The sequence below is a fragment of the Paracidovorax oryzae ATCC 19882 genome, assembly GCF_000687165.1.
Taxonomy (GTDB): domain Bacteria; phylum Pseudomonadota; class Gammaproteobacteria; order Burkholderiales; family Burkholderiaceae_C; genus Paracidovorax; species Paracidovorax oryzae.
The window spans coordinates 114,657-171,072 of sequence record NZ_JMKU01000001.1 but is presented as its reverse complement, the minus strand read 5'-3'; the positions used below and the strand labels follow the sequence as shown (position 1 = coordinate 171,072).

Below are 56,416 nucleotides of genomic sequence, written 5' to 3'. Positions count from 1 at the left end.
CGGCGCGCCATGCCGCATGCCATGCCAGGGCGATGCAAGGGGTCTTGCCGGGCGTGCTGCTACATTGGACCTCCGAACTGCATCCACAAAAGGGGGCTCCACCTTGGCAACACCCAACTACGGCTACGAAAAGCGGCAGCGAGAGCTCGCCAAGAAGAAAAAGAAGGAAGAGAAGGCACTGGCCAAGAACCAGCGCAAGACCGGGGAACATGCCCCGGAATCCGGAGAGGACGGCGAGGCTGTCTCCGGTGGCGAGGAGGGCGGGGCCACTGCTCCGGAAGGCAGCGGCCCGGCCGCCTGACGGGCCCGGCCCTGGCGCCGCCAGGCGCCTGCCCGGCCTCAGCGCAAGAGCTTGCGCAACTCGGGCCAGACGTTCGCGAGCATGGCCGGATGCGCCTCGGCCCGCGGATGGATCCGGTCGGCCTGGAACAGCGCCGCGGCATCGGGCCGGTCGGCAACGCCCTTGAGCAGGAAAGGCACCAGCGCGGAATCCGTGGCCTTGGCCACGGCCGGGAACACACCCTCGAACCGCCGGGTGTAGTCCGAGCCGTAGTTGGGCGGCACCTGCATGCCCACGATCAGCACCTTCGCACCGGCCTTGCGGGAGGCCTCCGCCATGGCCTTGAGGTTCGCCTCGGTGCCCTGCAGCGGCAGCCCGCGCAGCGCGTCGTTGCCCCCCAGCTCGATCACCACGACGGCAGGCTTGTGCTGGGCGAGCAGGCCGGGCAGTCGGGAGCGGCCTCCGGACGTGGTGTCGCCGCTCACGCTGGCATTCACGACGGTGGCGGGGATCTTCTCCGCGGCCAGCTTCTTTTCCATCAGCGCGACCCAGCCCGCGCCGCGGGCGATGCCGTATTCGGCGCTCAGCGAATCCCCCACCACCAGCACGACGGGCGCTGCTCCGGAAGCCGCAGGCGCGGCCAGCGCCGCCGGGGCGCAAAACCCCAGGAACGCGGCCCCCGCGGCCGCCACGATAAAGTCACGCCGGAACGCATCGCATCGCATCACTGCCACAAAGCACCTTTCATGTCGGAAACACCGCCGGACACGCCAGCCACCACCACCGCCGCCCCGGTCATCGCCGTGGAGCACGTCCACAAGTCGGTGACGGATTCGACCGGCACGCTCGACATTCTGCGGGATATCGATTTCCGGCTCGCTCCCAGGGACACCGTGGCCATCGTGGGCGCCTCGGGCTCGGGCAAGAGCACGCTGCTGTCGATCATCGCGGGGCTCGATACGCCCACGCGCGGCACCGTGCGGCTGGCCGGCGAAGACCTGTTCGCGCTGGATGAGGATGACCGGGCCGCGCTGCGCGCGCGGCGCATGGGGTTCGTGTTCCAGAGCTTCCAGCTGCTGGGCAACCTCACGGCGCTGGAGAACGTGATGCTGCCGCTGGAGCTGGCGCAGCGCCGCGACGCCCGGCCGCTGGCCACCGAGATGCTGGGCCGCGTCGGCCTGGGCCAGCGGCTGGGACACTATCCGAAGGTGCTGTCGGGCGGGGAGCAGCAGCGCGTGGCGCTGGCGCGGGCCTTCGTGGTGCAGCCGGACGTGCTGCTGGCCGACGAGCCCACGGGCAGCCTGGATTTCGCCACGGGCGAGACGATCATGCGCCTGATGTTCGACCTGAACCGCGAGCAGGGAACCACGCTGGTACTCGTCACGCACGACCGCGGCATCGCGGCGCAGTGCGACCGGCGCATCACCATCGACGCCGGCCGGATGATGGCCGGCGCCTGAGGCGGCCAAGCCCTCCTCCGGGCTGGCTGAGGGGAGGGCGGCCGGCGGGCGGATAATCGCGCGCATGTCCTCCAGCCCCAAAGTGCTATTCGGCTTCCACGCCGTGGGCGTGCGCCTGAAGACCGCGCCGCAATCCATCATCGAGATCTACTACGAGGCCACGCGGCGCGATGCGCGCATGCGCCAGTTCCTCGAGCGCGCGAAGGAGGCGGGAGCGCGCCTCATCGAGGCCGATGCGCTGCGCATCGCCAAGCTCGCCGGCAGCCACGGGCACCAGGGCGTGGCCGCCCGCGTGGAAGCCGTCGCGCAGGTCCATTCGCTCGACGAACTGCTCGAGCAACTGGAGGCCGACGGCGTCGAGAAGCCGCTGCTGCTGGTGCTCGACGGCGTGACCGATCCGCACAACCTGGGTGCCTGCCTGCGCGTGGCCGACGGCGCCGGTGCGCACGCGGTGATCGCGCCCAAGGACCATGCCGTGGGCATCAACGCCACCGTGGCCAAGGTGGCCAGCGGCGCGGCCGAGACCATGCCGTATTTCATGGTCACCAACCTCGCGCGCACGCTGGGCGAACTCAAGGAACGCAACATCTGGTGCATCGGCACCAGCGACGACGCCCCGCGCACCCTCTACGAAGTGGACCTGAAGGGCCCGGTGGCGCTGGTGCTGGGCGCCGAGGGGGCCGGCATGCGGCAGCTCACGCGCAAGACCTGCGACGAGCTGGTTTCCATCCCGATGCGGGGGGCGGTCGAAAGCCTGAATGTGTCGGTGGCCAGCGGCGTGTGCCTCTACGAGGCGCTGCGCCAGCGCGGGGGCTGATCCATGCTCCAGGATGCCCTCGAGCGCTTGCGGACCTGGGTGGCCGAGGCGCAGCGCATCCTGGTGCTGACCGGCGCCGGCATGAGCGCGGAATCCGGGGTGCCGACCTTCCGCGATGCCCATACGGGCCACTGGGCGAAGTTCCGCCCGGAGGAGATGGCCAGCGAGGAGGGCTTCCGCGCCCATCCGGGCACGGTGTGGACGTGGTACGAACACCGCCGGGCCCAGCTGGACACCGTGCAACCCAACGCCGGCCACCGTGCGCTGGCGGATTTCGCGCGGCGCCACCCCGAGCGGCTGACGATCGCGACACAGAACGTGGACGGCCTGCACCAGATGGCCGGCAGCGAGGGCGTGCTCTGCCTGCACGGCGACCTGCGCGCCAACCGCTGGCTGGATGCGCCGCTGCCCTGCTGCGATGCCGATGCTGCCGTGCCGGGGTGCCCGCCCAGCTGCGCCACCTGCGGCAATCTCCTGCGGCCGGCCGTGGTCTGGTTCGGCGAGGAACTGCCGGCACGGTTGCTGGAGCAGGCGCAGGATGCGGCCCACGAATGCGACCTGATGCTGGCCGTGGGGACCGCCGGCGTCGTCTATCCCGCTGCCGGCCTGGCGCATGCCGCGCACCGGGCCGGCGCGCGCGTGGCCATCATCAATCCGGAACCCAGCGCCCTGGACGGCGTGGCGGACCTGCTGGTGCCCGGCACGGCGGCGCGGGTGCTGCCCTTCGTGCTGGCCGCCTGACGCGAGGCGGGGCGGGCGCGGTCCCTCGGGGATGCGCGCTGCATAATTTCCCGGTTTTCACGGTGCGCTTCGCGAGCCCGCGAGCGCTCCTGCCGCCTGGCGGGAGGTCAGCAGACCCAGTGCGAGGTGGCCGCCACGGCCGCCTCCAGTCGGGGGCCGACGGTCACAGTCCGGATGAAAGAAGATGCTGCCGGCCGGCTGGCCGCGCGCCCGCGAGGGTGCGGTGCCAGAGGCCGCGCCGTGCCATGCGTGCCATACCGCGTCGTGCGACGCTGCGGCCAGCGCGCCAGGGCCTGCCGGAGGCGGCGTGCCGCTGGCCTCCATGGCCGATGTGCTCGCGCAGATCGCCGCCGGGCGGCCCGTCCTCGTGCTCGACGATGCCGACCGCGAGAACGAGGCCGACCTGGTCTGCGCCGCCGAGAACATGGCCGAATCCACCATGGCGCTGATGATCCGAGAGGGCAGCGGCATCGTGTGCCTCTGCCTGCCCCCGGACCATGCCCGCGCGCTCGGCCTGCGGCCCATGGTGGAGGTGAACCGGTCGTCGTTCGCCACCGCGTTCACCCAGTCCATCGAGGCCGCGTGGGGCGTGTCCACCGGCGTCTCGGCGGCGAACTGCCTGCAGACCATCCGGTGTGCCCTGCGCGTGCCTCCGGCCGGCGCTGCCCCGGAGGTGGTCAGCCCCGGGCATGTCTTCCCGCTGGCGGCCCGCCCGGGCGGGGTGCTGGAGCGCGGCGGCCATACGGAATCCGCCGTGGACCTCGCGCGCCTGGCCGGGCTGCGTCCGGCCGGAGTGCTGTGCGAGTTGATGAACCCGGACGGGACGATGGCGCGCGGCGCGGACGTGGCGCGGTTCGCGCACGGGTTGCTGTGCACCACGGTGCAGGCGCTGGCGGCGTACCGCCTCGCCATCGGGGACGCACGCTGAACGCATGGCCCGGGCACACGGCCCGGGCAGCGTCGTCAGGCCTCGGCGGGGGATTCCTCGCTGGCCTGGCTCAGCGCTTCCAGTGCGTCGGCGTCGAGCTGCAGGTGGGCGGCGCGCACCAGGTCCTGCAACTGCTCCAGCGAGGTCGCGCTGGCGATCGGCGCGGTGATGGCGGGCTGGGCCATCTGCCAGGCGATGGCGACCTGGCCGGGCGTGGCCTCGTAGCGCTCGGCCACCTCGTCAAGCTCGGCCAGGATGCGCAGTCCGCGCGGGTTGAGGTATTTCTCCACCGTCCTGGCACCGCGCGCACTCTTGGAGGCATCGGCTTCGCTGCGGTACTTGCCGGTGAGGAAGCCGGCAGCCAGGGCATAGAAATTGATGACGCCCACCTGCTGCTCCAGGCACAGCGGCTGCAATTCATCCTCGAACACGGCGCGGTCGTACAGGTTGTAGAGCGGCTGCAGCGATTCATAGCGCGGCAGGCCCAGCCGGGCGCTGGTGGCGAGTGCCTCCGACAGGCGGGCGGCCGTGTGGTTGGACGCGCCGATGGCGCGCACCTTGCCTTCGCGGATCAGGTCGGCGTAAGTGCCCAGTGTGTCCTCGAGCGGCGTGGATGGGTCGTCGTCGTGCGACTGGTAGAGGTCGATGGAGTCGGTGTGCAGGCGGCGCAGCGAATCCTCGACCGCGCGGCGGATGTAGTCCGGCTTCAGGCCGACCTTGCCGTCGCCCATGTCCTTGCCCACCTTGGTGGCGAGGACGATCCGGTCCCGCTTTCCGGTGCGCTTGAGCCACTGGCCGATCAGGGCCTCGGATTCACCTCCCATGTGCCCCGGGTTCCAGCGCGAATAGACGTCGGCCGTGTCGATGAAGTTGAAGCCTGCATCCAGCCAGGCGTCGAGCAGGGAGAACGTGGTCGGCTCGTCCACCGTCCAGCCGAACACGTTGCCGCCGAAGCACAGCGGGGAAACCTGCAGGCCGGAGCGGCCGAGGGGGCGTGGTTGCATGGGTCGAGTCTCCTGGAGTGATTGGAAAGCCGGGCCGCCGCGGGGGCGCGGCGGGCGTCCGGGCCATTGTTGCGGCGCCGCACGGCTCCCGGGACGCGCAGTTGTAAGAACCTGTCAGATCCAGCCGAGCGCCCCGAGCACGGCGCCGGCGCCCAGCAGCCACAGCAGGTGGATGCGCGTGCGCCAGACGAGCAGCATGCACGCGGCCGAGACGATCCACAGCCGCCAGCTCTGCGCGATGCCCCCGTGCGCGCTGCAGAGCACGAAGGCGGTGGCCAGCAGCAGGCCCAGCACGACGGGCGTCATGCCCTGCTTGAAGGCCCGCACGGCCCGCATGCCGCGGTGGCGGTGCGCCCAGCGCGCGGCGGCCCAGGTGAGGAGGCTGCTGGGCAGCATGACGCCCACGAGGCAGAGCACCATCCCGAGCAGGCCCAGGGCCCAGCCGCCCGCGTTGAGCCCCACGTTCCAGCCCAGCAGCCCGATGAACAGCACGTTCGGGCCGGGCGCGGCCTGGGCGATGGCGATGGAGGCGTTGAACTGCGGATCGGTCAGCCAGGCGTGCCGGTCCACGAGGAAGCGGTGCATGTCCGGGGCGGTGGCGATGGCGCCGCCCACGGTCAGCAGGGACAGCGAGAGATAGTACGAGAACAGGTGCAGCCAGTCGGCCGGCTGCAGCGCCAGGGTGGCGGTGGGCGTCATGCGGGCAGCTTCCGCCAGGTCAGCGCGCAGGCCATGCCGCCGATCGCCAGCAGCACCGCGGCCAGCGGCCACTGCAGCACCGCCATGGCCACGAAGGTCAGCGCGGCCAGCGCCGCGCCCCCTGCGGCCCCGAGCGGGTGCGTGCGCAGCGCCACCGCCATGCGCAGGGCCACGCCGGCCACCAGGCCGGCGGCCACGGCGCCCATGCCGCGCAGGGCGCCTGCCACGGCCGGGTGGGCGGAGAACCGCGCATACGCCACCGCCAGGCACAGCAGCACCAGCAGGGGCAGCAGCAGCATGCCCGCCAGGGCCGACAGCGCGCCGCGCCAACCGAAGTAGCGGTCGCCCACCATCACGGCGAGGTTCACCACGTTGGGCCCCGGGAGGATCTGTGCCACGGCCCAGTCCTCGATGAACTCCTCGTTCGTCAGCCAGCCCTTGCGGTCCACCAGCTCGCGCTGCACCACGGCGAGGACACCACCGAATCCCTGCAGGGCCAGCCAGGTGAAGGACCAGAACAGTTCCTTGCAGTCGCGCGGGGCGGGGCGCGCGGGGCGGTGGTCGGCGGGGGCGGGATCGGTGTGGGGTGGCATGGGCGAAGCGGGCCTGCGGGCCGGCATGGGGCGGGACGGCCCGCATCGTACGCCGGAGCGCGGCTTCGCGCTGGCCTCGCCCGGGCTTGCCGTGGGGCGGAAAGCGGTCCTTCCTTCAGCGCAGGACGGGCCGGGTGCGGTCCAGGAGCCACTGGCGGGCCCGGCGCGCACGTTCGTCCTGCGGGACTGCGAATTCCGGGAGCAGCGCCTCGCGCACCGTGGCGTGGTATCGGTCGATCCAGCGCACTTCCGCGTCCGTCATCTGGTTGACGCGGAGGCAGTCCAGGTCGACGGGGCACAACGTCAGCGTCTCGAAAGCCATGAAGCGGCCGAAGGCGCTTTCGCCCTTGTCGATCGCCAGCAGCAGGTTCTCGATGCGCACGCCCCACTGGCCGGGACGGTAGATGCCCGGTTCGACCGAGGTGACCATGCCGGGGAGCAGGGCCGAGTCGGCGGTCGCCTCGGCCCGTGCGGAGATGAACTGCGGGCCTTCATGCACGTTGAGGTACCAGCCCACGCCGTGCCCCGTGCCGTGGCCGTAGTCGATGTGCTCGCGCCAGAGCGGTGCCCGGGCCACGGCATCGATCATGGGGGCGCGGGTGCCGTGGGGGAAATGCAGCGTCGATAGCGCGATCAGGGCCTGGAGCACCAGGGTGCAGTCGCGCCGCTGGGCGTCGCCGGGCGTGCCCACGGCCACCATGCGGGTGATGTCGGTGGTGCCGCCGGTGTACTGTCCCCCGGAGTCGATGAGCAGCAGGCCGTCGCCAGCGATGCGGGCATGGGCGCGGGCCGTGGCCACGTAGTGCGGCATGGCGCCGTTGGCGTTGAAGGCGGCGATGGTGGCGAAACTGGGGCCCACGAAGCCCGGCCGGCGCATGCGTGCGGCGGTGATGCCGGCGTCGATGTCCAGCTCGGTGGGCGTGGCACCGCCCTGGAGCTGCTCCTGCAATTCCGCGAAGAACTCCGCGAGGGCCACGCCGTCCTGCACCAGGGTGCGGCGGATGGCGGCGGCTTCCGCGTCGCTCTTGCAGGCCTTCATCAGCGCGCAGGGGTTGGTGCCCTGGCGCAGCGATGCATCCTGCGGCAGCGCCCGGACGTGGCCGGCGGTGGTGCGGCGGGGGTCGACCAGCACCGAGGCGCCCGGCGCGAGGGAGCGCAGCGCCTCGCGCGCGCCGGCATAGGGGGCCAGCGCGATGCCTTCCGACGCGAGCGCCTGCCGCACATCGACCGGCATGCGGGTGGGATCGATGAACAGGGTGGCGCCCTGCGGACCGACCAGCAGGTGGGCCAGGAACACGGGGTTGTAGGGCACGTCGCTGCCGCGCAGGCCCAGCAGCCAGGCGATCTCGTCCAGGGCGGACACGAAGTGCCAGTCGGCGCCGTGGGCCTGCATCCGCTCGCGCAGCCGGCGCATCCGGTCGGCGCGTTCATGGCCCTGCGCCCCCGGGGGCAGGGCGGCGATGGGCCCTGCAGGCAGGCCCGGCCGGCCGGGCCAGGCGCCCGCCAGCGGGTCGATGTCGGTGCGCAGGGGATTGCCGTGGAAGCGGCAGAGGGCTTCGAGCTGTTCCAGGACCGCCAGGGACAGCACGTCGGCATCGACCGCCACCGTTCCGCCGGGGCCCGCGAGGCTGCACAGGGATGCGAGGTCTTCGTGGAGCGCGCCCGGCATGGCCTTGCGCAGGGCGATGCCGCTGCCCTGCAACTGGCGCCCGGCCTGCTCCCAAGAGCGGCTGTCCACCCACAGTTCGGCCGCCTGCGCGCCGACGACCAGCGAGCCCGCGGAGCCATCGAAACCGCTCAGCCAGCGGCGACCCTGCCAGCGCGCGGGCAGGTACTCGGAGAGGTGTGGATCGGACGAGGGGATCAGGCAGGCGGCGATGCCGCTGGCCGCCAGGTGCCGGCGCAGGCGCAGCAGCGGCGTGTCTGGGGCGAGGACGTCCATGGGCGACCGGACGGGGGCGTTCACGGCGCGGTCCGGTCGATCAGGTACTGGGCCAGCAGGGGTACGGGCCGGCCGGTGCCGCCCTTGTCCTTGCCGCTCTTCCAGGCCGTTCCCGCGATGTCCAGGTGCGCCCAGCGCCCCTGGACGAAGCGCGAGAGAAAGCACGCGGCCGTCACGCTGCCTCCGGCGCGGCCGCCGATGTTGGCCAGGTCCGCGACGGGCGACTTCAGCTGCTCCTGGTAGGCCGCATCCAGCGGCATGCGCCAGGCGGGATCGTCCACCTTGTCGCCCGCCGCGACCAGCGCGCTGCCCAGCGCATCGTCGTTGGCGTAGAGGCCGCTGCGCACATGGCCCAGCGCGATCACGCAGGCGCCGGTCAGCGTGGCGACGTCGATGGTCAGTTCCGGTTCGAAGCGCTGCTGGGTATAGGTGAGCGCGTCGCAGAGGATGAGGCGGCCCTCGGCATCGGTGTTCAGCACTTCGATGGTGGTGCCGCTCATGCTGCGGACCACGTCGCCGGGCTTCAGCGCATTGCCGGCCGGCATGTTCTCGCAGGCCGCGATCACCGCCACGAGGTTGGCCTTGAGCTTCATCTCGGCACAGGCACGCAGGGTGCCCAGCACGCTGGCGGCACCGCACATGTCGTACTTCATCTCGTCCATGGCCTCGCCGGGCTTGAGCGAGATGCCGCCCGAATCGAAGGTCACGCCCTTGCCGACCAGCGCCACGGGCGGGCGCCTGGCCTTGTCGCCCTGGTAGCGCAGCACGATCAGGCGCGGCTCCTGCACGGAGCCCTGCGCCACGGCGAGGAAGGAGTGCATGCCCAGCGCCTCGATGCCTGCGCGGTCGAACACCTCGACTTCCATCCCCCAGGCCTGGCCCAGTGCCTGGGCCTGCCCGGCCAGGTGGGCGGGGGTGCAGACGTTGGGCGGGGTGTTGCCGAGGTCGCGCACCATGGCCACGCCATGGGCGATGGCCTGCGCCTGGTAGAGGCGGGCGTGGATGGCGGCGTGGCGGTCTTCCGATGCCGTGGCGAATCGCAGCGTGCGCTCCGGCGGCGCGGGCGCCTTGTCGGTGCGGTAGGCATCGAAGCGGTAGTCGGCCTGCTGCAGTTCGAGGATCGCCTGCACCCAGTGCTCCGCATCGTCGCCCAGGGCCCAGACGATCTTGGCGGCGCGGGTGGCGGCGAGCGCGCGGGCTGCGGCGCGCGCCGCAGCGGCCGAGGGCGCCTGCGCCGCGCCGGTTCCCACGAGCAGGAGCCGGTGCGCCTGCAGGCCGGCGACGGCATGCAGCAGCACGGTCTGCCCGGCCTTGCCGGCCAGTTCGCCTTCGGCGCGCAGCCGGGTCAGCAGGCCCTGGCTGGCCTGGTCGATGGCCTTGGCGAGGCCCTTGAATTTGCCTTCCGCGATGCCTGCGACGAGGCAATCGCAGGGCGTCTGCAGCAGGCGCGCAGGCGAGGGGAAGGAGTTGAGCTGGAAATTCATGTCAGTTGAACTGTTCCTGGCCGGCCAGCCCGACCTTGGTGAGGCCGTGGCGCTTGATGGAGGCCATCACGTGCACCACGGTCGAATAGTTGGCGTTCGCGTCCGGGCGCACCTGCAGTTCCGGGTGGTCGGGCTGCATGGAGGCGGACAGCAGGCGCTCGTTGAGCGTGGCGAGATCGACGGTCTCCTCGTTCCAGCGGATGAGGCTTGCCGGCCCGATGGCGATGCGCACGATGCGCACTTCCTTCGGTGGCGGGGGCGGGCTGTCCGTGGGCACGGGCAGGTCGAGTTCCACGGTATGCAGCTGCATCGGGATCGTGATGATCAGCATGATGAGCAGCACCAGCATCACGTCGATGAGCGGCGTGGTGTTGATCTCCATCATCAGCGCGTTGTCCTGCTTCTTGCCCCTTCTTGGCAGTGCCATGGCGTGTCTCCGTCAGGGGGTGGACATCGGTTCGGTCACGAACCCGAGCTTCTGGATGCCGGCGTCCTGCGCGGCGCGCACGATGCGGCCCACGGGCAGGTAGGTGGCCGAGGCGTCGCCGTACACCTGCACCATGGGCTGCGGCGTGGCGGCGGCCAGTTCGAAGAACCGCTGCCGCAGCACGGGCAGGGAGATGGGCGCGGCGTTCCAGTAGATCGCGCCGTCGCGCGTCACCGACAGGTTGATGTCCTCGATCTTTGCCTGGCGCGGGTCGTTGGTTTCCTTGGGCAGGGCCACCGGCACGGTCTGCGTGGCGACGGGGATGGTTATCAGGAAGATGATCAGCAGCACCAGCATCACGTCCACCAGCGGCGTGGTGTTGATGGACGAGACCAGCGGATCGCCGCCGTCCTGGCCGACGTTCATCGCCATGGTCAGCTCCCCAGGGTGACGGCGGGCCTGCCGCCCAGCAGGGACGTGTGCAACTCGGTGCCGAAGTCGCGCACTTCATCCAGGGCGGCCTTGTTGCGGCGCACGAGCCAGTTGTAGCCCAGCACCGCGGGCACGGCCGCCGCCAGGCCGATGGCCGTCATGATCAGCGCTTCGCCCACGGGGCCGGCCACCTTGTCGATGCTGGCCTGGCCCGCCAGGCCGATGGCCGTGAGCGCGTGGTAGATGCCCCAGACGGTGCCGAACAGGCCCACGAAGGGCGCCGTGGAGCCGACGGTGGCGAGTACCGCGAGGCCGCCCTGCAGGCGGTCGCCGACGGCATCGATGGCCTGCATGACCGACTGGCTCAGCCAGCTGTTGCGGTCCACCTGCTGCGTCAGCGGACCATCGTATTGCTTCTGCGCGACGAGCCCGGCCTCGGCCACGTAGCGGAACACGCTGCTCTCCGGCAGCGCCTGGGTGGAGGTGCGCAGGTCGCCCCGGTTCCAGAAATCGGCCTGCACCAGGCGTGCCTGGCCATGCACGCGGCGCTGCTCCAGCAGCTTGGTGATGATGACGTACCAGCTGGTGGCCGACATGATCAGCAGGATGAACAGCGTGCCCTTGGACACCATGTCGCCATGCTCCCACATGGCCTTGAAGCCGTACGGATTCTCCTGGCCCGCCGGACGGGTTGCTGGCGCGGCGGAACGCACGGCTGCGGTGCCGCCGGCACCGGGCGCCGCCTGGGCCGCTGGGGCGGCGGCAGTGGCTGCTGCTTCATTCGTGGCGGCGGCCTGCGCGAACGCAGCCGCCGGCACGGCCAGCAGCGCCAGGGCGCACAGCGGCGCCGCGACCAGGCCGCGCAGGGAAGGGAGGTGGAACAGACGTTGGGACATGGTGGGCTCTCCAGGAAAAGGGGATGGATCGATGAAATGGATGGGCGTTGGGCATTCGCAGCGCCGCATGAACCAGAGCGGCGCCTCCTGTCCGATGGCCGCGGAGCAGGCCATGCCAGCAGACGCCGCGGAACCGGCTTCGCCGGGCCGCTGGCGTCGTCCCCCTGCCCGCCGTGAGCAGCACGGCGAGAGCGGGGGGAAGCGGCGCAGCCGCTCAGGGGGGTGTTTCATTTCAAGCTGAAACTGAAGGGAACACGCACCCGGACCGGCACGCCCTGGCCTTTGCAGCGCAGTTCGCGCATGGCCTCCAGCACCGGCCCCGCGAACAGGTCGGAACTCGCGCTCGCGATGCGCAGGTTCTCCACCGAGCCGCTGGGCGACAGGTTGAACTCGGCCACCACGGTGCCTTCCATGCCCTGGCGGCGCGCGCGGGAGGGATAGCCCACGGCCTGCCGCACGTCGGCGTAGTTGGAGCAGACCAGCTCGACCGAGGCCATGGCCGGTGCCGCAGGCGCTGGAGCTGGTGCGGGCGGGGCCGGTGGCGCGGGCGCAGGCAAGGGAGGCGGTGCCGGTGGCGCGGGCGGAGCAGGCGGCACGGGCGCCGGTGCCGGCGGTTCGGGGGGGGCGGGCGGCACCGGCTCCACGGCCACGCGTTCGGGCGCGGGCCGGGGTGGTGGCGGCGGCTTGGGGGCCGGCGGTTTCGGCGCGGGTGGCGTGGGAGCTGGCGGCTTGGGAGGCGGCGGCGGCGCAGGCGGTGGCGGCGGTGCCTGGATGGCCGGCTCCGGCTTCTTCTCGGCCATCAGGGTGACCAGCAGCGAATCCTTGTCGAGGTCTTTCGGGGGCTTGAGGGCCGTGCTGGTCACCAGCACGTAGGCCAGGCCGACATGCAGGGCGACGACCATCGCGATGCCCGGTGCGCGTTCCCGCAGGTCTTTCTTCGGGGGCTTTCTGTTCATGGTTTCCAGGCCTTCCTGTTCGATATCTGCAGACGCTCTGTCGCCCGGGCCCGGGTCACGCGCCGCCGGCGGCGCAACGCAGTGCGGGGGCCAGCGGTGCGCCCTCCAGGAAGCCGCACAACTGCCGGTCCGGCTGCGCGATGTCGATGCCGCAGCGCTCGTACCATGCCGGGTCGTAGTAGCTGCGGGCGTAGCGGTCGCCGCTGTCGCAGAGGATCGAGACGATGGAGCCCTCGCGGCCCGCGGCGGCCATCTCCTGCGCGGCCCAGAGCAGGCCGATGAAATTGGTGCCGGTGGAGCCGCCGACCTTGCGGCCCAGCACCGTGGAGACATGCCGCATGCCGGCCAGCGACAGGGCATCGGGCACCTTGACCATCGCGTCCACGCAACTGGCGATGAAGCTGCGCTCTACCTGGGGGCGGCCTATGCCCTCGATGCGCGAACCGTTCGCGACCGTGAGGGTGGGGTCTGGGCGCCCCTGGTGCAGGCCTTCGTAGTAATCGAAGAACACCGACGTTTCCGGATCGGCGCACAGCACGCGCGTGGGATGCTGGCGGTAGCGCACGTAGCGGCCCAGCGTGGCGGAGGTTCCGCCGGTGCCGGGGCTGCAGACGATCCACTCCGGCACGGGATGCCGCTCCATCTGCATCTGCCGGAAGATGGATTCGGCGATGTTGTTGTTGGCGCGCCAGTCGGTGGCCCGCTCCGCATAGACGAACTGGTCCATGAAGTGGCCGCCGCTGTCTTTCGCCAGCACCATCGAGGCGGCATGCAGGTCGCAGGCCCGTTCCACGAAGTGGCAGCGCCCGCCGTGGAATTCGATCGCCGCGATCTTCTCGGGGGACGTGGAAGCCGGCACCACGGCGATGAATGGCAGGCCCAGCAGGCGCGCGAAATACGCCTCCGACACGGCCGTCGATCCACTGGAAGCCTCGATCACCGGCGCGCCCTCGCGCAGCCAGCCGTTGGAGAGCGCGTAGAGAAACAGCGAACGCGCGAGGCGGTGCTTCAGGCTGCCGGTCGGATGGCTCGACTCGTCCTTGAAGTACACGTCGATACCCGGATAGCCGGGCAGCGCCATGGGGATCAGGTGCGTGTCGGCCGACCGGCTGAAGTCGGCCTCGATCCTGGCGATGCACCCGGCTTCCCAGGCGCGTTGCCGGGTGCTGCGCCCGCTGGCTGGCACGGGGCGGAGAAGGGAGCCGGGGGCATCGGGAAAGGGCGCCATCATGCGGCCTCTTGAGCGGGGTATTCCGCCAGCAGCAGCGAATGGCCCAGGTAGTCCATCGGCGACCAGGCTTCGGTGCGTCCGCCCAGGTGGCGGCCCAGGAAGTCCTCGCACAGGGCATTGAACGACATGCGGTTGGCTTCCCGCACGAAGCCGTGCCCCTCGTCCGTGTAGAGCGCATAGGTCACCGGGATGCCGCGCTGCCGCAGGGCGGCGACCATCTGCTCCGACTCGGCCTGCTTCACGCGCGGGTCGTTGGCGCCCTGGGCGATGAGCAGCGGCGCACGGATCTGCGCGGCGCGGTGCAGGGGCGAGCGGTCGCGCAGCTGCGCCAGTCCCTCTTCGGTGGCCGGGTCGCCCATCGCGCGGTGCTGGCGCACGCGGTCCGCTTCCCAGTAGGCCGGAATGGAGGCCAGCAGCGTCTCCAGGTTGGAGGGGCCCACCACGTCGATGCCGCAGGCGTAGCGCGACGGGTACCGGGTGAGCGCCGACAGCACGGCATAGCCGCCGTAGCTGCCGCCGAAGATGGCCAGGCGCTGCGGGTCGGCGATGCCACGCTCGACGGCCCAGGCGACGGCGTCTTCCAGGTCCTCGTCCATCCTGCGGCCCCATTCGCCGTCCGCCGCGTTGACGAAGCGCTTGCCGAAGCCGGTCGAGCCGCGGAAGTTGACGCTCAGCACGGCGTAGCCGCGGTTGGCCAGCCACTGGTGCATGGGGTTGAAGCCGAAGCCGTCGCGCGACCAGGGTCCTCCGTGCACCAGCATCACCAGCGGCAGCGGCGCAGTGGCGCGGAGATCGCCCGCATCGGCATCCACGGGCACGGTGAGATAGGACACGAGCGCGAGCCCGTCGCGCGCCGGAATGACCACCGGCTGCATCCGCGCGAGCGGAGCCCAGGCGAGTTCGGGCCGCAGATCCAGCAGGAGCCGCATGGCTTGCGTCTTGCGTTCGTACAGCCACGTGGAGGACGGCCGCGTGTCGGACGACAGGGCGACGACCCATTGCCGGTCGTCTTCGGTGCGTGAGGTCAGGCGCCATTCACCGTCGCCGGCATGGCCGTCGAGGGTTTCGATGTCGCGAGAGATGGCGTCGTCCAGAACATGCAGCTTGAAGCGCTCGTAGCTCACGCCGTAGGCCAGGGGACGGTAGCTGGCGGCATCGGTGATCATGCCGCCGATGTCGGCGCGCGGATCCTCGGCCAGTACGGTGATGGCTCCGCTGTTCCAATCGATCGCGACCAGCGCGGCGGTGTCGCGCCCTCGGCTGTCGTAGGCGTACAGCGTGCGGCCCTCGGCGTCGAAATGGGAGGGCGCGGAGCTGCGCCCGTCTTCTGCCGAAAAAACCTGCCAGGGCTGCCAGGCCCCGGCGGCATCGCGTCGCAGCCACTCGCTGCCGCCGTCCCGCGTATTGCGCACGGCCAGCTTGGCCTGGTACTGCGCATCCACCACGAAGCCGGCGAAGCCGGTGTTCTCTTCCACGCAATGCATTTCGCCAGTGCGCAGGTTCAGCACATGCACGTCGAAGAAGCGTGCGTCGCGCGCATTCGAGACGATGGCGATCTCGTCGCGCCGTTCCCGGCTGATGCTCTGCACGCCCGTGCGCACGCCGGCCGCCGCGGGGGTCAGTGCGCGAAGGCTGCCGTCCGAGAGATCGGCGCCGAACACTTGAAAATTCTCGTCGCCATCGCGGTCTTGCGAGAACAGCAGCATGCCGGGAACATAGGTCCAGTGGAAGCTCTGGATGCCGCGCCGCTTGTCATGGGTGATCTGCCGTGCCTCGTTCGGGCTGCTGCTGGGTGCGGCCCAGATGTTCATCACGCCATCGCCGTCCGCCAGCCACGCCAGCCACTGGCCGTCCGGGCTGATCGTCATGGCGGCGCGTGCCGGGTTGGCGAACAGGTGCTTGCGGGGGATGAGCACTGCGGGCGCGTCGCCGTCCGCCGAATGCAGGATGTTCTGCACCGCCAGTGCTGCCTGGCGCCATTGTTTGGCGTACTGGCTCCTCTGGTATCGGTAGAAGGCCCTCAGCTGCCTGGCTTTCTCGGGATGCTTTTGCTCCAGCAGAAGAAAGACATTGGTGTAGTTGGTGTCCCCGGGCTCGCGGCCGGCCTTGTCTTCCGTCTGGAGTGCTTCCAGCGTCCGCTTCATGTCTTCGTCTTCCGCCTTGCCCCAGGGATAGACGGCCATGCCCGCGGCGATCCGTGCGTTCATCCAGCCACGCAGCGTGTCCGAAACTGCACTGCGGGACTGCATCGGGTCCCAGGCGGCGGCTTCGATGCACGCTCCCACGGCTGCGGCCACCGACTCGGGCGCCTGGGCGTTGGTCTGCGCGACCGCCGCGCGGCGGGCCTTGCGCCAGCTGGCGCTGTCGACGTCCTGGCCCGCCAGGCGTGCCGCATGCAGCGCGGCCACGCCTTCCAGCGCCTCGGCCAGGCCGGCGGCAGCCTCCATGCGGCCCACCAGTCCCCGGCTCTTGCCCTTGAGCAGCTCCAGCAGGCTGCGGCTGCCCACCGTGTCCATCGGCATGCCGGGCTCAATGCCCTGCAACAGGTGGATGCCCCAGGCGACGCCCATGTGCGCGTTGGCGGCGACCATCGAATCGATCGTGAGGGCCAGCCACTTGGGCAGGCCGAAATCGCCTTCCCAGCGGTCCAGGTCGGCGCCCTGCAGCAGGCTGCCGACAAAGCTGCCGACCTCGCCGTTCCAGTACAGGGGCCTGTGCTCCCAGCGGCCGGCTTTTTCCAGGGATTGCAGTTGGTCGATCACCTGCTGGCGCAGCTGGGGGTTGCCGTGGTATGCGTTCAGGGTCATGTCAGGCTTCCAGGGCTTCGTCGATGACCTGGGCGATCCGCGTCTTGGAGACCAGGCCCACGAGGCGGGCCTTTTCCTTCCCATCCACGAAGAGGATCATGGTGGGCAGGCCGCGCACCGCGAACTGCAGCATGGATTCCTTGTTTTCGTCCGCGTTGATCTTGCAGATGCGGGCTTCGCCGGCGTATTCCTCGGCGATGTCGTCAATGATGGGCAGCAGTTGCTTGCAGGGGGAGCACCATTCGGCCCAGAAATCCACCAGGACGGGGCCGGTCGATTGGAGGACTTGTTCTGCGAAGGTCGCATTGGTGATGGGGATGACTTGGGAAGACATGGTTCAGCTCTGTGAGTGACTAAGGGGAGAAAGAGAGAGGGACGAGAGGCCGCGGTCGGCTTCAGGCGGGCTTCGGAGGGGGCTCTGCGCCAGCACCGTCGCCATCGACCCGATCGCCGTCCTGGCTGCCGCTTTCGCGGCTGCGAGGCGTCAGGTCCAGCAGGTGGTCGTGGTAGGAAGCAAGCGATTCGCGGTGCGCCACGCTGATCAGGGTGCTGTCCGGCAGCGTGTGCAGCAGCGCCTGGTAGAGCCCCTTTTCGGTATCCGGATCGAGCGCGCTGGTCGCTTCGTCGAGGAAGAGGTAATCGGGCTGGTGCAGCAGCGCGCGGCAAATGGCCAGCCGCTGCTGTTCTCCGCCCGAGAGCTTCTGTTGCCAGCGGTCGCTCTCGTGCAGCCGGTCGGCCAGTGCAGGCAGTCGCACTTCGTGCAGCACCTGGCGCACGCGCTCGTCGTCGAAATCTTCGGGCTGTCCGGGGTAGCACAGAGCGGCCTTGAGCGTGCCCTGGGGGATGTAGCTGCGCTGGGGCAGGAACATCAGCCGGCCGTCCCGGGGCTGGCCGATCTCACCCTCGCCGTAGGGCCAGATGCCGGCCACGGCGCGCAGCAGCGTGCTCTTGCCGGCGCCCGAGGCGCCGCGCACCAGCCAGCGCTCGCCTTTGCGCATGTGTACCGCGGGAATGGTGGCGAGCGGCTTGCCATCGGGCTTTTTCAGCGCGAGGCCATGCGCTTCGATGGCAGGCTTGGGCGTCCGAGCGACGTGGATGCCCGCCGGCCGCTGCTTCACTTCCTCGAGGGTGCCCTGCAGGTCGCGCAGCCGGTTGCCCAGGGCCCACCATTCGGTGAAATTGGCGTAGGCCAGGCTGAAGAAGACCAGGCTGCTGCTGACGGCGGTGAAGGCGCCGCCCACGCGCGTCACGTCGCCCATCGTGATGGCGCCGGAGAGGTAGCGCGGCAGCGCCGCGGCCGTAGGCAGCAGGTGGCTGGAGAAGGTGTGGGTGTAGGTTTCGCGCGCCAGGATCAGCTTGACGTTGCGCACGATGATGTCCCGCCAGTTGGCGCGCACCTCTTCGAACGAGTCGTTCAGGCGCTTGTGCTCCTGCGCGCCTCCGTCATAGAAGGCGATCTGCTCGGCGTTCTCGCGCAACTGCATGCCGCGGTAGCGGAAGTTGGCCTCGACGGTCTGGCGGAGGTTGAAGAGATGTATCAGCGGGCGCCCGGTGAGGTGCGACACCAGCAGGGCGCCGGCCGAATACGCATATACCAGGTAGACCATGTACCCGGGGATCGAGAAATCGATGCCCCATAACGTGAACTGCAGCGTGCCGGACAGGTTCCAGAGAACGACGGTGAACGAGACTGCCGAGACCACTACGTGGACCGGATTCAGGAACAGAAAAAGCGTGAGTTCGATGAACCGGGGGATGTCCTGCGAGATGCGCTGGTCCGCGTTGTCCAGGCGCCCGTCGCGCTCGATCGCGTAGTACGCGCGCCGTTCCGTCCACGCCGCCAGGTACCGGCGCGTCATGGCGGTGCGCCATTCGTACTGGAGCAGTTCCGTCACCACGAAGAGGAGCACCATCGACACCAGCATGGCGAGCATGCCGGCGATCCAGGACAGGCCCAGGCTGCGCCAGATGCCGTCCCACTCCCGCTTCACCAGCGCATCCACCACCTGACCCTGGAGTTGGTTGCTCCAGATGGCCACATAGACGCTGGTGAACATGAGCGTGAGCTTGATCGCGAGAAGGATCCAACCGCGCCAGCTTTCGCGCGAAGTCCAGTAGGGCAGGATCAGGTCGCGCAGGCGGGGACGGTGGTGGTGAATGGTCATGGTCAGAGCTTGCGCTGGTAGGTCAGCATGAACGTGCGCTTGTCATAGACCGGCACGTACGTGGTCGACGTGGAAAAGCCATACAGGTTGCGGTTCGCCACGTTCTTCACGCCGAATCGCAGCGACCATTCCGGTTGCGTGTAGGCGATGCCGGCGTCGATCCTGGCGCCACCGGGCGAGCGCGTAGCCGTGTCGGTGATTCCCAGCGGGGCGTCGCCCCAGGCGCTGATGCCGAAGGCGAGACTCCAGTGGCGCAGCCGCTCCGACTGGAAGTCGTAGGTGCTCCACAGGCTGGCTTGACTGTCTGGCCCCGCGCCAGGACGCGCTGCCGGATCGACGATGCTCCTGCGTTTGTTGTAGGAGTAGTTGAAGATGAGGTTGAGCCCACGCATGGGCCTGCCCGCCGCCTCCAGCTCCACGCCCTGTGACCGCTGCCCCTCGATCAGGTCGTTGCAGTTCAGCGGGCGGTTGCGCCGCAGCAGGTTGACCTGGTCGATCTGGAACACGGCGGCCGACCAGGAGAAGCGGTCTTCCACATTGCTCTTGATGCCCACTTCCTTGCTCTTCGACAGGGTAGGGGGGGCGGACGCCGAAGGGGTGCCGCAGATGTTCAGGTCGGAGAACAGCGGCGAGAAGCCTTCGGCGTAGCTGGCGTAGATCGACGTGTTCCAGTCCAGGTTGTAGATCAGCCCGGCATTGACGGTGTTCTTGCTGAACGACTTTTTGTCCGACGTCCTGTCGGGCGTGGGGGGATTCGTGTATTGGGTGACGATGCCGGGGCCGGTGTCCAGGCTCGTGTGGCGCAGGCCCGCCACCAGCGTCCACTGCTCCCATTTCAGGGTGTCCTGCAGGTACAGGCCCCGCTGCTCTTGCGGCGAATAGTTGCGGTAGGTGCGGGTGCTGTCGTTGCGCACGAGGGCCGGGAAGGGGTACTGCGTGGGCTGGTCGAAGCGCACGGCCAGGTTCGGGCCCGCGTACTGGGTCTGGTCGAAGCTGTAGTCGCTGTGGTTGATGCCGGCCACCAGGCGTTGTTCCACCGGGCCGGTCTTGAACTTGTAGCTCAGGTAGTGGTCACCGCTCGTGGTGGTCTGGTTCGACCGGTTCATGGTGCCGCTGTAGTTCAGCAGCAGGTTGGGAGCGCTGATGGGGAACTGGGGCGTCCACACGGCCACATCCAGGTCGGTGCTGACACGTTGCAGGCGGCTGTTGAACTGCAGTGCGTCCGAAAAGGAGTGCTGCAGCGTATAGAACACCGAGTGCGTTTCGGCGTCGATGCCATCGCTCCGGTTCCCGGGAAGGGTCGGCGGGGAGGGCTCGATGTAGCCCCGGACCGCCACCGTGTATCTGTCCAGTACCGAGCGCGACTTGTCGGCCGACACGCCGGCGATGAAATCCGTGTCCGCGGTCTTCCAGCGCACCTCGCCCAATCCGTAGTTCTGCGAACGCCCGTCGTAGCCTGCGGAACTGCCACCGGCACGCGTCGCCGATCCGATCAGGCGGTAGCTGAACTCCTTGCTGTCGTTGATGGCGCCGGCCAGGTCGATGGTGCCGGTGCGTTCGGCATGGCTGCCATAGCTGACCGACACGTCGCGGATGCGCTCGGTCGTCGGTTTCTTGGTGACGATGTTCAGTGTGCCGCCCAGTCCATTGGCGCCGGCAAGCAGGGCCTGCGGGCCCTTGAGGACTTCGACGCGTTCCACGCCGGCGATGTTGGTCTTGTAGGAGTTCGGATCGCTCAACCCGTTGGACAGCGTGGAGGCGTTCGTGCCGAAGCCGCGTATGCTGAAACCGCTGGACCCCTGCGTGGCGGGTTGCACCACCACGCCGGCGACGTTCCGCAGCGCTTCTTCGACAGTGGCGGACTGCTGGGTCTCCAGCACCTTGGCCGTCAGCACCGTGACCGACTGCGGCACGTCGAGCAGGTCGGCGCCGCCGCGCGTCGCGGTGGAAGAGCTGGACGCGCGGAACCCGGTCTCCGCCTCGTCGCGCCTGGCGGTGACGGCCACGGCCGCCAGCTGCTGCACGAAGACGCGGATCGAGCCGTCCGGGCCCGTGTTCATGGTCAGGCCGCTGCCCGAGATGGCGGCCTGGACGGCGCCCTGCGGCGAGGTTTGCAGGGAGATCGCCGGTGCCCTGAGTTCCTTCACGTCCGTCTCTTCGAACTGCACGCGCTTTCCGCCAATGCCGGCGATCGCCTGCAGCGTGGCCGACAGCGGTCCGGCCGGGATCGAGAAGGTCTTGATCTCCGGCGAGGCCTGCGACGTGGCGGCAGGGCTGGCCTGTTGCTGGGCCTGCACGGCCGCGGGCAGGGCAAGGGCGAGGGCGGCGCAGACCGCGGTGGAGCGGAATGGGGCCGGGCGGAGCGTCGGGGGCTTGGTGGACAACATGGCGAAATCCTCTGGAAAGGCGGAATTTGCGAAATCGCTCTGAACAGATGCAATTAGTGTTCCATACGCTTTTCTTGTGGTGCGCACGGCCGGCTATTCGTGCATTCCCGTTGGCGCTACCCCGCGGAATTCATGCTGGAAAAGTGTTTGGTACAGTTTTATTGTGACACTTCATCCGCGGTGCAGGATCGGGGTATGTACGGATGGGCTGCCGTTGAACCGATGCACCGCGCCGACAAGGTGCAGCGGCGTGCACCATGTGGTGGCGGCAGCGCCGCGCGGGGGATGCGTGCTCCCTGCTGGTGCGTCATGGCCGAGCACGTGCGAACTGCCGTGAAAGCAGGCAATGGATGGTTGACTGTATGTATCAGTTTTCGTTAGCGGCCCGTCTCCGGCCCAGGCGGTCTATCATCCGCGGGTCCCTCCACCTCGCCATCCTTCCGACAGTCCACCATCCATGCCAGCCACCCCCAAGCCGAAGCCGGCCCCCAAGCCGCGGAAAAAACAGGCCGCGCCGCAGGCCGAGCGCGCCAGCGGAGCGCTCATCGACCGGATCTTCAACGAGTTCAGGGGCCGGATCGAAAGCCGGACATTGGAGGTCGGGGAGCGGCTGCCCTCGGTGCGGGCGATGGCGGCCCAGATGGACATCAGCAATGAAACCGTGCTGCGTGCCTACGACAAGCTGGCAGCGGCGGGCTACCTGGAGGCGCGCCGTGGCTCGGGCTTCTATGTATCGGCCCAGGCCCTCCAGGTGAGCAAGCCGGCTTCGTCGCCGGGGTGGACCGGGCCGCTGGCACCGGATTCCTGGGATCACCTGCTGCATGCGAGAGGGCCCCAGGGCGGTTCCGCGCTCGGAACGCTGCCCGCCGACTGGATCGGCACCGAGGTGCTGTCCGGAGTACTGCGGGCGCTGGCTGACCGGCCGCGCGAGAGCCTGTCCGAATATGCCGATGGCCGGGGGTGGCTGCCGCTGCGCGAAGCGCTTGCGGCCAAGCTGCAGAAAGCGGGCATCCATGCCACACCCGACCAGATCGTGACCACGGCGGGGGCCACCGATGCCCTGGATCTGGTGGTCTGGTCATTTCTCTATCCAGGCCAATACGTGGTGGTGGAGGAGCCGGCGTCGTTCATCCATACGGAACGCTTGATGGCCAACGGCGCCTGGGTACTGCGCGTGCGCCGCCTGGCCGATGGCCCGGATCTGGAGCAACTCGCGGAACTGTGCGAGAAGCACCGGCCCAAGGCGTTTTTCTGCAGCGCGGTGCTGCAGAACCCGACATCCACCAGTCTGTCGCCGCGCAAGGCGCACCAACTGCTCAAGCTCGCCGAGCAGTACGACATGTGGATCGTCGACGACGATACCTATGGCGACCTGCTGCCGCGCGACAGCCTGGGCGCCGTCACGCGCCTGGCGGCGCTGGACCATTTCGAGCGGGTGATCCATATCGGCAGCTTCTCCAAGACCGTGGCTCCGGCCCTGCGTTCCGGGTTCCTCGTTGCCAGCCACCAGCGCCTGAAGCGCATGCTGCTGATGCGTTCTGTCGGTTCCATCCATTCCTCGCTGCTCACGGACCAGATAGTGCATCACCTGCTCACCGAGGGTGGATACGAGCAGCATTGCGAGAAGCTGCAGAAAAAACTGGCCGCCAGCGGCAAGGCGCTGCTGGCGAAGATCCGCGCTCGCGGCTGGAAGGCCGCGGAGACGGGGGCGGGCATGTACCTGTGGATGTCGCTTGGCGAAGCCGTCGATGCCCGGGCGGTGTGGCAGGCGCTGGCTTCGGACGGCGTGATGGTTGCGAACGAACGCGGTTTCGCGGGGCACCGGATCGACTCGCACGTGCGTCTCAACATCGCGCGGACCGACGATGCGCTGCTCGACCGGATCGCCGATGCCATCGCCGGCATCGGGCGCGCGGCTCCCCCTGCCGGCATGCCCTGATGGGGGCGGTGACCGCTGCACGCGGCTGCCCGGCCGTCGTGCGCCCTGTCAGCCACGCGTAAGGGGCGTGTCCACAATCGGAGGCACCGGGCGGGTGCATGGCGCCTGCCGGGAATTCGGGCTGTGACCAGGCCGCGTGCCTGCCCGACTTGGGCCCGCCCTCCGTGGCGGGCATTTCTTTGTGCGCCGTCAGGGCCCCGGCTTCTTCCTCTCCATGCCGGGCGCATGGCCGTCCCGTGCGAGCGGCAGCCGCACCACCGCATCGAGCCCGGCCACGCGGCTGCCTTCCATGCGGTTGGACAGCTCGATCTGCCCCCCCAGCGCCCGCACGATTTCCTGGCAGATGGCCAGCCCCAGTCCGGAGCCGGTCCGCACGTCGCCCGCGGAGAACGGCTGGAACAGGCGCTGCGCCAGTTCGGCGTCGATGCCCGGCCCGCTGTCGGCCACCGTCAGTGCCGCATGGCGCCCGTCCGTGACCAGCTCGACCGACAGCACTCCGGACTCGGGCGTGTGCCGGATCGCGTTGTGCAGGAGGTTGCGGGCCAGTTCGCGCAGCATCCATTCGTGGGCCAGCACCGGCGCGGGCTCCGTGTGGATGCCGAAATCCAGGTCGCGCTGCGCGATCAGGGGCGACAGTTCCAGCGCGATCGCCCGCAGTTCCTCGTCCAGGCGGGTCACGGGCGGCGCGCTCTGCTGGCGCAGCTGCTCCACCTTGGCCAGCGCCAGCATCTGGTTGGCGAGCTGCGTGGCGCGGTCCACGGTGTCGCTGATTTCCAGCAGCGCCTGCCGGGGCGCCACGTCGCCGCGCAGCGCCGACTGCACCTGCACCTTGAGCACGGCCAGGGGAGTGCGCAACTGGTGCGAGGCATCGCGCACGAAGCGCTGCTGGTGCGCCAGAAGGTGCGCCAGGCGGCCCATCACGTGGTTCGTGGCCTCGACCAGGGGCTGCAGTTCGCGCGGTGCGCCGGGTGCCTCGAGGGGGCGCAGGTCGTCCTCGGGCCGGGTCTGCAACTGCTCGCTGAGCTGCCGCACCGGGCGCACGGCCCACTGCACCACCAGCGCCACGATGAGCGCGACGACCAGCGCCAGCAGGGCCTGGCGGGCGAGGGTGGCCTGCAGGATCTGCAGCGCGAGGGTGCGGCGCAGCTCCAGGGTTTCGGCCACCTGGATCACCGCCATGCCGCGGCCCGTCGGGCTGGCGACCGGCTGCAGCAGCACGGCGACGCGCACCGGCTGGCCGCGGAATTCGTCGTCGTAGAAGTCCACCAGCGCGGCATACGGCGGCCGTGCAGGAATGCGCCCGTGCCAGAACGGCAGCTCGGCGAAGCCCGACACCAGTCCGCCCTGCAGGTCCGACACGCGGTAGAACATGCGGCTCTGGTTGTCCGCCTCGAAGGCCTCCAGCGCGGAATAGGGCACCGTGGCCCGCAGCCGGGCCTGCCCGTCGTAGCCCGACACGTCGATCTGCTCGCCGATCGTCTTGGCGGACGCCAGCAGCGTGCGGTCGTACGCCGTGTGCAGGGCCGACAGCGTCTGGCGGTACATGCTGGCCGTGTTGTAGGCGATGAACAGCGCCACCGGCACCAGGATGCCCAGCAGGAGGCGCCGCCGCAGCGACTGCGCGCGGCCCGCGCCACCGCTCACGGCGGCAACCTCCGGACGGCGCTCATGCATCCGCCTTGAGCAGGTAGCCCAGCCCGCGCAGCGTCATGAGCGTGAGCCCGGTGCCGGCCAGCTTCTTGCGCAGCCGGTACACCACCACCTCGATGGCCTCGTACTGCACGTCCAGTTGCCCGGGGAACACCAGTTCGTACAGCCGCTCCTTGGCCACGGCGTGGCCCGGCTGGGCGAGCAGGGCGTGCATGAGGGCCAGTTCGCGCGGCGTCAGCTCCATCACCTCGCCGTCGCGGTAGATGGCGCCACTGTCCTTCTCGTAGCGGATCGCGCCGATGGACACCGCGGAGGGCGCGGCGGGCAGCCGTGCTTCCGACAGGTCCCCCAGCCGGCGCACCAGTGCGCGCAGGCGTGCCTCCAGTTCGTCCAGGTCGAACGGCTTGGACAGGTAGTCGTCGGCGCCGGCATTGAGGCCCAGCACCCGGTCTCCCACGGTCCCGCGGGCGGTGAGCAGCAGCACCGGCGTGCGCAGGCCCCGGGCACGCGCCTGCTGCAGCACCTGCAGGCCGTCCAGCCCTGGCAGCGTCAGGTCCAGCACCACGGCGTCGGGCGGGCGCGATGCCCACTGTGCCAGCGCGGCCCGGCCGTCGCCGAGCGCGGTCACCTCCATGCCGCGGCGCGCGAGAGAGCGCTGCAGCGTGGCCTGCATGGCGGGATCGTCTTCCACGAGAAGCAATTGCATGCGCGGGACCATAGCACCGGGCGCGGCCGGCGCCCCCATGGGTGTTTTCCCTGAGTCGGCGGACAGCCGTTTGACAGGAAGCGGGCGCATCATCGGCCCCGTTCGCCAAACCACAAGGAGACAAGAGCCATGCGTCGCGATACCTTCCTCAAATCCCTGGCGGCCCTCGCGGCCGCGGGCGCGCTGCCGCTGTCGGCCCGCGCCGCGGCCGCGATCCGGATGCTGCTGCCCGCCAACCCCGGCGGCGGCTGGGACACCACCGGCCGGGCACTCGGCAAGGCGATGCAGGACGCGGGCGTGGCCTCGTCCGTCACCTACGACAACAAGGGCGGCGCGGCCGGCGCCATCGGACTGGCGCAGTTCGTCAATTCCGCCAAGGGCGACCCGAACTCCCTGATGGTGATGGGCTCGGTCATGGTGGGAGGCATCATCACCGGCAAGCCACCGGTCAACCTGTCGCAGGCCACGCCGATCGCGCGCCTGACGAGCGAATACAACGTGTTCGTGCTGCCCGCCAACTCGCCGTTCAAGTCGATGGCCGAGGTGATCGCCCAGCTCAAGAAGGACCCGGGCAGCGTGAAGTGGGGCGGCGGATCGCGCGGCTCCACCGAGCACATCGCGGCGGCCATGATCGCGCGCGAAGTGGGCGTGGACCCGGCAAAGATCAACTATGTCGCGTTCCGTGGGGGCGGCGAATCCGTCGCTGCGATCCTGGGCGGCAACGTCACCATCGGCGGCGGCGGCTACAGCGAGATGGCCGAATACATCAACACCAAAAAGATGGTGCCGGTGGCCGTCACTTCGGGCCAGCGCCTGAAGGGATCGAGCGTGCCCACGCTCAAGGAGCAGGGCATCAACGTCGAGATCGGCAACTGGCGCGGCGTCTATGCGCCCCCGGGCATCTCCGCGCCGCAGCGCAAGGCGCTCATCGACATGGTGGCCCAGGCGACGAAGAGCAAGAGCTGGGCCGAATCCATGGAGAAGAACGACTGGACCGCCGCCTGGCTCGCGGGCGATGAATTCGGTGCCTTCGTGGATGCCGAGTTCGCCAGCATGCGCGCCACCATGGTCAAGGCCGGCATGGTCTGACCGCCGCGGCGGGCGCCATGCCCGCCGTGCTTCCCGAGTTTTCCTCTTTCCTGCCGCTTCGCTCGGCCGGGCGGCGCGCCTGTGCGCCACGGCCGCTTTCCCGAGGACCCCCATCATGTCAGAGCCTCTTGCACCTACCGCGGCGGATGCCGACATCGACGAGGGCGCCGTTCCGTCCCGGCGCGCCCAGACCATCGTGGGCGGCGGCGTGCTGCTCGTGGCGGCGGCGCTCGCCGCGGGCGCCCTGCAGATCCCCGGCGACGCCGGCTACGGCGGCGTGGGCCCGAACTTCCTGCCCTGGCTGGTCGCGGTGGTGCTCGCCGTCTGCGGCGGATTCCTGCTGTGGGAGGCGGCCTCCGGCGGCTTCCGCTCCCTGGGCGCGCCCGGCGGTGCGGCCCGTGCGGACAGGCAGGCCTTCGTCTGGGTTTCGGCCGGGCTGCTGCTCAATGCCGCGCTCATCGGCACGGTGGGCTTCATCGTGAGCTGCACGATCTGCTACGTGCTGGCCGTGCAGGGCCTGCGCCGCGCGGGCCGCCAGCCGGCCGCGGGCGCCGCGCGCACCTGGGCCGTGGACGTGTTCACCGGCCTGGCGATTTCCGCGCCCGTGTTCTGGGCCTTCACGCAATTCCTGGCGATCAACCTGCCGGGGCTCACGCAAACGGGGTGGCTGTGATGATGGACATTTTCAACGCCCTGCTGCAGGGCTTCGCGACGGCGGCCACGCCCGCCAACCTGCTGTGGGCCCTGGTGGGCTGTGCGCTCGGCACGGCCGTGGGCGTTCTGCCCGGCATCGGCCCCGCCGTGGCGGTGGCCATGCTGCTGCCCATCACCGCCAAGGTGGAGGTGACGGCCTCCATGATCTTCTTCGCCGGCATCTACTACGGCGCCATGTACGGTGGGTCGACCACCTCCATCCTGCTGAACACGCCCGGTGAAACGGCCAGCATGGTCACCGCGATGGAGGGCAACAAAATGGCCAAGAGCGGACGTGCGGGCGCGGCCCTGGCCACGTCGGCCATCGGCTCGTTCGTCGCCGGGACCATCGCCACCGTGGTGGTGACGCTGTTCGCGCCCTCCGTGGCCGAATTCGCCGTCAAGCTCGGGCCACCCGAATACTTCATGCTGATGGTGCTGGCCTTCACCACGGTGAGCGCGGTGCTGGGCCAGAGCACGGTGCGGGGGCTCACGGCGCTGTTCCTGGGCCTCGCGCTGGGCTGCGTGGGCATGGACCAGATCTCCGGCGCGGCGCGCTACACGCTGGGCCAGCCCGAACTGCTGGACGGCATCGACATCGTGCTGGTGGCCGTGGGCCTGTTCGCGGTGGCCGAGGTGCTGTATGCCGCCATGTACGAAGGCCGCCAGGTGGACACCCGCAATGCCATGGGCCGGGTCCACATGACGGCACGCGACTGGAAACGCTCGGTGCCGGCCTGGCTGCGCGGCACGCTGCTGGGCACGCCGTTCGGCTGCATTCCCGCCGGCGGCACCGAGATCCCGACCTTCCTGAGCTATGCGACCGAGAAGAAGCTCGCCAAGGGCGCGGACCGCGAGGAATTCGGCACGAAGGGCGCCATCGAAGGCGTGGCCGGACCCGAGGCCGCCAACAACGCCACCGTCACGGCCGCGCTGATCCCGCTGCTCACGCTGGGCATCCCGACCTCCAACACCACCGCGGTGCTGCTGGGTGCCTTCCAGAACTACGGCATCAACCCCGGCCCGCAGCTGTTCACGAGTTCCGCCGCGCTGGTCTGGGCGCTGATCGCCTCGCTCTACATCGGCAACGTGATGCTGCTGGTGCTCAACCTGCCCATGGTGGGCTTGTGGGTGAAGCTGCTCAAGATCCCGAAGCCGCAGCTCTACGCCGGCATCCTGATCTTCGCCACGGTGGGGGCCTACGGCATGCGCCAGAGTGCGTTCGACCTGTTCCTGCTCTACGGCATCGGCCTGCTGGGCGTGATGATGCGCCGCTTCGACTTCCCCACCGCGCCCGTGGTGGTCGGCATGATCCTCGGGCCCCTGGCCGAGGCGCAGATGCGCAACGCGATCTCGATCGGCGAGGGCAGCTGGTCGGTGTTCGTGACGCGGCCGATGTCGCTCACGCTCATCGTGATCGTCGTTGCCGTGCTGGTGCTGCCCCGCCTGCTGCGCGGCTGGGCTGCCCGGCGGTTGCGGCTGGCGGCGGCCTGAAGCAGGCTGACAACCCCCTGAGGCGCTTCGCGAGTTATCAGTTCCCCGCGGTACGCGCCGCGGACGGTTCCAGCGGGGCGCCTTCGGGCGCCCCGTCGCGCTGGCGGCGGGACGCCGCTTCCTTATCCTTCTGCGTGGCGGTGGAGCCCTTCTTCAGCCACAGGTACAGCCCGCTGCCCAGCACGATGATGGTGGCGATGTCGAGCAGTGCCCAGAGGATCTGCATCGGCATGCCCGCGTAGTCGCCGAAATGCAGCGGTTGCGAGATGAGCAGGGCCGTGAGGTACCACGGCAGTTCCGGCGCGGCCGTGACCTGCGCGGTGCGCGCATCGACCAGCACGGGCTGGTAGAGCCTGGAGGTGAGCGGCTCGCTGCCGTGCAGGAAGAAGGTGTTGTGGTGCGGGCTGGAGAACGCCGTGCCCGGGAAGGCGATGAACGACAGGCGCGTGCCAGGCGCGCGCTCCAGCGCGGCGTCGAGCGATTTCTGCAGCGATCCGCGCTCGGCCTGCGGCGTGACGGGCTGGCCGGCATAGGGCGCGAGCAGTGCCGAGAGCTGGTCGTGCTGCCAGTACTTGATGACCAGGTCGGCCCAGGTATTGATCATGCCGGTGCCGCCCACCACGAAGGCCCACACCAGGGTCACGATGCCCAGCAGGTTGTGCAGGTCCAGCCATTTCACGCGGGTGGATCGCTGCTCCCGCACCGTGCCGAAGTCCAGCTTGCGCATGAAGGGCGCGTAGAGCACCACGCCGGAGACGATGGCCACGAGCAGCAGCAGCCCCATCAAGCCCAGGAAGAGCTTGCCCGGCAGCCCCGCGAACAGGTCCACGTGCAGCTTGTACATGACGTACATGAAGCCCTGGTCGAACCGCGGCTGCGCGAGGATGGCACCGGTGCGGCCGTCCACGGCCACCGAGCGGAAGTCGGTGGTCGGGGCGGGCGTTTGCGTGAGCGTGACGAACCACACGTTGGGGTCGTCCGCGTCCTGCGACGCGAACTGCACGATGCGGTCCGGATGCTGCGCGCGCGCCACCTCCAGCACCCGGTCCAGGCTGACCCGGCGCGTTTCCCCGGGCATCGGCGGCGCCTCGACCTCCGTGCCCAGCAGGTGGCCGATCTCGTGGTGGAAGATCAGCGGCAGCCCCGTCAGGCAGAGCAGGAGCATGAACACGGTGCACACCAGGCTGCTCCACTTGTGCAGCCAGGACCAGGTCTTGAGGGCTTTGGGGGTCATGTCGTCGTCCTGCTCCAGCGAAAGTCCGCGCTCAGAAATCCACGCTCGCGCTCAGCGTGAAGGTGCGCGGCGCGCCCACCACGAGGTAGCCCGAGCCGGGGTAGCCGCCGGACGAGGCCCAGTAGTTGCGATCGGCCACGTTGTCCACGCGGGCGCGCAGCGTCACGAGGCGGCCGCTCCACTCCGTGGCGTAGCGCACACCCAGGTCCAGGCGGGTCCAGCCGGGCACGTGCAGGGCGTTGGCGCCGTCGGCATAGCTCGCGCCGGTATAGATGGCGCGGGTGTCCAGCGCCAGGCCGGGCATGCCGGGGACGTCCCACTCCACGCCGGCATTGGCCTGCAGCCGCGGCACGCCGATCACGCGCTTGCCGTCGGTGGCCGCGCTGCCCGTCCTCTGCTGCTTCGCGTCCAGCCAGGTCACGCCGCCCAGCAGGCGCAGGCCGCGCATGGCTTCGCCCTGCACGTCCAGTTCCACGCCCTGGTGCCGGTCCCTGCCGGAGGCGCCGAACACGTTCGAGGCATCCACGTAGGCGCGGGGCTTGGTGGTGCTGAACAGCGCCAGCGACCCGCGCAGGCGGCCGCCGTCGTACTTCACGCCCACTTCCTTCTGCTTGGCGACATAGGGAGAGAGCTGCTGCCCGCTGTTGGCCACGGGCGCGCCGTTGGCCGTGGCCGGCGCGGTCTGGCCCTGGCTCAGGCTTTCGATGTAGTTGCCGTAGAGCGACCACTGCGGCGCCATCTTGAACACGATGCCGGCCATCGGACTGTTGCGGCTCTGCTCGTAATGGGCGAGCAGCGCGGAGGTGCCGTAGGCGAAATCGGAGGTGTCCAGCCGCTGGTGGCGCAGGCCCAGTGTGAGCAGCGCCGTATCGTCCATGAAGGAAAGCGTGTCGCCCAGAGCGTAGCTCAGCAGCCGCGTGCGGCCCGTGAGGTTGGGGCTGGACAGCGTGCCGCCGTAGAGCGTGGCGGCGCTGAAGGCGGGCTGTGCCGTGGGGCGGTACTGGTACAGGTTGGATGCGATCGTGTTGCGCCAGTCCATCGCGTACGCGTTGTCTTTCTCGGCCTCGAAATACGACACGGCGGCGACCCATTCATGGCCCACCGCGCCCGTGCGCAGCTTGCCGCGCAGGCCGATTTCGCCGGTGTCCACGCGGTCCTTGCGGGTGTTGTCGAAGCGGTAGGCCGTACCCGCGCCCGTGGCGGCGTCGGTCACCGTCAGGTTGGCGAGCGAATTGGCCTCCTTGCCGCGGCGCATGCCCCAGGCCCCCCAGGCCGTCACGCCGGGCGACAGGTCCACCTCGCCGCGGAACGTGCCGAACACGTCGCGCTCGTTGGAATACGCCCAGGGCTGGGAGAAGTTGGATGAGGCATCCGGCGCAGCGGGCACGGCGGTGGCACCGGACAGCGAGACGTTCGGCCGCGTGCCCTTCAGGCGGTGGTCCTGCCAGCCGATGTCGCCCGACAGGCGCACGTCGCGGCTGCGCCAGTCCAGGCCCAGGGCCACGAGGCCGAGCCGGCTCTTTTCATGGTCCACGGCGGTGTCGCCGTCCTGGTAGGCGGCATTGAAGCGGATGCCGGTGCTGCCGTCCGGCCCGAAGCGCCGGCCGATGTCCACCGCCGTCTCGACGCGGCCGCCCGAGCCCGTGCCCACCGTCACGCGCGACAGCGGCTCGTTGGGAGCCCGCTTGGGCAGCAGGTTGACCGCGCCGCCGATGCCGCCGCCCGACGGCGTGGCGCCCGACAGGAAGGTGGAGGCGCCGCGCAGCACTTCGACACGCTCGAACAGTTCGGTGGCGATGTACTGGCGCGGCAGCAGGCTGTAGAGGCCGTTGTAGGCCGTGTCGTCCGAGCCGAGGACGAAACCGCGGATGAAGTACGCCTCCTGGAAGTTGCCGAAGCCGCGGGCCAGGCGCACGCCGGAGTCGTTCTGCAGCACCTCGCCCACGCTTCTGGCCTGCTTGTCCTGGATCAGCTCATTGGTGTAGCTGGTGATGCTGAAGGGGGTGTCCATCGCATCCTTCGTGCCCAGGATGCCGGCGCGTCCGCCGCGCGCCACCTGCCCGCCGGGGTAGGCCGGCGAGAGACCCTGGGAAGAGGCATCGGCGCTGGCGTTGACGGTCACCGTCGAGAGCGCTGGCGTGCCGGTGGCGGCGGGCGCGGCGGATTGTGCGCCGGCCTGGGTACCCAGCAGGGCGAGGGAGGCGGCGAGGGCGAGGGGATGGGGGCGGAACATGGCGGAGGGCCTGGATGGAGAGTGGAGCGTGAGGCGGGCAGGGGGGAGGGAACAACGGGAGATGGCCGCGACCGGCGCGGTGCCGGCGGCGCGATGGGGCAGGGCGGGGGGATGGAGCGTGGCGGGCGCTGGAGTCAGCCGCGCCGCCGCAGCCAGCCGAACCACGCCATCACGGCCACAGGCAGGCCCAGCGCGACCCACGACCAGGTGTCGCCCCAGCCATCCGATACCAGGGCGCTGAGCAGTCCGCTGGCCGTCAGGACGCCCAGGGCGATGGGCCATCCCCAGACACGGCCCGGACGGGCCGCTTCCGCGCGGGGCGCGGCAAGCGCCTGGGAATCGGAGGGGCCTGGAATGGCCGCGGGGGATTGCGGCCCGGTGAGGGAGGCGGGCGTCGAGGACATGGGGCTGCTGGGGGCTGGAGGGCGGACCGGGGAAATGGAGCCACGAAGCGCTGGCGGGGTCGGCACAGCAGGCCCCGGGGACAGGACCGTCCGCCGGGGCACCCCACCAGGGCACTGTTCGCAAACCGCCATTCTAAAAGATATTGCGAATGGTTCGCATTGAAATTTATGGAATGTATGAAAGGGCGGTCCCGCTGCCTGCCGGGCAGTGCCGTGTCGAACCTGTGGCCGGATGTTTCCCGGCGGACGCGGATAGCCTCATACTCCGGCCACCCCAGAGAGGAGATTTCAGCCCATGACCGTCTTCAGAACCGCACCCCTGCTCATCGCCGCCCTGGCCGCTTCCTCGTGCGGGGGCGGAGGCAGCGGCGCATCGGTCGATTACGACTTCAATGTCCGCCCGTCGTACCTGAACGACCTGCGCCAGGCCAGCTACGACGGCGTGGGCGACGACCTGCTGACCGGCGGCCTGGGCCGCTCCGGCCTGCAGGACGATTCGCAGCCGGGCTACGCGGGCAGCCAGCCCACGGCGGAGGAGTTGCGGCGCAATGCCATCTACGTGAACTACCGGGCGCTGGTGGACACGACTTCCGACGGGGGCTACGGCCGGCTCTACGGCCCGAACGTGGACATCCAGGGCCGGGCGACTGCGGGCGAGGGCATGGTGGCCGGCACGGAAGCCATCGCCTATTCGGACGACGGTTCGGGGCGCCGCAACGTCACCCTGATGGTGCAGGTGCCGGATGCCTTCGACCGCTCGCGCCCGTGCATCATCACCGCCACCTCGTCCGGCTCGCGCGGCATCTACGGCGGCATTCCCACCGGCGAATGGGGCCTCAAGCGCGGCTGCGCCGTGGCCTACACGGACAAGGGCACGGGCACCGCGCCCCACGACCTGCAGGCCGATACCGTCGCGCTGATCGACGGCACGCGCACCAGCGCCACGCTCGCGGGCACGCGCGCCGCCTTCAACGCGGGCCTGTCGGCGGCCGACCTGGCGGCCTTCAATGCGGCCACGCCGCAGCGCCTGGCGTTCAAGCACGCGCATTCCGGGCAGAACCCGGAAAAGGACTGGGGCCGCTCCACCCTGCAGGCGGTCGAGTTCGCGTTCTACATCCTCAACGAGCGCTTCGGCGACCGCTCACCGGGCGGGCAGCCGCTGCGAACCTTCACGCCGGCCAACACCACGGTGATCGCCTCCAGCCTCTCGAACGGCGGCGGCGCGGCGATCGCGGCGGCCGAGCAGGACACCCAGGGCCTCATCGATGGCGTGGCCGTGTCGGAGCCCTCGGTGCAGATGCCGGCGAACGCGGGCGTCACCGTGCAGCGCGGCGGGCGCACCGTGGCCGTGAACGGCCTTCCGCTGATCGACTACACCACCCAGGCCCACCTCTACCAGTCCTGCGCCGCCCTCGCGCCCTCGCTGGCCTCCACGCCCTTCGCGGCGGCCTTCGCCGTCCGATTCGCGGACCCGGCCTTCCCGGTGGCCGCCAACCGCTGTGCCGGCCTCAAGGCCCAGGGCCTGCTATCGGCCACCACCACGGCCGCCCAGGCCGAAGAGGCGCTGGCACGCCTGGCCGCCTATGGCTGGGAGCCTGAATCGGGTGCGCTGCACGCCTCGCTCGCGGCATTCGAAGTGGCTCCGTCCATCGCCGTCACCTACGCCAACGCGCTGTCGCGCGCCAGCGTCCAGGACCGGCTGTGCGGCTACAGCTTCGCCACCACGTCGGCCATCGGCGCGGTGCAGCCCACGCCCGCCGCGGTGACGAACACCCTGTTCGCCACCGGCAACGGCATCCCGCCCACGGCCGGTGTCCAGCTCGTCAACGACCGCAGCCGCGGCGTGCCGGTGCGCGACCTGTTCTCGTTCAATGCCGCGGGCGTGCCCACCTGGAACCTGGAAGGCGCGCTCTGCCTGCGCGCCCTCGTGACGGGCACCGACGCGGCCGCCCGGCGACTGCAGGCCGGCCTCGACGAAACCCGCCGCACCGGCAACCTGCAGGGCAAGCCCGCCATCATCGTGCACGGCCGCGACGACGCGCTCATCCCGGTCAACCACACCTCGCGCCCCTACGCCGCCCTGAACCGGCGCGTGGAAGGCCCGGGCAGCCGCCTGAGCTACATCGAGGTCACGAACGCCCAGCATTTCGATGCCTTCATCGGCCTGCCCGCCACGCTGCCGGGCTATGACAGCCGCTACATTCCCCTGCACCTGTACCTCAACCGGGCGCTGGATGCCATGTACGCGCACCTCGTGAACGGCCAGCCGCTGCCGGCCAGCCAGGTGGTGCGCACCGTGCCGCGCGGCGGCACGCCGGGCAGTGCCCCCGCGATCACCGCGGCGAACGTGCCGCCCATCGCGGCCACGCCGGCGGCGGCCGATGCCATCGCCATCACCAGCGGCGCCATCGCCGTGCCGGACTGACCTGCGGCAGCCTCCCCTGCGGGTAAACCCCCGTGGCGCGCGCGGTTGCTCGGGGCCGGTGCCGCGGCCGGCCGGTAGAGTGGGGGGCCGCCACTTCGAGGAATGCCCCATGTCCGGTCCTTCGTCCCGCCGCACCCGGTCCCTGGCCCGCCAGGGGGCCGAACTCGCCATGGCCGTGCCGCCCGTCGTCGCGCACCGCGTGGCACGCATGGCCCTCGCCGGGCCCAACCCCTCGCAGCGCGACCGGCGCGAATTCGGCCGCATGGTCGCCGAGAAGCAATGGGCTTTCGTGCAGTCCTGGGCCGCCATGGGCATGCAGGCCCTGCTGGCCCAGCAGGCGATGGCGGCCAGCATGGTGCGGCTGTGTTGGACGCCCTGGACCATGGCCACCGGCCCGCAGCTGGCGCGCCAGTGGCAGGACGCAGCGGCCGGCGTGCTCGGAAAGGGCCTTGTCCCGGTCCACCGGGCCGCAGTGGCGAACGCCCGCCGCCTGGCGCGCACACCCCTGGCCTGAAGCCCGGCTTGTAACGGAGAGCCGGAAGAACCCCCCCTTACCTGGCGGCTACCGCCTCCGGCATGGCCGAGGAGTGGTGGTGGGCGATCTTCCAGTCGCCGCCGGTGAACTCGTACACGTAGGTGTAGCGCGCGTGCACCTCCTTGCCGTCCTGGAAGGTGAACGTGTAGGTGCCCACGTCCTGCGCCACGTTGCAGCCGATGCGCACCGTCCGGCTGTCGATCCGGCCCTGCGGATGGCCTTTGAGGAATTTCACGAAATAGTCGTGGATCTGCGCGGTGGTCGTGCGCGGCTGGTTGGACACCGTCGCCAGCAGCACGCCGTCGGGTGCATAGTTGGCCACCACCTTGCCGGCATCGAGCGTGCGCAGCGATGCGTTCCAGCGGTCGAAGAGCGCCGCCACCTGCTGCTCGGTGATGGGCTGGCAACCGGATGCCGGGGCCTGCGCCTGGGCGAACACGGGGGCCGAAAAAGCGAGCACGGCGGCTGCGATGGACGTTGCGCGGATCAGGGTCATGGAGTTGTCCTCGGGAAGTCGAACAGGTCGCCGCCTGTGGGCGGCGTCGCCCGCAGGGCGGGGCAGGACTTCATTGTTCGGCGCGCCCATGAACGCAACCCTTGCCGTGCGATGAAGCCCGGCTGACGCGCACATGAACGCTGCATGAACGCACCGGCTGAACGTGCCGCCCCGGTGGAGGCGGCGTGCCTAGGCCTCGCCGTCGTCCAGGCGGTAGCCCAGCCCGCGCACGGTCTTGAGCAGCGCCAGCGGGTGCCCGTCGTCGATCTTGCTGCGCAGGCGGCGCACATAGACATCCACCACGTTCGTCAGCGGGTCCTCGTGCATGCCCCACACGTTGGAGAGGATGCGCTCGCGGCTGCAGAGCCGGCCCGGGGCGCTCATGAGCAGTTCCAGGAAGGCCAGCTCCTTGGCGGTGAGCGCGATCGGACGCCCCGCGCGGCTGGCCTGCATGCGTTCGAGGTCGAGCACCAGGTCCGCCACCTGCAACGTGGTCGCCCGGGGCCGCTGCTCGCGCCCGCGCCGCAGCAGCGCCTCGATGCGCGCCAGCAATTCCTCGAAGGCGAACGGCTTGGTGAGGTAGTCGTCCGCGCCGAGCTTCAATCCGGCGACCTTGTCCTCGATGCTGCTCAGGGCCGTGAGCATCAGCACCGGCACCTGGCCGCCTTCGGCCCGCAGCGACTGGCACAGGTCCAGTCCGGACATGCCGGGCAGCATCACGTCGAGAATCAGCAGTGCGGCCTCTCCGGCGCGCGCGAGTTCCAGTCCTTCGGGACCGGTGCGCGCCATCTGCACGCCGTAGCCTTCCGCGCGCAGGCCGCGCTGCAGGAAATCGGCGACGCGGGGATCGTCTTCCACGACCAGGATCTGCGCGATGCTCATCGGCTGTCCTCCGCCGGTGCGGCGCATGCAGGCGCCGCGGGCGTATGCAGGCCTGCCACGCATGCAGCCGGCAGGTGGATGCCGACCAGGGTGCCGCGGGGCTGCATGGGCCCGATGGACATGGATCCGCCGTGTGCTTCCACGATGGCACGGGCGATGGACAGGCCGATGCCCGTGCCGTCGGCGCGGTGCGCCCGGGCCCGGCTGCCGCGCATGAACCGGTCGAACACCTGCGGCAATTCATCCACGTCGATGCCGATGCCTTCGTCGCGCACCTCGATGCCGACGCCGCCTTCGTTCTCCGTGCGCCATCCGAGGTGGACGGTGCCGCCGGCATGGGAATAGCGCGCGGCGTTGTCCAGAACGATCATCAGGGCCTGGCGCAGGCGGTCGGCATCCGCGTGCAGCGTGGGGCCCGCCTGCCCGCCGGGCGACGAGCCCGGCACTTCCAGCCGCAGATGCACCCCGTACAGGGCGCAGAGCGCCTCGGCCTGGTCGGCCGCATCGCGCAGCAAACCGTGCAGCGCGACCGGGCCGGGCCGCATGGCGAGCGGCTCGGCCTCCGTGCGTGCCACGAGCATCAGGTCGTCCACGGTCCCCGTGAGCTGCTCCACGGCGCCGACGATGCGCTCCAGGGTCTGCCGGTATTCCTCCGCCGGGCGCACGCCGCCGCGCAGCGCGATCTCGGCCTCGCCGCGGATGGCCGTGGCGGGGGTACGCAACTCATGGCTCAGGTCGGCGAAGAGCTGCCGGCGCCGCTCGTCACTGCGCTGCAGCGCCTCGTGGGCGGTGCGCAGTTCGGCCGTGCGTGCCTCGACGGCATCCTCCAGGCGACGCCGCGCAGCATCCGCTGCGCGGCGGTGCTCCTGGAGTTCAGCGGCCATGGCGTTGAAATGCTCGGCGACCCGGTCGAATTCGTCCCGCGAACCGGTCTCCACGCGGTGGTCCAGCGCACCGGCCTGCAGCGCGCGCGTGCCCGCCAGCAGGCGGTCCAGCGGGCGCTGCAGGCGGCGCGTCAGCTGCTGCGCCAGCACAACGGCGGTGAGCAGCGTCAGGAGGGCCATGCCCACGGCCTGCGTGCGCAGCTCCCGCAGGCCGCGCTCCGTATCGGCGCGGGCGATCGGCACGGCACGGCGTTGTCGCGCGATGGCGCCGCTCAGCAGCTCGCGCAGGTCACGGCCGTCGGCCATGTCGAACACCTGGTTCAGCTCCTGCCAGACGGACGAGAATTCCGACCCCGGCTGCAGGGGCTGCAGGCGCACCAGCCGCGCCTGCACGGCCGCGATGTTGTCGTCGAAAAGCCGGGCTGCCGCGCCCAGCTCACGCACTTCGGGCGGTATCTCTATCCCCTCGTTCTCCGCCATCTCGGCCCACAGCGCGCCGTCGCGCTCCGTCAGCTGACGCAGCTGCGCCGCGTTCCTGCGCATGCTGGACAGCAGGGTGTCGCGCACTTCCACCGAGGCATCCACGTTCATGAGCCGCTGCGAGGCCCAGACCCGCAGCCGCTGCTTGTTGGCCGCCAGCTCGTTCAGTTCGGTCAGGATGTCGCTTGCAAGACGGCTGTGCTGGGCGAAGTTGTAGACGCGGTTCGCACCCCAATAGACGAAGGCTGCCTGCGCGCACACCAGCGCGACCAGGGTGGCGAAAGCCAGGGACAGGCGCAATCGGAACATGGCGCGGGCCTCACGGTGCGGCAGTTCAGCGGGCCGGGCCGGGTGCTGCAGCCCCGCCCGGCGCCCCGGTATCCCAGCCCGACAGGTGCTCCTGCGCGATCCGGCTCAGCGCGGTGATCCAGGCGCTGTCCGCGTTCAGGCAGGGGATGTAGCGGAATTCCCTGCCGCCCGCATGCAGGAAGGCCTCGCGCGCCTCCTGGTTGATTTCCTCCAGCGTTTCCAGGCAGTCGCTGGTGAAGCCGGGACACATCACATCCACGCTGCGCGTGCCGCCCTGTGCCATCTCGATGAGCGTCGGTTCGGTATAGGGCTCCAGCCACTTGGCCTTGCCGAAGCGGGACTGGAAGGTCACCCGGTAGCGGTCCGGCGCCAGGCCCAGCGCCTGCGCCAGCAGCGCGGCGGTCGCCAGGCACTCCTGCTGGTAGGGGTCGCCCAGGCGCACGGCGCGTTCCGGAATGCCATGGAAGCTCATCACGAGCTGTTCTGCCGGCCCGCCCTCGCGCTGCCAGTGGGCGCGCACGCTGCGTGCCAGCGCGTCGATGTAGGCGGGGTGGTCGTGGTAGCTGTTCACGAAACGCAGCTCCGGCAGGCGGCGCGTGCGCAGCGCATAGGCGCATACGTCGTCCGACACGCTCGCGGTGGTCGTACCCGAGTACTGCGGATAGAGCGGCAACACCAGCACGCGGTCCACGCCCTCGGCCTGCAGGGCCTTCAACTGGCCGGCGATGGATGGCTGCCCGTAGCGCATCGCATGCCGCACCTGCACCCGCAGCCCTGCCTCGCCCAGCCATCCGCGCAACAGCGTCGCCTGGCGCTCCGTCCATACGGCCAGGGGCGAGCCCTCGGGCATCCAGATGCTGGCGTACTTGGCCGCGGATTTGGCCGGCCGGATGCGCAGGATGATGCCGTGCAGGATGGGCAGCCACGCGGCGCGCGGAATCTCCACGATGCGCGGGTCGGACAGGAACTGGGCGAGATAGCGGCGCAGCGCGGGCGCGGTGGGCGCCTCGGGCGTGCCCAGGTTGCACAGCAGCACGGCGGTGCGGGGCATCGGGGCGGTCTGGGAGCGGTCGGCAGCGGATGCGTTCATGTGCGGCGGGAGGGAAGGGAATGCAATGGTTGCGCTATTCTCGGCCACCATGCTCGATACCGCCCGCATCCGCGCGATGACCCTTGATCTCGACGACACCCTCTGGCCGATCTGGCCGGCCATCCGGAGGGCCGAGCAGGTGCTGCGGGACTGGCTGGGAACGCGCGCGCCGGCCACGGCTGCGCTGCTGGCCGATGCCGAAACGGCCGCCGTGGTCCGCGCCGAGGTCGTGCAGGCGCATGCCCATCTCTCCCACGACCTGAGCGCCCTGCGGCGCGAAAGCATCCGCGCCGCGCTGCGGCGGACCGGAGAGGACGAATCCCTCACGGACGCGGCCTACGAACTGTTCTTCGCGGAGCGGCAGCGGGTCGATCTGTACGACGACGCCATCGCCGCCCTCGAATTCCTCGCGCCGCGCTATCCGCTCATGGCGCTCACCAATGGGAATGCCGACCTGCAGCGCATCGGGCTGGGGAATTACTTCCAGGGGAGCGTGACGGCGCGCACCTTCGGCGTCGCCAAGCCCGATCCGCGCATCTTCCACGAAGCCGCGCAGCGGCTCGGCGTGCCGCCGGAGGCCGTGCTCCACGTGGGTGACGATGCCACGCTCGACGCCCATGGCGCCCTGCAGGCCGGCATGCAGGCCGTCTGGATCAACCGGGCCGGCATCGCCTGGCCGCACGAGGGACCGGAGCCCGCCGTGGTGGAAGACCTCACCGGCCTGTGCCGGCTGCTCGCGCCGCAGCTGGCGGCGGTCCAACAGCAGGGCGGCGCACTGCCCGGGGGCTCCGAACGCCATTCGTAAGCGCGCGGGCGTGCGCTGCATGCGACGGCTGCCTTTCCCCTGGAACGGGGCCGCGAACCCTCAGGCACCCAGGAAGGCCCGCAGCGCGCGCAGCGTCTCCTCCGGCGCCTCCGTCATCTGGGAGTGGCCCACGGGCAGCGTCTCCACGCGCACGTCCAGCCCCGCCGCGCGCGCCGCCGCGATCAGGCCCTGGGCGGCCCGGGGCTGCGTCATCTGGTCCTGCGCACCCAGCGCGAACAGCACCGGGCAGGCGAGGGCGGCCACGGCGGCTTCTGCCCCTGCATAACGGTCGCAGGCCACGAATCCGCGGTGGAACACATTCACCTGCGGATTGCTGCGCAGCACGCGGCGGCCGAGCGCCATGCCCGCGCCGAACGTCCAGAAGCCCGCGCCCGAGGGCGATGCCAGGCTGCTGCGGGAGAACACGTTCACCATCCGCAGCGCCTTCTCGGGTTCGTTCAGCGCGGCTTCGATGAGCGCCGGCGACACCTTCATCGGGTAGGCCGTGCCCACCAGCGCCAGGTGCGTCGCGGCGTCTCCCAGCCGCGCGGCCGCCTCCAGCGCGATCAGCGAGCCCCAGCTGTGGCCCACGAGCGCAGCCCGCTGCACGCCCAGGGTGCGCAGCAGCGCCACGATGAAATCAGCGGCCTCTTCCACGCTCTGCGGCGCCTCGCCTCCGCTGCGGCCGTGGCCGGGCAGGTCCACCGCCAGCACATTCCAGCCATGGTGCGCGAGATGCCGGCTCTGGAAGCCCCACACGCTGTGGTCGTTGAGCACGCCGTGCACCATCACCACCGTGGGACGTGCCGGGTCGAAGGGCTTGCTGCCCGTATAGCAATAGGCCGCGTGGCCGTTGACGGTCGCCTGCATCACGCACCCGCCTTTCCACCGGCTTTTTCCGCGGCCTTGAGCGCGCGTTTCAGGTCGTCGATCAGGTCGTCCGCATCCTCCAGCCCGATCGACAGGCGGATCGTGCCCTGCGCGATGCCGGCCTGCGCCAGCGCCGCGTCGTCCATCCGGAAGTGCGTCGTGCTGGCCGGGTGGATCACCAGGCTGCGGCAATCGCCCACGTTGGCCAGGTGGCTGAAGACCTTCAGCGACTCGATGAAGGCCCGGCCCTGGCCCCGGTCGCCGCGCAGGTCGAAGCTGAACACCGAGCCCGCGCCGCGCGGCAGCAGGCGCTGCGCGAGCGCATGGCTGGGATGCGTCTCCAGCATCGGGTGGCCGACGCGCGAAACGAAGGGGTGGCTCGCCAGGAACTCCACCACCCGCTCCGTGTTGCGCATGTGCCGTTCCATGCGCAGCGGCAGGGTCTCGATGCCCTGCAGGATCAGCCAGGCCGTGTGCGGGCTCATGCACGCGCCGAAATCGCGCAGCCCCTCGCGCCTCGCGCGCAGCAGGAAGGCGCCCACGGTGGACTCCTCCGTGAACACCATGCCGTGGAAGCCCGCGTACGGCGCGCACAGTTCCGGAAAGCGCCCCGAAGCCTCCCAGTCGAAGCTGCCGCCATCGACCAGCACACCGCCGATCACCGTGCCGTGGCCGGAGAGGAACTTGGTGGCAGAGTGATAGACCAGGTCGGCCCCGTGCTCCAGCGGGCGCATGAGCCAGGGGGAGGTGAGGGTGGAGTCCACCAGCAGCGGAACACCCGCAGCGTGGGCGATCTCCGCCACGGCCGGGATGTCCAGCACCTGCAGGCCCGGATTGCCCACCGTTTCTCCGAACATCAGGCGTGTCTCGGGCCGGATGGCGGCACGCCAGCCGTCCAGGTCGTCCGGTTGCACGAAAGTGGTCTCGATGCCGAAGCGCCGCAGCGTGTAGTGCAGCAGGTTCTGCGAGCCGCCGTAGAGCGCCGTGCTCGCGACGATGTGCCCGCCCGCGCCCATCAGCGTGCTGACGGCCAGGTGCAGCGCGGCCTGGCCGCTCGCCACCGCGATGGCCCCGGCGCCGCCTTCGAGCGCGGCCACGCGCTGCTCCAGCACCGCGTTGGTGGGATTGCTGATCCGGCTGTACACGTGCCCGGGCCGCTCGAGGTTGAACAGCGACGCCGCATGGTCGCTCGACTCGAAGACGAACGAGGTCGTCAGGTGGATGGGCACGGCGCGCGCGCCGGTGGCCGGATCGGGCACGGCGCCCGCATGCAGCGCCAGCGTGTCGAAGCCGGGGTCGGAATAACCGGGCATTCGTTGTCTCCTGTGTGTGATCGCAGCGCAACATTGTGGGCTATATTGCGCAGGAAACACCGATCGGCCCGCCCCCGCGGCGCGGCGCCCCCCTGGAGACCTCCCATGAAAGTCAGCGACATCCTCCGCGTCAAAGGCAACACGCTCTTCACCGTCACCGCCGACGAGCCCCTGGCGAAAGCCGTGGAGGTCATGGCGGACAAGGACATCGGCTCGCTGGTGGTGATGGATCACGGCGACCTGGTCGGCATGCTCACCTTCCGCGAGGTCATCCAGGCCGTCGTGAAGAACGGCGGCACCGTGGGCACCATGCTCGTGCGCACGGCCATGGACGACGCGCCCCTCACCTGCACGCTCGAGACCGAAATGGACGAGGTGCGCCGCATGATGCTCAACCGCCACGCGCGCTACATGCCGGTGATGGACAAGAAGATGCTCATGGGCGTGGTCAGCTTCTACGACGTTGCCAAGGCCGTGGTGGACAGCCAGAACTTCGAGAACCAGATGCTCAAGGCCTATATCCGCGATTGGCCAGAAGAGAAGGAAGCTACCCCCTGAGCAGGGCGGAGCACTACCCCCTGAGCGGCTTCGCCGCTTCCCCCTTCTCTCGCTGCGCTGCGCGCGGCGGGAAGGGGGACGACGCCAGTGGTCGGGCGAAGCCCGTTCCACGGCGTCTGCTGGCGTGGCCTGCTCCGCGGCCGTCTGATGGGTGAGGGCGTGTTCGTTCAAGGGCCGCGCCTGCTGGTTGGTGTTTGAGCTGGGCCGCTTGGTGCAATGACTGAGTCGGAATGGCCCGGCTCGGCGGGTGGCTCTGTGATAATCCGGCGCCATGAGCGGCAACACACTCGGCACCATCTTCGCAGTCACCAACTTCGGTGAATCCCACGGCCCGGCCATTGGCTGCGTGATCGACGGCTGCCCGCCGGGCATGGAGTTGTCGGAGGCCGATATCCAGGCCGACCTGGACCGCCGCCGGCCCGGCACGAGCCGCCACGTCACCCAGCGCGCCGAGCCGGATGCGGTGGAGATCCTCTCGGGCATCTATGAGGGCCGCACCACGGGTACGCCCATCGCCCTGCTGATCCGCAACACGGACCAGCGCAGCAAGGATTACTCGAACATCGCCCAGAGCTTCCGTCCGGGCCATGCCGACTACACCTACTGGCACAAGTACGGCATCCGCGACCCGCGCGGCGGGGGACGGTCCTCGGCCCGGCTGACGGCGCCCACCGTGGCGGCCGGCGCCGTCGCCAAGAAGTGGCTGGCGGAAAAACACGGCACGCGCTTTCGCGCCTGCATGACCCAGATCGGCGAGGTGGAGATCCCGTTCGAAAGCTGGGACCACGTGCACGACAACCCTTTCTTCGCTCCGGTAGCCGATGTATCGGCCCTGGAGGCCTACATGGACGCGTTGCGCAAGGCCGGCGATTCGTGTGGCGCGCGCATCCGCGTGCAGGCTACGGGCGTGCCCGTGGGCCTGGGCGAGCCGCTCTACGACAAGCTCGATGCCGACATCGCCCATGCGCTCATGGGCCTCAACGCGGTGAAGGCGGTGGAGATCGGCGCGGGCTTCGCCAGCGTGGTCCAGCGCGGCACCACGCACGGCGATTCGCTCACGCCCGAGGGCTTCGCCAGCAACAATGCCGGCGGCATCCTGGGCGGCATCAGCAGCGGGCAGGACATCGAGGCCCTGATCGCCATCAAGCCCACCAGTTCCATCATCAGCCCGCGCCAGTCCATCGACATTCACGGCCAGAGCACCGAAGTCGTCACCAAGGGCCGCCACGACCCCTGCGTGGGCATCCGCGCCGCACCCATCGCCGAAGCGCTGCTGGCCCTGGTGCTGATGGACCATGCCCTGCGGCATCGCGCCCAGTGCGGTGACGTGGTGCCGGCGGTGGCGCCGATCCGGGCGTCCTTCCTGTAATCGCCAGGCGGGCTGCAGCGCAGGGCCTCAGGGCGCCGATGCGGCCACTGCGGGGCCGCTGGCGGCGGTGGCGGCCGGCACCGCCTGCGAGGTCGCAGCCGCACCGGCCGGCACGGCGGGCCGGTGATGGAGCCAGCCCATGCGCCATGCCAGCACGCCCGCCACCACCAGGACCACCGCCACGCAGGCCGCCGTCCAGGCCGGCTTGCGCGACTCGGGAAACGGATCGTTCAGCATGCGGCGCGCGCCCGGCGGCACATGGGCCGCCTGCGACAGCGACCCGCCCAGGCGGGTGTTGATGCGCATGCGGCCGTTGATGGCCCAGCCGCTCGCATCCAGGATCGGGCCCAGGCTGCGCTGGCGCAGCTTGAGCCAGGCGATCAGCATGCTCGGCCCCGAAATGGCCACGACGATGCCGAGCAGCGCGATCGGTATCCAGGCGCCCAGGTCCACGAACTTCGCGAAGATGCCGACGGCCACGGCGCTCAGGCTGCCCAGGGCCACGCCCAGCGCGGCCACCGTGCCCACGTCCATGCGGCGCTGGGTATCGGACGCACCCCCCGGCACTGACGGCGCCGCGGCGTTCGCCAGGGTCTTGCCGGGCGCGGTGGCCAGGCTGCCGGCCGTGGTGCCCAGTGATTTCTCCACCCGGGAATCGCTTGCGGCCGCCCGCTTGGCCACCTGTTCCTCGATCATGCGCAGGAACTTCTTGTAGGGCGAGAAGAAGGCCTGGGCGATGCTCGTGGGATTCTCGATGATCTTCGTGATGGTCGCATCCCAGTCGAGGCCGTCGCGGTCGTAGAACACGCCATTGCGGCCCACGAACAGGAAATCGACATCGCCGGCCGTGAAAGCCGCGACGATGCCCATCTTCTGACCCTTGCGCGTGCAGTCGCAGTAGGCGAGGTAGGTCTTGGCCAGCCCCGCCAGCTTGGCGTGGCGGCCCGCGTCGGCCACCTGCACCGTCAGGTCGCAGCTGCGGGCGTCGAGGAAGAGGGTGCCCGCCTGGAAGATCGCCCCCTCGCGCTGGTAGAAGGCCGAGAACGAGACGAAGTTGTTCAGCAGCCGCAGCAGGTCCCGCTTGAAGCGCAGCAGCTTTTCCAGGGCCAGCGTGTGGCCGTTGTGCGCCTTCTCGGCCTCGTCCTGCGCGATCAGCGCCATCACCCGTTCACGCACGCCGCTGCCATGCAGCTGGCGCACCGTGTCCGCGTCGAGCGCGTCCAGGTGCGTCGCGGGGCGGGCCGACAACTGCTTCAGGCAGGGGGACAGCGCATCCAGCGTGCGCTTCCAATCCGCTTCCGACAGCGACATGCGCGCTGTTTCTCCCAGCAGCGGCACCAGGGCCTTGTCGCGCAGCGCCTGCACGGCGCCGGCCCAGGCGGGATTGATGCCGCGTTCCAGGGGCAGGGTGCCGTCGGGCGTGAAGGGCGCCAGCGGCAGGGCCGCCACGGCGTCCGAGCCTGGCGAGAGTTCCATCCGGGCCAGCGCGGCATAGTCGTCGTCCGATGGGTGCATTGCCGTGCGCACGCGCGGATCGTAGGCGGCCAGCCGCGCCCGCGTGAAGAAATCGTCCACCTTGTGGCGCACGGCCTGCACGGCCTGGGCCGCCTGCAGGGTGCGGTCTCCCAGCGGCATTCCCTCCGGATGCGCCTGCACCCCGTCCGCCCATTGCTGCAGCGCATCCACCTCTGCGAAGAACGCCTCGGCCGTCTTGCGGTCCACGCCGGCCGGCTGGTCGGCCACCGCGGGCACGCTGCCATGCGTGGCCATAATGCGCTCCAGCGCATCGCGGGTCTCCGCATCGTCCTCTGCCGTGGCCGGAGACACCACACCGTCGCCGTTGAAGCGCTGGGCGTTCAGCTTCTCGCTGCGGGCCAGCACCTCGTCCAGGGTGATGGATTCCGCATCCTCGCGCCCCGCCAGCGCCAGGATGCGCCGGGCCTGCTCCGCCAGGGCCGCCCCGTCCTCGGTGGAGCCGTCCAGGGCCGACAGTGCCAGCACGGGGCCGGGGCGGGCCAGTTCATCCGGATCGCGCAGCCGCTCGCAGGCCCACGCGCATGCCGCCAGCAGTTCGGGCGGGCGGATGCGCCCGTCGCCGTCGGTATCGATGAGGTCGAGCGTGCGCGGGTCGAACTCCACGCCCCGCGTGGGGCAGGCCAGCGCCACCCAGAGTTTCTGGTCCAGTTCGGCCAGGTGCGCGATGTCCGCGCCCGTGCGGATGATGACCTGGTCCACGCCGCCGGCGCGGAAGAATTGCCATGGATGTGCGGAAGACAGGGGAGTCGGTGCGTCGGACTGCATGGATCGGAGCGGGGGATCGGGGGAGGGGAGCAGGCCGTTGCCGGATGCGCGGCAGGGCCGGTCGATTGTGCAGTGCGTGCGGCGCCCCGGGCGTAGGACCAAGGCCGACGCGCCGTGCCTGGCCGGCATCCCCGGCAGGCAGAGCCTACTTGCGCACTTCGTCCACGAGTGCCCGGAACTCGTCGATGTCCTCGAAGCTCCGGTACACGCTCGCGAACCGGATATAGGCGACCTTGTCGAGCTTCTTGAGTTCGCGCATCACCAGCTCGCCGATGCGGCTGGACAGCACTTCGCGCTGCCCGAGGTTGAGCAGTTTTTCCTCGATGCGCTCGATGGCGCTGTCGATCTGCGTGGTGCTCACCGGCCGCTTGCGCAGCGCGATGCTGAACGAGCCGATGAGCTTGCTGCGGTCGTATTCGATGCGCCGGCCGTCCTTCTTCACCACGTTGGGGAAGCTGACTTCCGGGCGCTCATAGGTCGTGAAGCGCTTGTCGCAGGCCCCGCACTGCCGGCGCCGCCGCACGAAGTCCCCGTCTTCGGCCACGCGCGTTTCGACGACCTGCGTCTCGGGGTGGCTGCAGAACGGGCACTTCATTGCAGGGGCGGCAGTCTCGGGGCTGTGCTGCGGTCAGCGATAGACCGGGAAGCGGCTGGTGAGCGCGTGCACCTTCTCGCGCACGGCGGCCAGGTTGGCTTCGTCGTGCGGGTTGTCCAGCACGTCGGCCACCAGGTTCGCTGTGATGCGGGTTTCCTCTTCCTTGAAGCCGCGCGTCGTGATCGCGGGCGTGCCCACGCGGATGCCGCTCGTCACCATCGGCTTTTCCGGATCGTTCGGGATGGAGTTCTTGTTGATGGTGATGTGGGCCTGGCCCAGGGCCGCTTCGGCCGCCTTGCCGGTGATGCCCTTGGCGCGCAGGTCCACCAGCATGACGTGGCTTTCCGTGCGGCCGCTGATGATGCGCAGGCCGCGCTCGATCAGCGTCTCGGCGAACACCTTGGCGTTCTTCGCGACCTGCTGCTGGTAGGCCTTGAACTCGGGCGCCAGCGCTTCCTTGAAGGCCACCGCCTTGGCGGCGATGACGTGCTCCAGCGGACCGCCCTGCAATCCCGGGAAGATGGCGGAGTTGATCGCCTTCTCGTGTTCGGCCTTCATCAGGATGATGCCGCCGCGCGGGCCGCGCAGGCTCTTGTGCGTCGTGGAGGTGACCACGTCGGCGAAGGGCACGGGGTTCGGGTATTCGCCTGCGACCACCAGGCCGGCATAGTGGGCGATGTCCACCCAGAAGATCGCGCCGATTTCCTTGGCGATCTTCGCGAAGCGCTCGAAATCGATGCGCAGCGAATAGGCGGATGCACCGGCGATGATCAGCTTGGGCTTGTGCTCGCGGGCCTTGGCTTCCAGCGCGTCGTAGTCGATTTCTTCCTTCTCGTTCAGGCCGTACGACACGATGTTGAACCACTTGCCGCTCATGTTGAGCGGCATGCCGTGCGTCAGGTGACCGCCTTCGGCTAGGCTCATGCCCAGGATGGTGTCGCCGGGCTTCAGGAAGGCGAGCAGCACGGCCTGGTTGGCCTGCGAGCCGGAATTGGGCTGCACGTTGGCGGCTTCTGCGCCGAAGAGCTTCTTCACGCGGTCGATGGCCAGCTGCTCGACCACGTCCACGTTCTCGCAGCCGCCGTAGTAGCGCTTGCCGGGATAGCCTTCTGCGTACTTGTTGGTGAGCTGGGAGCCCTGGGCCGCCATGACGGCGGGGGAGGCGTAGTTCTCGCTGGCGATCAGCTCGATGTGCTCTTCCTGGCGGACGTTCTCGGCCTGGATGGCGGCCCACACTTCGGGATCGGCTTGTTCGACAAGAATATTGCGTTGGTACATGGCGTGGCAGTCCTGTGAATGGTGTCCCTTGGAAAAACAAGGGCTGCCCAGGCGAACGGCGGAACACAACGGGCCCTGCAGCCCGTGCGGCACGCTTCCCAGTGGTTCGCAGGATGAAGTGCCTGCCGGTTTCCACGTCAGCGGCGGCGCCCGCCTTCGCGGATGCACCGCGCCTATCGCCAGTCGCGTACCCCTCGAGTGTAGCGGACAGCAGCGCGGGATGGCGCCGCCGCGGGCGTCAAAGCCCCGGGGTGAGCAGCGCGAGCTTGTCCTCGGCCGGGGAGGCGGCGGGCGACGCAGCGGCGGTGCCCGCGGCCTTGGCTGGCAGCGTGGTCTGCGCCGGAGCCTGGGTGGACAGCATCGGAGGCGTCGCTGCGGGAGCTGCCGGCGCCGGCGGCGTGAAGATGGGCACGTTGCGGCCATTGGCCACCTGCCGCAGGCGCATGTGCTCGGCCATGACCTTGATGGCGTAGCCGCCGTCATCGGCCAGGTTGGCCGCGCCCACGTAGTAGCGCAGGCCGCCTTCGAGGGAGCCGGCGCGGGCGATGCATTCCTGCAGCACGCGGACGCCGACGCGCAGGTTGCTCACCGGGTCGAAGGCGGCGAAATGGCCGCCGAAGTTCTCGTACTTGTCGGTGTGCACCCGTGTCATGACCTGCATCAGGCCCTGGGCGCCCACGGCGCTCTGCGCGAAGGGATTGAAGCTCGACTCCACGGCCATGATGGCCAGGATGAGCGTGGGATCGAGCTTGGTGCGGCCGCCGATCTCGTAGGCCTCGGAGACCAGCGCGGCGAGGGGTTCGGGCGCCACGCGGTATTTCTTGCTGAGCCAGAACGCGACGGCGGCCTGCTCCTTGGGCAGGTCCTTCGGGTTGGTGGCCGTGGCGCGCTCGCTGGCTTCGGGCTCCATGGGCACACCGACCACCGCCACCTGGCGCGCCTGCAGCCAGCCCATGAGCTGTTCCTCTCCGGCCTGCCGCAGGTCCGGGCGGGCGGTGAGGGTGATCGCGCCGAACGCGACCGTCAGCCCGACCAGGGCGAAACTGCTGTGGGTGATTTCGAGGAAACCGTCGATCACATCGGATGCGAAGGTCTGCACTCCGCCGATCACCCGTCCTGACGCTGTCATAGCTCTTCCTTTCTGAGTCGAGGCCTGTTGCGGGCGACACCCGTGGTGGGGGTCTCCCGTGCCAGGCATCTCGCCTGGATTGGTACGCCATCCAGTTCCCGTGGAAACAGCCTGCGCAGCGGTGCAGGGGGAACGACTTCGCCGGATTCGGCAGCGATGGAGATAGTGGTCAGCCTCGGTTTTCGAAGCTGGCGGATTCTAGGAGGGGGCCAAATGCCAGGTCAATACTAAGGCATCTATTCATTAGATCAATTTATTCTAAAAAACATGGATGCAAACACAGTTTTCGGATGCCCGGCAGTGCTTTCGTACACTCGACCGTGAAGCCCTTGTGACACTCCAGGCGGCGGGGGAAGTTTTGGTCAATCAAGGTGCCGCGATCGATTGCAAATATCGGTTGGACGTCCCGCGCGGATTGGTTAAATTGGAGGCGTCTGGCAGTGACCAGGCATCGCCCGACGAAGCGGAAACCACCATCCAAGCGGCATGCAGTGCCCTGGTTGGGCAGGTGGAATCTTCCACGGCAAACCCTCGGAGGCAATACCTTGCCTCCTGCCCCATGGACGCTCACCCTCCATGGTGCAAACGATGGCAAAAGACCGTTGTGTCAGCCGTCAAGCCCGGCAGTGGTCACCAGGCCCTGCCGGGCTTTCTGTTTTTCACATTGTTACGGTTTGGCGGCCTGCCCATCTGCTGCAATCCCGGCCATGGGTGCAATCGAATCAAACGAGGAGCGGGCGCAGGAGCCCGCGGGCGGACGCCGGCATGCGCGCCGGGCCGCTGCGGCCGTCGCCGCGCGCTGGGTTGGCGGCGGCATCGCCTCGCTGTTGCTGCTGTGGGCGCTGGCCTGGCTGGCCGTGCCACCCTTGGTGCGGTGGGGGCTGGAGCGCTGGGGGAGCAGCGTCGCGGGACGCGCCGTCACGGTGGGAAAGGTGGATTTCCGCCCCTGGACGCTGGAGCTCACCGTGCATGACATCGCCCTGGCGGCAGCGGCTCCAGGCGCGCCCGCCCAGGCAGAAATCCGGCGCCTCTATATAGACATCGAAATGCAGTCCCTGGTGCGCTGGGCGCCGGTGCTCGACGCGCTGGAAATCGACGCGCCGCGACTGCGCGTGGTCCGCGGACAGCACGGCCACTACGACATCGACGACCTGCTGCAGTTGGGCGCCTCACGCCCGGGGAGCGGGGAGGGCGGTGGCGGCCGGTTCGCGCTCTACAACCTGGCCCTGCGCGATGGCGCGATCGAGTTCATCGACCGGACGACGGACCAGACGCACCGGCTGACGGGATTGGAACTCGGCATTCCCTTTCTCAGCAATTTGCCCGCCGACCGGCAGGTCACGGTGACGCCGCGGCTCGCTTTCAGCCTGGACGGGAGCACCTTCGATACCGGAGCGCGCAGCACTCCATTCTCTGAAGACCGCAACACACAGGCCCGGCTGCAGATCCGGGGGCTGGACCTGTCTCCGCTGCGTGCCTACTGGCCCGCAGGAATGCCCCTGCGGCCGCAGGCAGGGACGCTGGAGGCGGAGCTGGATATCGGATTCCTCCAGGGGCCGGAACCGCGCCTGACCGTGGGTGGACATGCGCGCCTGTCCGGCGTGCGCCTGGACGGGCCGCCGGGTTCCGCGCCCGTCGCGTTCCAGTCGCTGGATGTCCATGCGGCGTCGGTGGAGCCGCTGCGCAGGTCGGCGCACCTGGCTTCGGTCGAATGGTCCGGGCCGGAGATCGCGGTGCGGCGCGACGCCCAGGGGCAGTGGGACTGGGCCGCCGCGGCTGGCGCCGGTGGCGTGCAGGGTGCCCCGGCCGCCACGCCGACAGCCAGCGGTGCCGGCCCGTCTTCCGGGGCCTGGCAGGTGACGGTAGACCGCGTCGCGGTCCGGGAAGGGCGCCTGGCATGGCGCGACGAGAGCGCGGCCCGCCCGGTCGCCATGGCATGGGACGGTGTCCATGCACAGGCGCAGTCGCTGTCGTGGCCATGGAAGGGCGGAGTTCCGTTCCGGCTGCAGGCCCGCATGCAGCCCGCCGCCCATGGAGCGAGCAGCAGGTCCGGCGCCGGCGAGGCCGGGGAGGCGCCCGCGACGCTGCGGGTGGCGGGAACCGCGTGGCCTGGGCGGGGGCAGGTGGCCGCATCGCTGCGCAGCCTGCCGTTTTCGGCCGTCGACGGTTATGCGGCGGGGGCATTCGCGCCGCGCGCCGGGGCGCACATCGACTCCGACGCCGGTGTCGCCTGGAACCATGCCAACGGTGCGCTGGTGGCGAAGGTGGCGCGGTTCGTGGCGGATGGCGTCACGCTGGCCTGTCCGGCCGGCGGGCCGTGCGCTGCGCCATCCGCCGAGGCCGGCCGTACGCCGGAGGGCACGGAAACGCCGCCGGGCGCCTGGGTGCAGGCAGAACGGCTGGAAATAGAGAATGCGTGGATCGACGTGCCCGCCCGCGCAGTGTCCGTGGAGCGGGCCATCGCCCGGGCACCGCGGCTGCGGGCGGAGCGCGACGCGCAAGGGCGCTGGATGTTCGATGCCTGGCTTCTGCAGGGCGGGGCCGACCGGGGCCCTTCCCGGGAGGCGCGGGCCGCGGACGGTGATGCCCCCTGGTCCGTCCGGCTGGGCGAGGTGTCGGTGGAGCGCGGTGCGGTGGCCTTGCGCGACGCGGTGCCCGCATCCCCGGTGGATCTGCGCTGGTCTGCCATCGCCCTGCAGGCGCGGGGGCTGCGCTGGCCCCAGGCGGCTGGCGGCCCGGCTGCGCCGGTGCAGTTGTCCCTGTCGGGACAGTGGGAAGCGGGCCGGCGCGAACCCGGCCGCCTGGCCTATGAGGGCCGGCTGACGATGGCCCCCCTGGCCGTGCAGGGCCGCCTGCAGGCCCAGCATTTGCCCGTGCACCTGCTGGAGCCGTATGCGGCCCCATGGCTGAACGTGCGCATCGTTCGGGCCGAGGCGGGTTTCGAAGGCGATGTGGACTATGCCGCCACGGCAGCCGGAGCGAAGGCCTCGGTGCGCGGCAATGCCGCGCTGGACGAAGTGCGCGTGCGAGCGCCCGCCCCGGCGCCGGGGCCGGAAACGGCCGCGGGGACTCCGCCCGCACCGCCCCGTGGCGAGGAACTGCTGCGCTGGCGCAATCTGGCCCTCCAGGGCGTGCAATGGGAAATGGCGCCCGGCGCGCCCGCGCGCGTGGATGTGCGGGAAACGGCATTGCGGGATTTCTTCGCGCGCATCGTGCTGCAGAAGAACGGCCGGCTCAACCTGCAGGACCTGGTTCGCGGCCCGGAGGCCTCATCCCGGCCGGAACCGGCGCCCGGTCCTGCCCCGGCCCTGGCTGACGCCGGCGGTGCCGCTGCTGTCCGCCCCGCGACAGCGGGCCGTACCGGCGCCGACCCGGCAACCCAGGCCGTTGCGGCTTCCCGTGCCAGCCCGGTGCTGCACTTCGGGCCGGTGGTGCTGTCCGCGGGGGGCGTGCGTTTCACCGACTACTTCATCGAGCCCAACTACTCCGCCGATCTCGGCGATCTGGCGGGGCGCATCGGCGCGTTCTCTTCCGAGCCTGCGCCCGGAGGCGGCGAGCCCGCGATGGCGGAGCTGGAGCTCAGCGGCAAAGCGCAGGGTTCAGCGCCGCTGGAGATTTCCGGACGCATCAACCCCCTGGCGAAGCCGCTGGCGCTGGACATCCAGGGCCGGGTGCGGGACCTGGAGCTGCCGCCACTGTCGCCCTATGCCATCAAGTACGCCGGCCACGGTATAGAGCGTGGCAAGCTGAGCATGGACGTGCGCTACAAGGTCCAGCCCGACGGGCAGCTCACCGCCGGCAACCGCCTGGTGCTGCACCAGCTCACCTTCAGCGATCCCGTGGAGGGCGCTTCCGCCAGCCTGCCGGTGCGGCTGGCCGCGGCGCTGCTGGCGGACAGCAACGGGGTGATCGACCTGGACCTGCCCATCAGCGGTTCGCTCAACGATCCCCAGTTCAGCCTGGGGCCGGTGATCCTGCGGGCCGTGGGCAGCCTGGTCCTCAAGGCCGTGACCTCGCCTTTTTCGCTGCTGGCCAAGGCCTTCGCGGGTGGGACCGAGGAGCAGGGTGCCGTGGCTTTCGCGCCCGGCAGTGCGGTACTGGATGCCACGGCCCTGCAGGGGCTGGACAAGGTGGCGCAATCGCTGCGCGACCGGCCGGCCCTGCAACTGACCGTGACCGGCCATGCCGTGGCGGAAGCCGAGGAAGAAGGCTGGAAGCGCGAACGCCTGCGCTCGCAGGTCCAGGCATTGCAGCAGCGGCGCCAGCCGGCGGCGCGCCCGGATGCGGATATGCATGGCGCACCGATGGCCCCGGGTGGCCCGGACGCCGCCCAGGCGCAGGCCTATGCCGATGCACTACGGGAGCTCTACCGCCGCACGGACATTCCCAAGCCCCGCAACCTGCTGGGCCTGGCGCGGGACATTCCCGTCCCGGAGATGGAGGCGCTGCTGCTGGCCCAGATGAAGGTGCCCGGGGACGCCCTGCGCGAACTGGCGCAGGCGCGCGCTGTGGCGGTGCGCGACGAACTTGCGCGGCGCGGCGTGCCGCTGGAGCGGCTGTTCGTGGCGGCTCCGCGCATGGATGCGCGCCGGGAGGGCGCCGCGCCCCAGGCGGAGTTGGCGCTTTCCACGCGCTGAAGCGGCCTGAAGCGGCCTGAGGAGGGTGGTTGTACCCGGGAGGCGCGGCCCCATATGGCATGCTCGGGCCGTGTTCCGGGCCTCCGTTTCCCGGGCGCGCCAGGCTTATCTCCGGGCCGGCGGACAAAACCGGGCCAAAATAGCGCCTTCGACGCTCGCCGGGCCGTGATCCCGGCGTACGGGCACTGGTGCTTTCGGCACCTGGCCCCTCCTGACCAGAACCATGTTTCCTTTTTCTTCTCGCAACAAAATGTCTGACGCCCCTGAAGTGAACCCGGCCCCGGCCAAAGCCTCCGAGCCGCATCCGCTGGACGCGTTGACGGGCGGGGCCTTTTCCGCCGCCACGTCGGGCGAGCGTGCCTCGCGCATCCGCGACTGGCTGGCTACACAGCCCACGCCCGAGCAGTTGCAGGAAGTGTTCAAGGAACTGAGCGGACGCGACAAGGGCGCGGCCCGTGCCGTGCGCGAGCGCCTCGACGAGATCCGCCGCGCCAAGGGCCAGGAAGCCATCGCTGCCGAATGGGCCGAAAAGGCCACCGCGCTGCTCGATGCCTCCCGCTTCCACATTGCCGACGCGCTCGCCTGGCAGCGCGATGCGGCCAAGGCCGGTGCGCCCCTGTCCCGGGAGCCCCTGGCATCGCTCAAGGCCCGCCTGGCCGAGCGCATGAAGGTCATCGAGGATCTGCAGCACCGCGTGCAGGTACAGCGCGAGGCGGCCGTCCTGCTGGCCCAGCGCATCGACGTGCTCTCCACCAAGCCCTGGCGCGACGCGCAGGCGGCCCTGGAGGCGCTGCGCACCGATGTCGAGCGCTGGCAGCAGCAGGCCGACGAGCTGTCGGGCGATCCCGCATGGCCCAGCGTCGAGGCCCGCTTCCCGCCCCAGCTGGAAGCCTCCCGCACGCAGCTGCTCGTGGTGTGGAACGCTTTCCAGCCGGCCATCGCGCAGGCGGCGGCCGCTGCCGAGAATCCCGAGGCACCGCTGCCCCCCGTGCCGGTCTGGGCGGAGGAACTGCGCATCGCGCGCGGCGGCGAGCCGCTGGCCGATACGGCGGCTTCCGGCGCTGCTCCGGCGGCCCCCGCCCGTGCGGCGGCCAAGACCGATCCGGCGCTGCGCGAGAAGGCCGAGCAGGCCGTGCGCGCCGCACTGGCCAAGCTGCAGGAAGAAACCGCCCAGGGCCATGGCAAGGCGTCCGCCGGCGCCGCCACGGCCCTGCGCACCGTGCTGAAGCAGCACGGCCGCCATATCGACACGGCCCTGGAACACGACGTGCACACCGCGCTCGTCGCTGCGGGTGAACTGCAGGGCTGGCAGCGCTGGAGCGCCGACCAGGTGCGCGAGGACCTCGTGGCCAAGGCGGAAGGGCTGCTCAAGCGCCCCGAAGGCCAGGCACTGGGTGGCCGCAAGATCCAGGAAAGCCTGCGCCAGCTGCGTGAGCAGTGGAAGCAGACCGACCAGGGCGGCCCGGCGAACCACGCCCTCTGGAAGAAATTCGACGAGGCCTGCAATGCCGCCCACAAGGTGGTGGAGGCCTGGCTGGAGAAGGTGCGTGCCGACGCTGCCGAGCACAAGGCGCAGCGCCTGGCGCTGATCCAGGAACTGCAGGCCTGGACGGCCGCGCAGACAGCGGACGGCGCGCAGCCCGACTGGAAGCAGGTGAGCCGTGCGCTGCACCAGTTCTCCGATCGCTGGCGCGAGGGCGGCCACGTGAATGAAAAGGTCTATGCCGAACTGCAGCCGCAGTGGAAGCAGGTCCTGTCCGAAGCCGCCG

The 56,416-nt window shown here is 70.0% G+C and carries 46 protein-coding genes (1 of these 46 running past the window's edge); 16 read left to right on the top strand and 30 right to left on the bottom strand.

The window, feature by feature from the left end; translation table 11 throughout:
* Positions 1–103 precede the first annotated feature (103 nt).
* On the top strand, positions 104–301 hold the full coding sequence (locus tag T336_RS0100720) for a hypothetical protein (protein WP_019701238.1): 198 nt from the start codon (positions 104–106) through the stop codon (positions 299–301).
* 38 nt (positions 302–339) lie between these two features.
* On the opposite strand, the gene T336_RS0100715 is transcribed toward T336_RS0100720, so the two are convergent.
* The gene (locus tag T336_RS0100715) at positions 340–1,005 is read right to left on the bottom strand and encodes an arylesterase (RefSeq protein WP_019701239.1); all 666 of its coding nucleotides are present in this window, start codon (positions 1,003–1,005) and stop codon (positions 340–342) included.
* 21 nt (positions 1,006–1,026) lie between these two features.
* Here T336_RS0100715 and T336_RS0100710 point away from each other — a divergent pair, with 21 nt between their 5' ends.
* The 4 genes from T336_RS0100710 (at position 1,027) to ribB (ending at position 4,226) form a co-directional block, all read left to right on the top strand.
* Entirely contained in the window at positions 1,027–1,740 is a 714-nt protein-coding gene (locus T336_RS0100710; RefSeq protein WP_019701240.1) for an ABC transporter ATP-binding protein, read from the top strand.
* A 64-nt stretch (positions 1,741–1,804) separates the two neighbouring features.
* On the top strand, positions 1,805–2,557 hold the full coding sequence (rlmB, locus tag T336_RS0100705) for a 23S rRNA (guanosine(2251)-2'-O)-methyltransferase RlmB (protein WP_011796095.1): 753 nt from the start codon (positions 1,805–1,807) through the stop codon (positions 2,555–2,557).
* Between the two features lie 3 nt (positions 2,558–2,560).
* A complete protein-coding gene (locus tag T336_RS0100700) occupies positions 2,561–3,298 on the top strand; it encodes an SIR2 family NAD-dependent protein deacylase (protein WP_019701241.1) in 738 nt (245 codons plus the stop codon).
* Positions 3,299–3,620: 322 nt separating this feature from the next.
* Positions 3,621–4,226, top strand: a complete 606-nt coding sequence (gene ribB / locus T336_RS24580; protein WP_244883855.1) for a 3,4-dihydroxy-2-butanone-4-phosphate synthase — start codon at positions 3,621–3,623, stop codon at positions 4,224–4,226.
* A 35-nt stretch (positions 4,227–4,261) separates the two neighbouring features.
* Here ribB and T336_RS0100690 read toward each other — a convergent pair whose 3' ends face one another.
* The 14 genes from T336_RS0100690 to T336_RS0100625 all read right to left on the bottom strand — a co-directional run bounded on the left by T336_RS0100690 (position 4,262) and on the right by T336_RS0100625 (position 21,249).
* Positions 4,262–5,230, bottom strand: a complete 969-nt coding sequence (locus T336_RS0100690; protein WP_026431135.1) for an aldo/keto reductase — start codon at positions 5,228–5,230, stop codon at positions 4,262–4,264.
* Positions 5,231–5,344: 114 nt separating this feature from the next.
* Positions 5,345–5,929: a chromate transporter gene (locus T336_RS0100685; protein ID WP_019701244.1), complete on the bottom strand. Its 585-nt coding sequence runs from the start codon at positions 5,927–5,929 to the stop codon at positions 5,345–5,347.
* Positions 5,926–6,522, bottom strand: a complete 597-nt coding sequence (locus T336_RS0100680; protein ID WP_026431134.1) for a chromate transporter — start codon at positions 6,520–6,522, stop codon at positions 5,926–5,928. Before T336_RS0100680 ends, T336_RS0100685 begins: the two co-directional genes overlap by 4 nt.
* 115 nt (positions 6,523–6,637) lie before the next feature.
* Positions 6,638–8,488, bottom strand: a complete 1,851-nt coding sequence (locus tag T336_RS0100675; protein WP_026431133.1) for an aminopeptidase P family protein — start codon at positions 8,486–8,488, stop codon at positions 6,638–6,640.
* Positions 8,485–9,948, bottom strand: coding sequence for a leucyl aminopeptidase (locus T336_RS0100670; protein WP_026431132.1), 1,464 nt, complete (start codon positions 9,946–9,948; stop codon positions 8,485–8,487). The genes T336_RS0100675 and T336_RS0100670 overlap by 4 nt, the downstream gene beginning before the upstream one ends.
* A 1-nt stretch (position 9,949) precedes the next feature.
* Positions 9,950–10,375, bottom strand: a complete 426-nt coding sequence (locus tag T336_RS0100665) for an ExbD/TolR family protein (RefSeq protein ID WP_026431131.1) — start codon at positions 10,373–10,375, stop codon at positions 9,950–9,952.
* 12 nt (positions 10,376–10,387) lie between these two features.
* Complete coding sequence (locus T336_RS0100660) at positions 10,388–10,807, bottom strand: ExbD/TolR family protein (RefSeq protein WP_026431130.1); 420 nt, start codon at positions 10,805–10,807, stop codon at positions 10,388–10,390.
* A gap of 2 nt (positions 10,808–10,809) precedes the next feature.
* On the bottom strand, positions 10,810–11,703 hold the full coding sequence (locus T336_RS0100655; protein WP_026431129.1) for a MotA/TolQ/ExbB proton channel family protein: 894 nt from the start codon (positions 11,701–11,703) through the stop codon (positions 10,810–10,812).
* A gap of 227 nt (positions 11,704–11,930) precedes the next feature.
* Positions 11,931–12,659 carry an energy transducer TonB gene (locus tag T336_RS0100650; RefSeq protein WP_026431128.1) on the bottom strand — a complete coding sequence of 243 codons (729 nt, stop codon included), beginning with the start codon at positions 12,657–12,659 and terminating at the stop codon, positions 11,931–11,933.
* A gap of 55 nt (positions 12,660–12,714) precedes the next feature.
* On the bottom strand, positions 12,715–13,890 hold the full coding sequence (locus tag T336_RS0100645; protein ID WP_209435926.1) for a PLP-dependent cysteine synthase family protein: 1,176 nt from the start codon (positions 13,888–13,890) through the stop codon (positions 12,715–12,717).
* On the bottom strand, positions 13,887–16,697 hold the full coding sequence (locus T336_RS24575) for a S9 family peptidase (RefSeq protein ID WP_026431126.1): 2,811 nt from the start codon (positions 16,695–16,697) through the stop codon (positions 13,887–13,889). The genes T336_RS0100645 and T336_RS24575 overlap by 4 nt, the downstream gene beginning before the upstream one ends.
* 1 nt (position 16,698) lies before the next feature.
* Positions 16,699–17,031 (bottom strand): thioredoxin, encoded by a 333-nt coding sequence (gene trxA / locus T336_RS0100635; RefSeq protein WP_026431125.1) that lies wholly within the window; start codon positions 17,029–17,031, stop codon positions 16,699–16,701.
* A gap of 61 nt (positions 17,032–17,092) precedes the next feature.
* Positions 17,093–18,862: an ABC transporter ATP-binding protein/permease gene (locus tag T336_RS0100630; protein WP_026431124.1), complete on the bottom strand. Its 1,770-nt coding sequence runs from the start codon at positions 18,860–18,862 to the stop codon at positions 17,093–17,095.
* A 2-nt stretch (positions 18,863–18,864) separates the two neighbouring features.
* On the bottom strand, positions 18,865–21,249 hold the full coding sequence (locus tag T336_RS0100625) for a TonB-dependent siderophore receptor (protein WP_026431123.1): 2,385 nt from the start codon (positions 21,247–21,249) through the stop codon (positions 18,865–18,867).
* 457 nt (positions 21,250–21,706) lie between these two features.
* Here T336_RS0100625 and T336_RS0100620 point away from each other — a divergent pair, with 457 nt between their 5' ends.
* Entirely contained in the window at positions 21,707–23,188 is a 1,482-nt protein-coding gene (locus T336_RS0100620; RefSeq protein ID WP_026431122.1) for an aminotransferase-like domain-containing protein, read from the top strand.
* Between the two features lie 189 nt (positions 23,189–23,377).
* Here the strand turns inward: T336_RS0100620 and T336_RS0100615 are convergent, their stop codons facing one another.
* Positions 23,378–24,862, bottom strand: coding sequence for a sensor histidine kinase (locus tag T336_RS0100615; RefSeq protein WP_026431121.1), 1,485 nt, complete (start codon positions 24,860–24,862; stop codon positions 23,378–23,380).
* The gene (locus T336_RS0100610; protein WP_035225096.1) at positions 24,855–25,544 is read right to left on the bottom strand and encodes a response regulator transcription factor; all 690 of its coding nucleotides are present in this window, start codon (positions 25,542–25,544) and stop codon (positions 24,855–24,857) included. The genes T336_RS0100615 and T336_RS0100610 overlap by 8 nt, the downstream gene beginning before the upstream one ends.
* A 129-nt stretch (positions 25,545–25,673) precedes the next feature.
* Here T336_RS0100610 and T336_RS0100605 point away from each other — a divergent pair, with 129 nt between their 5' ends.
* The 3 genes from T336_RS0100605 to T336_RS0100595 all read left to right on the top strand — a co-directional run bounded on the left by T336_RS0100605 (position 25,674) and on the right by T336_RS0100595 (position 28,820).
* A complete protein-coding gene (locus T336_RS0100605; protein ID WP_019702639.1) occupies positions 25,674–26,633 on the top strand; it encodes a Bug family tripartite tricarboxylate transporter substrate binding protein in 960 nt (319 codons plus the stop codon).
* A 115-nt stretch (positions 26,634–26,748) separates the two neighbouring features.
* Positions 26,749–27,306 carry a tripartite tricarboxylate transporter TctB family protein gene (locus T336_RS0100600; protein WP_019702640.1) on the top strand — a complete coding sequence of 186 codons (558 nt, stop codon included), beginning with the start codon at positions 26,749–26,751 and terminating at the stop codon, positions 27,304–27,306.
* Positions 27,307–27,308: 2 nt separating this feature from the next.
* Positions 27,309–28,820, top strand: a complete 1,512-nt coding sequence (locus T336_RS0100595; RefSeq protein WP_026431119.1) for a tripartite tricarboxylate transporter permease — start codon at positions 27,309–27,311, stop codon at positions 28,818–28,820.
* Between the two features lie 37 nt (positions 28,821–28,857).
* On the opposite strand, the gene T336_RS0100590 is transcribed toward T336_RS0100595, so the two are convergent.
* The 3 genes from T336_RS0100590 to T336_RS0100580 all read right to left on the bottom strand — a co-directional run bounded on the left by T336_RS0100590 (position 28,858) and on the right by T336_RS0100580 (position 32,691).
* The gene (locus T336_RS0100590; protein WP_019702642.1) at positions 28,858–30,054 is read right to left on the bottom strand and encodes a PepSY-associated TM helix domain-containing protein; all 1,197 of its coding nucleotides are present in this window, start codon (positions 30,052–30,054) and stop codon (positions 28,858–28,860) included.
* Between the two features lie 31 nt (positions 30,055–30,085).
* Positions 30,086–32,287 carry a TonB-dependent receptor gene (locus T336_RS0100585; protein WP_026431118.1) on the bottom strand — a complete coding sequence of 734 codons (2,202 nt, stop codon included), beginning with the start codon at positions 32,285–32,287 and terminating at the stop codon, positions 30,086–30,088.
* Between the two features lie 134 nt (positions 32,288–32,421).
* Complete coding sequence (locus T336_RS0100580) at positions 32,422–32,691, bottom strand: hypothetical protein (protein WP_026431117.1); 270 nt, start codon at positions 32,689–32,691, stop codon at positions 32,422–32,424.
* 295 nt (positions 32,692–32,986) lie between these two features.
* On the opposite strand from T336_RS0100580, the gene T336_RS0100575 reads away from it, so the two are divergent.
* Together T336_RS0100575 and T336_RS0100570 are read left to right on the top strand one after the other, a co-directional pair.
* On the top strand, positions 32,987–35,116 hold the full coding sequence (locus T336_RS0100575) for a D-(-)-3-hydroxybutyrate oligomer hydrolase (RefSeq protein WP_026431116.1): 2,130 nt from the start codon (positions 32,987–32,989) through the stop codon (positions 35,114–35,116).
* A 109-nt stretch (positions 35,117–35,225) separates the two neighbouring features.
* Entirely contained in the window at positions 35,226–35,630 is a 405-nt protein-coding gene (locus T336_RS0100570) for a polyhydroxyalkanoate granule-associated phasin (protein ID WP_026431115.1), read from the top strand.
* A gap of 37 nt (positions 35,631–35,667) precedes the next feature.
* Here T336_RS0100570 and T336_RS0100565 read toward each other — a convergent pair whose 3' ends face one another.
* From T336_RS0100565 to hemH, 4 genes are all read right to left on the bottom strand, one after another.
* Positions 35,668–36,147, bottom strand: coding sequence for an SgcJ/EcaC family oxidoreductase (locus T336_RS0100565; protein ID WP_019699922.1), 480 nt, complete (start codon positions 36,145–36,147; stop codon positions 35,668–35,670).
* A 189-nt stretch (positions 36,148–36,336) separates the two neighbouring features.
* Complete coding sequence (locus T336_RS0100560; RefSeq protein WP_026431113.1) at positions 36,337–37,029, bottom strand: response regulator transcription factor; 693 nt, start codon at positions 37,027–37,029, stop codon at positions 36,337–36,339.
* Entirely contained in the window at positions 37,026–38,702 is a 1,677-nt protein-coding gene (locus T336_RS0100555; protein ID WP_026431112.1) for a sensor histidine kinase, read from the bottom strand. The genes T336_RS0100560 and T336_RS0100555 overlap by 4 nt, the downstream gene beginning before the upstream one ends.
* A gap of 25 nt (positions 38,703–38,727) precedes the next feature.
* Entirely contained in the window at positions 38,728–39,792 is a 1,065-nt protein-coding gene (gene hemH, locus T336_RS0100550) for a ferrochelatase (protein ID WP_026431111.1), read from the bottom strand.
* 25 nt (positions 39,793–39,817) lie between these two features.
* On the opposite strand from hemH, the gene T336_RS0100545 reads away from it, so the two are divergent.
* Complete coding sequence (locus tag T336_RS0100545; RefSeq protein WP_026431110.1) at positions 39,818–40,597, top strand: HAD family hydrolase; 780 nt, start codon at positions 39,818–39,820, stop codon at positions 40,595–40,597.
* A gap of 60 nt (positions 40,598–40,657) precedes the next feature.
* Here T336_RS0100545 and T336_RS0100540 read toward each other — a convergent pair whose 3' ends face one another.
* A complete protein-coding gene (locus T336_RS0100540) occupies positions 40,658–41,467 on the bottom strand; it encodes an alpha/beta fold hydrolase (RefSeq protein ID WP_026431109.1) in 810 nt (269 codons plus the stop codon).
* Positions 41,467–42,780, bottom strand: a complete 1,314-nt coding sequence (locus tag T336_RS0100535) for an O-acetylhomoserine aminocarboxypropyltransferase (protein ID WP_026431108.1) — start codon at positions 42,778–42,780, stop codon at positions 41,467–41,469. Before T336_RS0100535 ends, T336_RS0100540 begins: the two co-directional genes overlap by 1 nt.
* Before the next feature lie 105 nt (positions 42,781–42,885).
* On the opposite strand from T336_RS0100535, the gene T336_RS0100530 reads away from it, so the two are divergent.
* Both T336_RS0100530 and aroC read left to right on the top strand, forming a co-directional pair.
* Positions 42,886–43,338, top strand: a complete 453-nt coding sequence (locus T336_RS0100530; protein WP_011796073.1) for a CBS domain-containing protein — start codon at positions 42,886–42,888, stop codon at positions 43,336–43,338.
* A 271-nt stretch (positions 43,339–43,609) separates the two neighbouring features.
* A complete protein-coding gene (gene aroC, locus T336_RS0100525) occupies positions 43,610–44,707 on the top strand; it encodes a chorismate synthase (protein WP_026431107.1) in 1,098 nt (365 codons plus the stop codon).
* A 27-nt stretch (positions 44,708–44,734) separates the two neighbouring features.
* Here aroC and T336_RS0100520 read toward each other — a convergent pair whose 3' ends face one another.
* The 4 genes from T336_RS0100520 to T336_RS0100505 form a co-directional block, all read right to left on the bottom strand.
* Positions 44,735–47,008 (bottom strand): hypothetical protein, encoded by a 2,274-nt coding sequence (locus T336_RS0100520; RefSeq protein WP_051647010.1) that lies wholly within the window; start codon positions 47,006–47,008, stop codon positions 44,735–44,737.
* A gap of 145 nt (positions 47,009–47,153) precedes the next feature.
* Entirely contained in the window at positions 47,154–47,603 is a 450-nt protein-coding gene (gene nrdR / locus T336_RS0100515; RefSeq protein WP_013594724.1) for a transcriptional regulator NrdR, read from the bottom strand.
* A 33-nt stretch (positions 47,604–47,636) separates the two neighbouring features.
* Complete coding sequence (glyA, locus tag T336_RS0100510) at positions 47,637–48,881, bottom strand: serine hydroxymethyltransferase (RefSeq protein WP_026431105.1); 1,245 nt, start codon at positions 48,879–48,881, stop codon at positions 47,637–47,639.
* 238 nt (positions 48,882–49,119) lie between these two features.
* Positions 49,120–50,010, bottom strand: a complete 891-nt coding sequence (locus tag T336_RS0100505) for a lytic transglycosylase domain-containing protein (protein ID WP_019700726.1) — start codon at positions 50,008–50,010, stop codon at positions 49,120–49,122.
* A gap of 707 nt (positions 50,011–50,717) precedes the next feature.
* On the opposite strand from T336_RS0100505, the gene T336_RS0100500 reads away from it, so the two are divergent.
* The gene (locus T336_RS0100500) at positions 50,718–54,647 is read left to right on the top strand and encodes a DUF748 domain-containing protein (protein ID WP_026431104.1); all 3,930 of its coding nucleotides are present in this window, start codon (positions 50,718–50,720) and stop codon (positions 54,645–54,647) included.
* Between the two features lie 223 nt (positions 54,648–54,870).
* A protein-coding gene (locus T336_RS0100495; RefSeq protein WP_026431103.1) for a DUF349 domain-containing protein crosses the window boundary here: on the top strand, positions 54,871–56,416 show its 5' portion. The gene runs 1,151 nt beyond the window's last position; the window shows 1,546 of its 2,697 coding nt (coding positions 1–1,546); it begins with the start codon at positions 54,871–54,873; its stop codon lies off the right edge, out of view.

What these genes read in the sequence shown, in the direction of transcription:
- T336_RS0100555 (WP_026431112.1), bottom strand. Translation starts at nt 38,702, where the DNA reads ATGTTCCGATTGCGCCTGTCCCTGGCTTTCGCCACCCTGGTCGCGCTG.
- T336_RS0100535 (WP_026431108.1), bottom strand. Translation starts at nt 42,780, where the DNA reads ATGCCCGGTTATTCCGACCCCGGCTTCGACACGCTGGCGCTGCATGCG.
- T336_RS0100660 (WP_026431130.1), bottom strand. Translation starts at nt 10,807, where the DNA reads ATGGCGATGAACGTCGGCCAGGACGGCGGCGATCCGCTGGTCTCGTCC.
- T336_RS24575 (WP_026431126.1), bottom strand. Translation starts at nt 16,697, where the DNA reads ATGACCCTGAACGCATACCACGGCAACCCCCAGCTGCGCCAGCAGGTG.
- T336_RS0100585 (WP_026431118.1), bottom strand. Translation starts at nt 32,287, where the DNA reads ATGTTCCGCCCCCATCCCCTCGCCCTCGCCGCCTCCCTCGCCCTGCTG.
- T336_RS0100610 (WP_035225096.1), bottom strand. Translation starts at nt 25,544, where the DNA reads ATGCAATTGCTTCTCGTGGAAGACGATCCCGCCATGCAGGCCACGCTG.
- T336_RS0100540 (WP_026431109.1), bottom strand. Translation starts at nt 41,467, where the DNA reads ATGCAGGCGACCGTCAACGGCCACGCGGCCTATTGCTATACGGGCAGC.
- nrdR (WP_013594724.1), bottom strand. Translation starts at nt 47,603, where the DNA reads ATGAAGTGCCCGTTCTGCAGCCACCCCGAGACGCAGGTCGTCGAAACG.
- rlmB (WP_011796095.1), top strand. Translation starts at nt 1,805, where the DNA reads ATGTCCTCCAGCCCCAAAGTGCTATTCGGCTTCCACGCCGTGGGCGTG.
- T336_RS0100565 (WP_019699922.1), bottom strand. Translation starts at nt 36,147, where the DNA reads ATGACCCTGATCCGCGCAACGTCCATCGCAGCCGCCGTGCTCGCTTTT.
- T336_RS0100605 (WP_019702639.1), top strand. Translation starts at nt 25,674, where the DNA reads ATGCGTCGCGATACCTTCCTCAAATCCCTGGCGGCCCTCGCGGCCGCG.
- T336_RS0100670 (WP_026431132.1), bottom strand. Translation starts at nt 9,948, where the DNA reads ATGAATTTCCAGCTCAACTCCTTCCCCTCGCCTGCGCGCCTGCTGCAG.
- T336_RS0100505 (WP_019700726.1), bottom strand. Translation starts at nt 50,010, where the DNA reads ATGACAGCGTCAGGACGGGTGATCGGCGGAGTGCAGACCTTCGCATCC.
- T336_RS0100645 (WP_209435926.1), bottom strand. Translation starts at nt 13,890, where the DNA reads ATGATGGCGCCCTTTCCCGATGCCCCCGGCTCCCTTCTCCGCCCCGTG.
- T336_RS0100710 (WP_019701240.1), top strand. Translation starts at nt 1,027, where the DNA reads ATGTCGGAAACACCGCCGGACACGCCAGCCACCACCACCGCCGCCCCG.
- T336_RS0100600 (WP_019702640.1), top strand. Translation starts at nt 26,749, where the DNA reads ATGTCAGAGCCTCTTGCACCTACCGCGGCGGATGCCGACATCGACGAG.
- T336_RS0100650 (WP_026431128.1), bottom strand. Translation starts at nt 12,659, where the DNA reads ATGAACAGAAAGCCCCCGAAGAAAGACCTGCGGGAACGCGCACCGGGC.
- T336_RS0100680 (WP_026431134.1), bottom strand. Translation starts at nt 6,522, where the DNA reads ATGCCACCCCACACCGATCCCGCCCCCGCCGACCACCGCCCCGCGCGC.
- T336_RS0100500 (WP_026431104.1), top strand. Translation starts at nt 50,718, where the DNA reads ATGGGTGCAATCGAATCAAACGAGGAGCGGGCGCAGGAGCCCGCGGGC.
- glyA (WP_026431105.1), bottom strand. Translation starts at nt 48,881, where the DNA reads ATGTACCAACGCAATATTCTTGTCGAACAAGCCGATCCCGAAGTGTGG.
- ribB (WP_244883855.1), top strand. Translation starts at nt 3,621, where the DNA reads ATGGCCGATGTGCTCGCGCAGATCGCCGCCGGGCGGCCCGTCCTCGTG.
- T336_RS0100570 (WP_026431115.1), top strand. Translation starts at nt 35,226, where the DNA reads ATGTCCGGTCCTTCGTCCCGCCGCACCCGGTCCCTGGCCCGCCAGGGG.
- T336_RS0100620 (WP_026431122.1), top strand. Translation starts at nt 21,707, where the DNA reads ATGCCAGCCACCCCCAAGCCGAAGCCGGCCCCCAAGCCGCGGAAAAAA.
- T336_RS0100590 (WP_019702642.1), bottom strand. Translation starts at nt 30,054, where the DNA reads ATGACCCCCAAAGCCCTCAAGACCTGGTCCTGGCTGCACAAGTGGAGC.
- T336_RS0100655 (WP_026431129.1), bottom strand. Translation starts at nt 11,703, where the DNA reads ATGTCCCAACGTCTGTTCCACCTCCCTTCCCTGCGCGGCCTGGTCGCG.
- T336_RS0100615 (WP_026431121.1), bottom strand. Translation starts at nt 24,862, where the DNA reads ATGCATGAGCGCCGTCCGGAGGTTGCCGCCGTGAGCGGTGGCGCGGGC.
- trxA (WP_026431125.1), bottom strand. Translation starts at nt 17,031, where the DNA reads ATGTCTTCCCAAGTCATCCCCATCACCAATGCGACCTTCGCAGAACAA.
- T336_RS0100545 (WP_026431110.1), top strand. Translation starts at nt 39,818, where the DNA reads ATGGTTGCGCTATTCTCGGCCACCATGCTCGATACCGCCCGCATCCGC.
- T336_RS0100715 (WP_019701239.1), bottom strand. Translation starts at nt 1,005, where the DNA reads ATGCGATGCGATGCGTTCCGGCGTGACTTTATCGTGGCGGCCGCGGGG.
- T336_RS0100580 (WP_026431117.1), bottom strand. Translation starts at nt 32,691, where the DNA reads ATGTCCTCGACGCCCGCCTCCCTCACCGGGCCGCAATCCCCCGCGGCC.
- T336_RS0100595 (WP_026431119.1), top strand. Translation starts at nt 27,309, where the DNA reads ATGGACATTTTCAACGCCCTGCTGCAGGGCTTCGCGACGGCGGCCACG.
- T336_RS0100625 (WP_026431123.1), bottom strand. Translation starts at nt 21,249, where the DNA reads ATGTTGTCCACCAAGCCCCCGACGCTCCGCCCGGCCCCATTCCGCTCC.
- T336_RS0100685 (WP_019701244.1), bottom strand. Translation starts at nt 5,929, where the DNA reads ATGACGCCCACCGCCACCCTGGCGCTGCAGCCGGCCGACTGGCTGCAC.
- T336_RS0100690 (WP_026431135.1), bottom strand. Translation starts at nt 5,230, where the DNA reads ATGCAACCACGCCCCCTCGGCCGCTCCGGCCTGCAGGTTTCCCCGCTG.
- T336_RS0100560 (WP_026431113.1), bottom strand. Translation starts at nt 37,029, where the DNA reads ATGAGCATCGCGCAGATCCTGGTCGTGGAAGACGATCCCCGCGTCGCC.
- T336_RS0100575 (WP_026431116.1), top strand. Translation starts at nt 32,987, where the DNA reads ATGACCGTCTTCAGAACCGCACCCCTGCTCATCGCCGCCCTGGCCGCT.
- aroC (WP_026431107.1), top strand. Translation starts at nt 43,610, where the DNA reads ATGAGCGGCAACACACTCGGCACCATCTTCGCAGTCACCAACTTCGGT.
- T336_RS0100530 (WP_011796073.1), top strand. Translation starts at nt 42,886, where the DNA reads ATGAAAGTCAGCGACATCCTCCGCGTCAAAGGCAACACGCTCTTCACC.
- T336_RS0100700 (WP_019701241.1), top strand. Translation starts at nt 2,561, where the DNA reads ATGCTCCAGGATGCCCTCGAGCGCTTGCGGACCTGGGTGGCCGAGGCG.
- hemH (WP_026431111.1), bottom strand. Translation starts at nt 39,792, where the DNA reads ATGAACGCATCCGCTGCCGACCGCTCCCAGACCGCCCCGATGCCCCGC.
- T336_RS0100520 (WP_051647010.1), bottom strand. Translation starts at nt 47,008, where the DNA reads ATGCAGTCCGACGCACCGACTCCCCTGTCTTCCGCACATCCATGGCAA.
- T336_RS0100630 (WP_026431124.1), bottom strand. Translation starts at nt 18,862, where the DNA reads ATGACCATTCACCACCACCGTCCCCGCCTGCGCGACCTGATCCTGCCC.
- T336_RS0100665 (WP_026431131.1), bottom strand. Translation starts at nt 10,375, where the DNA reads ATGGCACTGCCAAGAAGGGGCAAGAAGCAGGACAACGCGCTGATGATG.